This window comes from Micromonospora sp. MP36, assembly GCF_008119785.1.
Taxonomy (GTDB): domain Bacteria; phylum Actinomycetota; class Actinomycetes; order Mycobacteriales; family Micromonosporaceae; genus Micromonospora.
The window spans coordinates 1-53129 of the sequence record NZ_VSFA01000048.1 but is presented as its reverse complement, the minus strand read 5'-3'; the positions used below and the strand labels follow the sequence as shown (position 1 = coordinate 53129).

42 protein-coding genes and 1 pseudogene are annotated in these 53129 nt (G+C 70.4%); 31 read left to right on the top strand and 12 right to left on the bottom strand.

The features are described from left to right. A pseudogene (locus tag FXF52_RS41815) lies at positions 1-213 on the top strand (putative sugar O-methyltransferase); the annotation flags it as partial. Here FXF52_RS41815 and FXF52_RS25810 read toward each other — a convergent pair. The 3 genes from FXF52_RS25810 to FXF52_RS25800 all read right to left on the bottom strand — a co-directional run bounded on the left by FXF52_RS25810 (position 165) and on the right by FXF52_RS25800 (position 2847). Next, positions 165-782 carry a dTDP-4-dehydrorhamnose 3,5-epimerase family protein gene (locus FXF52_RS25810; protein ID WP_370518023.1) on the bottom strand — a complete coding sequence of 206 codons (618 nt, stop codon included), beginning with the start codon at positions 780-782 and terminating at the stop codon, positions 165-167. The pseudogene FXF52_RS41815 and the gene FXF52_RS25810 sit on opposite strands and share 49 nt — an antisense overlap. 58 nt (positions 783-840) lie before the next feature. Then, positions 841-1677, bottom strand: a complete 837-nt coding sequence (locus FXF52_RS25805) for an AraC family transcriptional regulator (protein WP_148800917.1) — start codon at positions 1675-1677, stop codon at positions 841-843. A 369-nt stretch (positions 1678-2046) separates the two neighbouring features. After that, positions 2047-2847 carry a helix-turn-helix domain-containing protein gene (locus FXF52_RS25800; RefSeq protein ID WP_148800924.1) on the bottom strand — a complete coding sequence of 267 codons (801 nt, stop codon included), beginning with the start codon at positions 2845-2847 and terminating at the stop codon, positions 2047-2049. A 327-nt stretch (positions 2848-3174) separates the two neighbouring features. Between FXF52_RS25800 and FXF52_RS25795 the strand changes: the two genes are divergently transcribed. From FXF52_RS25795 to FXF52_RS25755, 9 genes are read left to right on the top strand one after another with little or no spacing between them, the layout of a single operon-like run. Then, positions 3175-4275 carry a carboxymuconolactone decarboxylase family protein gene (locus tag FXF52_RS25795; protein WP_255472345.1) on the top strand — a complete coding sequence of 367 codons (1101 nt, stop codon included), beginning with the start codon at positions 3175-3177 and terminating at the stop codon, positions 4273-4275. A gap of 44 nt (positions 4276-4319) precedes the next feature. Continuing rightward, on the top strand, positions 4320-5324 hold the full coding sequence (locus FXF52_RS25790; RefSeq protein ID WP_148800916.1) for a DUF1702 family protein: 1005 nt from the start codon (positions 4320-4322) through the stop codon (positions 5322-5324). A gap of 1 nt (position 5325) precedes the next feature. Next, the gene (locus FXF52_RS25785; protein WP_148800915.1) at positions 5326-6309 is read left to right on the top strand and encodes a DUF1702 family protein; all 984 of its coding nucleotides are present in this window, start codon (positions 5326-5328) and stop codon (positions 6307-6309) included. Between the two features lie 52 nt (positions 6310-6361). After that, the gene (locus FXF52_RS25780; protein ID WP_148800914.1) at positions 6362-12157 is read left to right on the top strand and encodes a type I polyketide synthase; all 5796 of its coding nucleotides are present in this window, start codon (positions 6362-6364) and stop codon (positions 12155-12157) included. Beyond that, complete coding sequence (locus FXF52_RS25775) at positions 12154-12597, top strand: thioesterase family protein (protein WP_148800913.1); 444 nt, start codon at positions 12154-12156, stop codon at positions 12595-12597. Before FXF52_RS25780 ends, FXF52_RS25775 begins: the two co-directional genes overlap by 4 nt. Further along, positions 12597-13142 carry a flavin reductase family protein gene (locus FXF52_RS25770; RefSeq protein ID WP_148800912.1) on the top strand — a complete coding sequence of 182 codons (546 nt, stop codon included), beginning with the start codon at positions 12597-12599 and terminating at the stop codon, positions 13140-13142. The genes FXF52_RS25775 and FXF52_RS25770 overlap by 1 nt, the downstream gene beginning before the upstream one ends. After that, on the top strand, positions 13139-14512 hold the full coding sequence (locus FXF52_RS25765) for a cytochrome P450 (RefSeq protein WP_148800911.1): 1374 nt from the start codon (positions 13139-13141) through the stop codon (positions 14510-14512). The genes FXF52_RS25770 and FXF52_RS25765 overlap by 4 nt, the downstream gene beginning before the upstream one ends. A 53-nt stretch (positions 14513-14565) precedes the next feature. Next, positions 14566-16503: a CRTAC1 family protein gene (locus FXF52_RS25760; RefSeq protein WP_255472347.1), complete on the top strand. Its 1938-nt coding sequence runs from the start codon at positions 14566-14568 to the stop codon at positions 16501-16503. Beyond that, entirely contained in the window at positions 16500-17480 is a 981-nt protein-coding gene (locus tag FXF52_RS25755) for an enediyne biosynthesis protein (protein ID WP_148800909.1), read from the top strand. Before FXF52_RS25760 ends, FXF52_RS25755 begins: the two co-directional genes overlap by 4 nt. Positions 17481-17544: 64 nt before the next feature. Here FXF52_RS25755 and FXF52_RS25750 read toward each other — a convergent pair whose 3' ends face one another. Next, positions 17545-17967, bottom strand: a complete 423-nt coding sequence (locus FXF52_RS25750) for an SgcJ/EcaC family oxidoreductase (protein WP_148800908.1) — start codon at positions 17965-17967, stop codon at positions 17545-17547. Between the two features lie 216 nt (positions 17968-18183). Here FXF52_RS25750 and FXF52_RS25745 point away from each other — a divergent pair, with 216 nt between their 5' ends. Together FXF52_RS25745 and FXF52_RS25740 are read left to right on the top strand one after the other, a co-directional pair. Next, positions 18184-18714 carry a DUF5987 family protein gene (locus tag FXF52_RS25745; protein WP_222870678.1) on the top strand — a complete coding sequence of 177 codons (531 nt, stop codon included), beginning with the start codon at positions 18184-18186 and terminating at the stop codon, positions 18712-18714. Then, on the top strand, positions 18711-20345 hold the full coding sequence (locus tag FXF52_RS25740; RefSeq protein ID WP_148800906.1) for an FAD-dependent oxidoreductase: 1635 nt from the start codon (positions 18711-18713) through the stop codon (positions 20343-20345). The genes FXF52_RS25745 and FXF52_RS25740 overlap by 4 nt, the downstream gene beginning before the upstream one ends. Before the next feature lie 40 nt (positions 20346-20385). Here the strand turns inward: FXF52_RS25740 and FXF52_RS25735 are convergent, their stop codons facing one another. Beyond that, positions 20386-20694 (bottom strand): SCP2 sterol-binding domain-containing protein, encoded by a 309-nt coding sequence (locus FXF52_RS25735; protein ID WP_370518024.1) that lies wholly within the window; start codon positions 20692-20694, stop codon positions 20386-20388. A gap of 225 nt (positions 20695-20919) precedes the next feature. On the opposite strand from FXF52_RS25735, the gene FXF52_RS25730 reads away from it, so the two are divergent. The 8 genes from FXF52_RS25730 (at position 20920) to FXF52_RS41810 (ending at position 28021) form a co-directional block, all read left to right on the top strand. Then, positions 20920-21930, top strand: coding sequence for an NAD-dependent epimerase/dehydratase family protein (locus FXF52_RS25730; protein WP_148800904.1), 1011 nt, complete (start codon positions 20920-20922; stop codon positions 21928-21930). An 82-nt stretch (positions 21931-22012) separates the two neighbouring features. Next, positions 22013-22591, top strand: coding sequence for a hypothetical protein (locus FXF52_RS25725; RefSeq protein ID WP_148800903.1), 579 nt, complete (start codon positions 22013-22015; stop codon positions 22589-22591). A 1-nt stretch (position 22592) separates the two neighbouring features. Next, the gene (locus FXF52_RS25720) at positions 22593-23153 is read left to right on the top strand and encodes a copper resistance protein CopC (protein WP_148800902.1); all 561 of its coding nucleotides are present in this window, start codon (positions 22593-22595) and stop codon (positions 23151-23153) included. After that, the gene (locus tag FXF52_RS25715) at positions 23137-23931 is read left to right on the top strand and encodes a TIGR03084 family metal-binding protein (protein WP_148800901.1); all 795 of its coding nucleotides are present in this window, start codon (positions 23137-23139) and stop codon (positions 23929-23931) included. Before FXF52_RS25720 ends, FXF52_RS25715 begins: the two co-directional genes overlap by 17 nt. 130 nt (positions 23932-24061) lie before the next feature. Further along, a complete protein-coding gene (locus tag FXF52_RS25710; protein WP_255472344.1) occupies positions 24062-24688 on the top strand; it encodes a MerR family transcriptional regulator in 627 nt (208 codons plus the stop codon). Positions 24689-25114: 426 nt separating this feature from the next. Then, the gene (locus tag FXF52_RS25705; protein ID WP_148800900.1) at positions 25115-26086 is read left to right on the top strand and encodes an ATP-binding cassette domain-containing protein; all 972 of its coding nucleotides are present in this window, start codon (positions 25115-25117) and stop codon (positions 26084-26086) included. Further along, positions 26083-26934 (top strand): ABC transporter permease, encoded by an 852-nt coding sequence (locus FXF52_RS25700; RefSeq protein WP_148800899.1) that lies wholly within the window; start codon positions 26083-26085, stop codon positions 26932-26934. The genes FXF52_RS25705 and FXF52_RS25700 overlap by 4 nt, the downstream gene beginning before the upstream one ends. Before the next feature lie 445 nt (positions 26935-27379). Then, positions 27380-28021 (top strand): MerR family transcriptional regulator, encoded by a 642-nt coding sequence (locus FXF52_RS41810; protein WP_187413687.1) that lies wholly within the window; start codon positions 27380-27382, stop codon positions 28019-28021. A gap of 89 nt (positions 28022-28110) precedes the next feature. On the opposite strand, the gene FXF52_RS25690 is transcribed toward FXF52_RS41810, so the two are convergent. Next, positions 28111-29091 carry an alpha/beta fold hydrolase gene (locus FXF52_RS25690; protein WP_148800897.1) on the bottom strand — a complete coding sequence of 327 codons (981 nt, stop codon included), beginning with the start codon at positions 29089-29091 and terminating at the stop codon, positions 28111-28113. Between the two features lie 882 nt (positions 29092-29973). Here FXF52_RS25690 and FXF52_RS25685 point away from each other — a divergent pair. Beyond that, complete coding sequence (locus FXF52_RS25685; protein ID WP_148800896.1) at positions 29974-30435, top strand: enediyne antibiotic chromoprotein; 462 nt, start codon at positions 29974-29976, stop codon at positions 30433-30435. A 675-nt stretch (positions 30436-31110) separates the two neighbouring features. Then, on the top strand, positions 31111-31554 hold the full coding sequence (locus tag FXF52_RS25680; RefSeq protein ID WP_222870677.1) for a DUF6069 family protein: 444 nt from the start codon (positions 31111-31113) through the stop codon (positions 31552-31554). Between the two features lie 34 nt (positions 31555-31588). On the opposite strand, the gene FXF52_RS43290 is transcribed toward FXF52_RS25680, so the two are convergent. After that, positions 31589-31723, bottom strand: a complete 135-nt coding sequence (locus tag FXF52_RS43290; protein ID WP_255472343.1) for a hypothetical protein — start codon at positions 31721-31723, stop codon at positions 31589-31591. A 359-nt stretch (positions 31724-32082) separates the two neighbouring features. Here FXF52_RS43290 and FXF52_RS25675 point away from each other — a divergent pair, with 359 nt between their 5' ends. The 7 genes from FXF52_RS25675 (at position 32083) to FXF52_RS25645 (ending at position 44300) form a co-directional block, all read left to right on the top strand. After that, on the top strand, positions 32083-32958 hold the full coding sequence (locus FXF52_RS25675; protein ID WP_187413686.1) for a phosphopantetheine-binding protein: 876 nt from the start codon (positions 32083-32085) through the stop codon (positions 32956-32958). 494 nt (positions 32959-33452) lie between these two features. Beyond that, positions 33453-35075: an alpha/beta fold hydrolase gene (locus tag FXF52_RS25670; protein WP_255472342.1), complete on the top strand. Its 1623-nt coding sequence runs from the start codon at positions 33453-33455 to the stop codon at positions 35073-35075. 386 nt (positions 35076-35461) lie between these two features. Beyond that, the gene (locus tag FXF52_RS25665) at positions 35462-35671 is read left to right on the top strand and encodes an MbtH family NRPS accessory protein (protein WP_148800894.1); all 210 of its coding nucleotides are present in this window, start codon (positions 35462-35464) and stop codon (positions 35669-35671) included. A 5-nt stretch (positions 35672-35676) separates the two neighbouring features. Next, entirely contained in the window at positions 35677-40674 is a 4998-nt protein-coding gene (locus tag FXF52_RS43895) for a non-ribosomal peptide synthetase (RefSeq protein WP_264998601.1), read from the top strand. A gap of 29 nt (positions 40675-40703) precedes the next feature. Then, positions 40704-41729 (top strand): LLM class flavin-dependent oxidoreductase, encoded by a 1026-nt coding sequence (locus FXF52_RS25655; protein WP_148800892.1) that lies wholly within the window; start codon positions 40704-40706, stop codon positions 41727-41729. Between the two features lie 117 nt (positions 41730-41846). Beyond that, the gene (locus FXF52_RS25650) at positions 41847-42701 is read left to right on the top strand and encodes a hypothetical protein (protein WP_148800891.1); all 855 of its coding nucleotides are present in this window, start codon (positions 41847-41849) and stop codon (positions 42699-42701) included. A gap of 366 nt (positions 42702-43067) precedes the next feature. Beyond that, entirely contained in the window at positions 43068-44300 is a 1233-nt protein-coding gene (locus FXF52_RS25645) for a cytochrome P450 (RefSeq protein ID WP_148800890.1), read from the top strand. 258 nt (positions 44301-44558) lie between these two features. On the opposite strand, the gene FXF52_RS25640 is transcribed toward FXF52_RS25645, so the two are convergent. The 4 genes from FXF52_RS25640 to FXF52_RS25625 form a co-directional block, all read right to left on the bottom strand. Continuing rightward, complete coding sequence (locus tag FXF52_RS25640) at positions 44559-44747, bottom strand: dTDP-4-dehydrorhamnose 3,5-epimerase family protein (RefSeq protein ID WP_305069358.1); 189 nt, start codon at positions 44745-44747, stop codon at positions 44559-44561. An 18-nt stretch (positions 44748-44765) separates the two neighbouring features. After that, positions 44766-46064 (bottom strand): nucleotide disphospho-sugar-binding domain-containing protein, encoded by a 1299-nt coding sequence (locus tag FXF52_RS25635; protein WP_148800888.1) that lies wholly within the window; start codon positions 46062-46064, stop codon positions 44766-44768. Positions 46065-46242: 178 nt separating this feature from the next. Continuing rightward, complete coding sequence (gene dmpG / locus FXF52_RS25630; protein ID WP_148800887.1) at positions 46243-47301, bottom strand: 4-hydroxy-2-oxovalerate aldolase; 1059 nt, start codon at positions 47299-47301, stop codon at positions 46243-46245. A 2-nt stretch (positions 47302-47303) separates the two neighbouring features. Beyond that, positions 47304-48197, bottom strand: a complete 894-nt coding sequence (locus FXF52_RS25625) for an acetylating acetaldehyde dehydrogenase (RefSeq protein WP_148800886.1) — start codon at positions 48195-48197, stop codon at positions 47304-47306. An 813-nt stretch (positions 48198-49010) separates the two neighbouring features. Here FXF52_RS25625 and FXF52_RS25620 point away from each other — a divergent pair. After that, positions 49011-50120, top strand: a complete 1110-nt coding sequence (locus FXF52_RS25620; RefSeq protein WP_222870676.1) for a Glu/Leu/Phe/Val dehydrogenase — start codon at positions 49011-49013, stop codon at positions 50118-50120. Positions 50121-50440: 320 nt separating this feature from the next. Here the strand turns inward: FXF52_RS25620 and FXF52_RS25615 are convergent, their stop codons facing one another. Continuing rightward, positions 50441-51316 carry an SDR family NAD(P)-dependent oxidoreductase gene (locus tag FXF52_RS25615; RefSeq protein WP_255472340.1) on the bottom strand — a complete coding sequence of 292 codons (876 nt, stop codon included), beginning with the start codon at positions 51314-51316 and terminating at the stop codon, positions 50441-50443. 696 nt (positions 51317-52012) lie between these two features. Between FXF52_RS25615 and FXF52_RS25610 the strand changes: the two genes are divergently transcribed. Beyond that, positions 52013-53129 (top strand): condensation domain-containing protein (locus FXF52_RS25610; protein ID WP_255472339.1); only part of this gene is annotated, 1117 nt, incomplete at its 3' end.

Genomic DNA, 53129 nt, shown 5'->3' with positions numbered 1-53129 from the left:
GCCGAACAGGTGGCCACGGCGCTGCGCTCGGGACTGCTGACCGAGGTGATCGACATCTTCGACAGCGAGGCCGTGCACAAGCAGTCCCGCCGGTTCGTCTCCGTCTACACGCCGGGGGACCGCTGGGAGTGCGCCGCCGAGGCCAGCACTCCGGTGTGGAGCCACTACTGGCAGGCGTTGTACCGTTCCTCCAGCGCGCGGCAGGCTGCGTAGTCCGGGAGCAGGCCGGCGTCCAGGGCTTCGGCGAGACTGGGCGCCGCCTGGTCGCGCGGCGAGAGGATGGGATCGATGTTCTCCGGGATCGGCAGCGCGAGCTGCGGGTCGAACGGCGCCAGCGCGAGCTCGTTCTCCGGCCGGTACTCCAGCGACAGCAGGTAGTTCATCACCGTGTCGTCCTCAAGGGCGACGAAGAGGTGACCGACCCCGAGCGGGAAGTACAGCGCTGGGCATCGCTGCTGGTCGAGTTCCACGGCGTCGTACTGCCCGAACGTCGGCGAGCCCACCCGCAGGTCGACGACGATGTCGAGGGCGCGGCCGTGCGCGCAGTAGACGTATTTCGCAGTGCCCGGCGGGGTCGCGGTGTAGTGCAGGCCGCGTACCGCGCCGCGGCGCGAGACGCTGAAGTTGACCTGGGCCACGGGGAACAGCGGACGGCCGATCACCGAGGTGAACGTCGACGACTGGAACGGCGTACGGAAGACGCCGCGCTCGTCCGGGAAGGCCGGCGTGGCGAAAGCCAGGGCGCCGGCGACCAGCGTGGTGGGTGCGGTCGCGATAGTCACGGCACCAGGGTCGCCGAGCCGCCCGAGACGGGTCCACTTCCCGGTTGCGGCTTCGGTGCTACCAGCCGCCGCCTGAGAGAAGGGGACCTGTCGCTCCGGCCGCCAGCGCAACGGGCGCCTGCGTGCGCTGGGCGACGATCTCCATCGCCAGTTTGCGGACGTCCATGAGGGCCAGCAGGACCGGCGGGTCGAGCAGGCCGGCGCTGTTGAACTCCAGTTCGGAGCGGACCACCGAGCGCGGCGCGACGGTGATCGGACCGAGGCTGGCTACCGACACCGACTCGTTCACCTTGGCCTGATAGCCGTCCGGGTGGCTGCACGATCCCGGCACCGACTGGGCTAGCAGGTACCACGTGCCGGCGGGTACGTCGTCGAGCTCGAGGTGCTCCGGGTCGGCGAGCACCGCGCAGCGCACCGGGCGGCCCTGCGGAATGCGCTCGGAGAAAAGGCCAGCGAAAATCAGCCGCGGCTGGTCGTCCTGCGGCATCCGGATACGGCATTGGACGCGACCGCCGGTCGGTGACGCCGTGCTTTCGTCCGTTTCCGCGACGATCTGCAGGGCGAATCCGGACTGGAGCCGGTATTCGGTGGGGGACATGCCCACACTGCGGCTGAATCGGGTACTGAACGTGCCGACGCTGTTGTAACCCACCCGCTGGCTGATGTCGGCTATCCGCAGCGGGGTCGAGACGAGCAATTGCTGGGCATGCTGCAGCCGCAGGGCGGAGAGGAAGCGGCCGGGAGAGATCCCGGTGACCCGCTGGAACACTCGAGTGAAGTGAAATTTGCTGAACATGGCCGAGCGGGCCATGTCGTCAATGGTTAGAGGTTGGCCGAGATTATCGCGCATGGTCGTCACCGCGCGTTTGACCGCTACCTCGATTGCCTGCTCCATTGCGCCCATTCCGGCCAATTCCGAATGCTAGCGGCCTTTGTGATGTCCGTCGCTCTGCCCAGAGGCTAGCGGAGGGCGCGAGCGGACGCAATCCACCGGGCCGCCACTTACCCGATCACCCGAATCAATCGGTGATCTAGCGTGGCGGCCCTGGTCGGAGCGTTGCTGAGGTGGCCGGAATGTAGATAGTAGAACGCACTGCTGCAGGCAGGGGAATCAGTTGTAGGGCATCGTCGGAAACCATCCGAACCCGAAAATAGCGGGCACCCGGACGTCCCTATACCGCATCATGAGGACGCCGAGCGCGATGAGCAGGGCCGCTAGTCGGGGCGCCCATGGCTTCCTCGGAGTGGGCGGCGCGGGGAGAGCTCAGGCGACGACGCCGTATTCCTCGGTGGGCCGGCTCTGCTCGGCCAGCCGGCTCAGCGCATAGGTGCGGACGTCGAGCAGCGCGAGCAGCACCGGCGGGTCGAGGGCCCGGCCGGGCCGCAGCGCCAGCTCGGTCGAGATCGACTTGCCCGGCCGGATGGTGATCGGCCCGGCGGTGGCGACGGCGACCGGCCGGTCGGCGTGATCGCGGCACAGCCCAGGCGGGCACCGGTCGGCCGAGACCGACTGGGCGAGCAGGTACCACCGGCCCAGCGGCGCGTGGTTGAAGGTGAAGTGCCGCGATTCGCGCAACACCGCGCAGCGGACCGGGCGGCCCTCGGGCACGCGCTCGGGGAAGAGGCCGACGAACGTCAGCGTGTTCTCGTCACGGCCGGCCGGGTGCACCTCGCAGGAGAGGCTCGCGTCGCTGAGCCGTACGCCGTCGGAGTCGGCGCGGATCTCGCTGGCGTAGCCGGCGCGCTGCCGGAAAATGGTGGGCGACATGCCGACGCTCCGGCTGAACCGTGAGCTGAACGTGCCGACGCTGTTGTAGCCGACGCTGACGCTGATGTCGGCGACATTCATCGGCGTCGAGACCAGCAGTTCCTTGGCCCGCTGCAGGCGCAGCGCGGAGAGGAAGCGGCCCGGTGAGACGCCGGTGACCCGCTGGAACATCCGCGTGAAGTGGAACTTGCTGAACATGGCGGCGCGCGCCATGTCATCGACCGTCAATTGCTCGCCGAGGCGTTCGTGCATCGTCGCGATGGCGCGCAGAACTGCCTTTTCCGACGCATCCTGCATTATTGGCTCCCCCAGGCATAAGCCACGCCGCAAAGAACGATTCTGCCATTAAACCGATCCGATGCGGCGGACAATAGAATGCGCTTTGAGCAGCGCATCCCAACGTTCATTCTCCTCGTCAGGCTAACCACGGCCGAGTTGGACGGGCAACCCGCGGGGCCGACCAGCTTGGCCAGCGCAACATTGAAGTAGCAATTAGATACCGGAGATATTCAATCACAGGTCTCCGCGGGCGAATATTTTTTCAGGATTGCTGCCCTCGCCTCAGGCACGGGCTTTTGACGTCCGCATCTGCTGATACTGGCCACTCAAGCGGAAGGAGTCGTCATGATCGTCAGCCGCGTCGCAGCCTCAGTCGTGCAACGCCAGGTCCGCCATGTCACACCGGTTCCCGCACTCTCGGCGAGCGGCCTGGTCGACCGGGTGTACCAGCAGGTGGCGGACGAGATGCGACTGGTGATCCCGCCGGCGCTCATGCACTCGCCGTCCCCCCGGGCGCTTGCCGCCTACTGGATGCTCATGCGCGAGCCGCTGCTGGTCAGCGGCACCGTTGACCGCGCCTCGAAGGAAGCCGCCGCGGCGGCCGTCGCGGTCGCCACGATCTGCCCGTACTGCGTGGACATGCACTCGGTCAGCATGTACGAAATGGCCGGAGAGTACGACGCGGACAAACTCGCCGCCGACCGTGCCGGCGACATGCGTGACCCTCGGCTGCGCGAGATCAGCCAGTGGGCGCGCGGCGCGCAGGAGTCGCCGGGCGGCCTCCCGCTGCCAATCTGGCTCAACCCCGAGCAGGGCGCGGAGCTCGTCGGCACGGTCACCGCCATGCACTACCTGACCCGGATGGTGAACGTCTTCCTCTCCAGCTTCCTGCTCCCGCCGGGCCTCACCGGGCGGGCGCGGCAGCGGATGAAGCAGGGCCTGGGCCGGCTGCTGCGCGAAACGCTACGCGCGCACCGCGAGCCCGGCCGCTCCCTCGAACTGCTGCCGGACGCGCCGGTGCCGGCCGACGCCGCCTGGGCGGCAAGCAGCCCGAGCATCGCCGGTGCGATGGCCCGGGCCGCCGCGGTCTTCGACGCGGCCGGCGAGCGGTGGCTGACCCCTGCGGTCCGCGCCGTGGTGCACGAACACCTCGACAACTGGCGCGGCGCGGACACCGGGATCTCCACGGCCTGGTGCGAGGACCTGCTCGCCGGGCTCGGCCCGGCCGACCGCGCGGCCGGTCGGCTCGCGCTGCTGACCGCGGTGTCATCACACCAGGTGGGCGACGAGGTGGTCGCCGAGTTCCGGCGCCACATGCCCGGCGACGAGGTCCTCGTGGAGGTCGCCGGCTGGGCGTCCTTCGAAGCCGCCCGCCGCATCGGGGCCCGCCAGCGCATCGCTGCGCACGGCGCACACCAGGAGACGCGAAGGCCTGGCATCGCGTAACACCATGAAGTCCCACCCGCACATCCCGTGAGGGAGCTTCCCCGATGTCCACTGTCCTAGGTTCACTGCGCCGGTTGGTTCTGACGCCGTCGTTCGGCGACGTGAGCTTCGCCGGCCGCGGATTTCCGGTCACCCCCACCGACGCCACCCGCGCCCTCGAGGCCATCCCGCAGGCCGTCGTCTGCGGCTTCGAGTGGGGCATCGACCTCAAGGACCAGTGGGGGCTGGAGCGCCGGCTCGACATGGTCGACGCCGAGCTGCGCGGCTTCGCGTACGAGGGCGCGACGATGGCGCTGACCGTACGCGACGCGATGGCCGCCGGCCGCGGCACCCGCACCCGGGGGCTACTGCGCGGACCGGGTTTACCGCACACCTTCCTCACCTACATCGGTATCGGTTTCGCGATGGCCCGGCTGCCCCGCCCGTTATGGCGCGGCGTCCTGCCCGACCTGACAGGCACGCCGTACTTCCCGACCATGAGCTGGCTGGCCGTCGACGGCTATGGCTTCGACCGCGCCTATTTCGACACCGGTGACGTGGTCGACCGCCAGCAGCGCCCGGCACCGTATCCGTGGCAGGGCCGCGCCGACTACTTTCCGCGCGCGGTCGACCAGGGCATCGGGCGGGCGCTGTGGTTCATCCACGGCGGTATCCCGCACCACGTCGACGCCGCGGTGCGCGCCTTCGCCGCCGAGCGGCACGCCGACCTGTGGAGCGGCGTCGGCCTCGCGGCCACGTTCGCCGGCGGCTGCGACGAGACCGGTCTGGCGGTGCTGCGCCGCGCGTCCGGCGAGCACTGGCAGCACCTGGCGCAGGGCGCCGTGTTCGCCGCCAAGGCCCGCGACTTCTCCGGCTTCGTGCCGGAGCACTCGGCGGCGACGTTGCACGCGCTGACCGGCCTCACCGTGCCGGCCGCGGCGACGCTCGCCGACGACGTCAGCCTGAGCCAGCCCGACCCGGCCGGTCCGCCCGACTACGAGTCCTGGCGCCAGCAGATCCGCGACCACCTCGGTGCGCTCGCCCTCTCCCACCCCCAGCGGAGGCCGTGACATGACAGCCTGGCACAACCTGCGACGGCGCGTCCTGACGCCGGACATCTCGGAGACGAAGGTCGCCGTGCGCGGCTTCCACGCCAAGTCCGCGGCGGCGGTGGACCGGCTGGAGACCGTCGGCAAGTCCTTCCTCACCGGTTATGGCGCCGCCGCGGCGACCGGTCGGCCGGCCGACGTCGCGGCGGACCTCGAACATCTGCCCGAGCTGTACCGCGGTTTCGCCTACGAGGGCGCCGGCATGGGCATGGCCGTGCTCGACGGCCTACCCACCGGGCGCGGCGGACACGTGCGGTCTCTGCTCGCCGGGCCGGGCGCCGACCACGTCTACATGGTCTACGTCGGTGTCGGCTGGGCGATGGCCCGCCTGCCGAAGTTCCGCTGGTCCACGCTGTACGCCCCGGATCCGCTGCTGCGCTGGCTGCTGCTCGACGGCTACGGCTTCCACCAGGCCTATTTCAGGACCCGCCAGTACGTCTACGAGCAGTACCAGGCGCCCCGGGCGCCGGCCGTCGTGCGCGGCCCGGCGTGGCACGTCAACCAGGTAATCGACCAGGGGATCGGCCGGGCAAGCTGGTTCGTCTGCGGCACCGACCCGGAGCGGGTCGCCGCGCTGTTCGCCGCGTTCCCCGAGTCCCGCCGGCCGGACCTCTACAGCGGCGCCGGCTTGGCCGCTACGTACGCGGGCGGCGTCGACCGCGCAGAGCTGGAATGCCTCGCCGAGCTCGCCGGCCCGTACCGGGGTCAGCTGGCCCAGGGCGCCGCGTTCGCCGCGCAGGCCCGGCTGCGCGCCGATCTCGTCGTCCCGCACAACCAGCTGGCCACCGAGGTGCTGTGCGGCACGGACGTCGCGACGGCCGCCGCGGCCACCGACCACGCTCGCGAGGGCCTGCCCGCCGACGGCGCAGTGCCCGCCTATGCGACCTGGCGTCAGCGCATCGCCGACGCGTTCTCGGCACACACCGGGGTGGGCCGGCGCCGCTGACCCTGTCTCGTGCGCTCGTCCGCCAGTCCATGTGAGGAGACCCCGATCGCCCATGTCCAGAATCGCGCTGGTGGGAATGGCGTGCCGATATCCTGACGCCACCACCCCCAAGGAACTCTTCGACAACGCCGTCGCCGGCCGGCGGGCGTTCCGCCGACTGCCGGACGTCCGGATGCGGCTGGAGGACTACTGGGATCCCGATCCCCGTACTCCGGACCGCTTCTACGCCCGCAACGCGGCGGTCATCGACGCGTACGAGTTCGACCGGATCGCGTACAAGGTGGCCGGCAGCACGTACCGTTCCACCGACCTGACGCACTGGCTGGCCCTCGACGTGGCCGCCGGAGCGCTGGCCGACGCCGGTTTCCCGATGGCCGAGGGGCTGCCCCGGGAGCGCACCGGCGTGATCGTCGGCAACACCCTCACCGGTGAGTTTTCCCGCGCCAACCAGCTGCGGCTGCGCTGGCCGTACGTGCAGCGCACGGTGAGCGCGGTACTGCGCGAGCGTGGTTTCGCCGACGAGGACCTGGGCGCTCTCCTCGACGACCTGGAGCAGGCGTACAAGAGCCCGTTCCCGGCCGTCGACGAGGACACCCTGGCCGGCGGCCTGTCCAACACCATCGCCGGGCGCGTCTGCAACCACTTCGACCTGCAGGGCGGCGGCTACACCGTGGACGGCGCCTGCTCGTCCTCGTTGCTCTCGGTCGCCACCGCCTGCAAGGCGCTGGCCGACGGCGAGCTCGATGTCGCGGTGGCCGGCGGGGTGGACCTGTCGATCGACCCGTTCGAGGTCATCGGGTTCGCCAAGACCGGGGCGCTGGCCACCGGCGAGATGCGCGTCTACGACCGCGGCTCGAACGGGTTCTGGCCGGGCGAGGGCTGCGGCATGGTCGTGCTGATGCGCGAGAGCGACGCGCTGCGCGGCAACCATCGCATCTACACCACGATCGCCGGCTGGGGCATCTCCTCCGACGGGCGCGGCGGCATCACCCGCCCGGAGACCCGCGGCTACCACCTCGCACTCAACCGGGCGTACGCCCGCGCCGGCTTCGGCATCGAGACCGTGTCCATGTTCGAGGGCCACGGCACCGGCACGAAGGTGGGCGACTCCAACGAGCTGACCGCGCTGAACCAGAACCGGCTGGCCGCCGGCCCGGGCGCCCCGCCCGCGGCGATCGGCTCGGTCAAGGCGATGATCGGGCACACCAAGGCCGCGGCCGGTGTGGCCGGGCTGATCAAGGCGTCGATGGCGATGCACAACGAGGTCATCCCGCCCACCGTCGGCTGCGTCGACCCGCACGAGGTCTTCGACTCCGCAAACGCCGCGGTGCGCGTCGTGCGCCAGGCCGAGCCGTGGCCGGACGACCGCCCGGTGCGCGCCGGCGTGACCGCCATGGGCTTCGGCGGCATCAACACCCACCTGGTCCTGGACCGCGGCGAGCCGGCGCGCAAGGTGCGCTACGGCAGCCGTACGCGGGCCATCGCGACCGGCGCGCAGGACGCCGAGCTGCTGCTGTTCGACGCGCTGACTCCGGCCGAGCTGCGCGACCGGCTGGAGCGGGTGGCCGAATTCGTGCCCTCGATCAGCTATGCCCAGCTGAGCGACCTGGCCTCGACCCTGCACGGCGAACTGCGCGAGCTGCCCTGGCGTGCGGCCGTCGTGGTGCGCTCGCCCTCGGACGCGACGAACCGGCTGAACGCTGTGCTCGCCGCCCTCGACGCCGGCGAGCCGCAGCTGTTCGCCGACGAGGGCCGCACCTGCTTCGGCGAGATCGGCGACGGCGAGATCGGCTTCCTGTTCCCCGGGCAGGGCTCCGGCAAGGGCACCAGCGGTGGCGCGCTACGCCGGCGCTTCGCCGAGGCCGACCAGGTCTACCGCGCCGCCGCGCTGCCCAGCAGCGGCGACATGGTCGCCACCGAGGTGGCACAGCCGCGCATCGTCACCGGCTCGATCGCCGGCCAGCGCGTGCTGCGGACCCTCGGACTGGAGGCCACCGTGGCGGTCGGGCACAGCCTCGGCGAGCTGACCGCGCTGCAGTGGGCCGGGGCGATGGACGACGAGACGGTGCTGCGCCTGGCCGCCCTGCGCGGGCGCACCATGGCCGAGCACAGCGCCTCGGGCACGATGGCCGGCCTCGCCTGCGGACCCGAGCAGGCCGAACGGCTGATCGCCGGACTGTCCGCGGTCGTCGGCGGGTACAACGGACCCGGCCAGACCGTGATCACCGGCGCCGTCGACGCCGTCGAGCAGGCCTGCCGACGGGCCGAGGAGGCCGGTGTCGGCGCGACCCGGCTCGCGGTCTCGCATGCCTTCCACTCGTCGCTGGTCGCCGAGGCCGCGGACGCATTCGGCGGCCTCCTGCGCCGGGAGTCCTTCGGCCGGCCCGCCCGGCGCGTCGTCTCGACCGTGACCGGCGAGGAGTTGCCCGCCGACACCGACCTGGCCGGCCTGCTCACCCGGCAGATCACCGAGCCAGTGCTGTTCGCCCAAGCGGTCGCGCTGGCCGCCAAGGACGTCGACCTGCTCATCGAGGTCGGCCCCGGCCGGGTGCTCAGCGGCCTGGCGAGCGGCGTGGTGGACGTACCGGCGGTCGCGTTGGACACCGACGACGAGTCGTCGACCGGCCTGCTGCGGGTGCTCGGGGCCGCCTTCGTGGTGGGCGCCACCAACGTCGACCCCGCGCTGTTCCACGGCCGGCTGGTGCGCCCGTTGGCGCTGGGCACGGAGTTCCGCTTCTTCGCCAGCCCGTGCGAGGCCGCGCCGCAGGTGCCGGCGCGCAGCCGTAGCGGGGCCCCGGCGGTGCCGTCCGACGCGCCCGAGGCGAAGCCCGCGGCCGGCCCGGCCGGCGAGTCGGTCGCCGACCTGCTGCGCCGGATGGCCGCGGAGCGTGCGGAACTGCCGCCCGAGCTGGTCGACATGAACAGCCGCCTGCTCGACGACCTGCACCTGAGCTCGATCACGGTGGGCCAGATGGTGAACAAGGTGGCGCAGAGCATCGGCATCCCGCCGAGCCGCACGCCCGCCAACTTCGCCACCGCCACCCTCACCGAACTGGCCGAGGTCCTCGAAGGGCTGCGCGGATCGGAGACGGCCCCGGGCGCCCCCGAGGCCGCGCCGGTCGTGACCGGCGCGGCCGACTGGGTGCGGTCCTGGCGGGTCGACCTCGACGAGCGCGACGTGCCGGCGGCCGCCGGCATCGAGCAACGCGGCAGCTGGCAGGTGCACGCGCCGGCGGACCACCCGCTGGCCGAGCCGCTGCGGGCCGCGCTCGAGCGCGGCAACGTCGGCGGCGGCGTCCTCGTCCTCCTGCCGACCGACTGCGTGGAGGCGGATCTGGCCGAGGCGCTCGCCGGCGCCCGGGCCGCGGTGACCGGCGCCGCTGGCGGCCGGTTCGTCCTGGTCCAGCACGGGCGGGGCGCGGCCGGCCTGGCCAAGACCCTGCACCTGGAGGCGCCGAACATCCGCACCACGGTCGTGCACATCGCGCCGGAACCCGACGCGGTGGATCGGATCGTCGCCGAGGTCGCCGGCACCACGGCCTTCACCGAGGCGTGGTACGCGGCCGACGGCACCCGCCGTGTGCCGGTGCTGCGCCCGCTGCCGGTGAGCGCGGAGCGCACCGAGGCGGCGCTCGACGAGTCCGACGTGCTGCTGGTGACCGGCGGCGCCAAGGGCATCACCGCCGAGTGCGCCCTGGCGATGGCCAAGGACAGCGGCGCCCGGCTGGCCCTGCTCGGCCGCTCCGACGCGGCCACCGACCCGGAGATCTCGGCGAACCTGGCCCGCATGGCGGAGCAGGGCGTCACGGTCCGGTACGCCCGGGCCGACGTCACCGACCCGGCCCAAGTGCGCGCGGCTCTCGAGACGCTCAGCGCGGAACTCGGCGGCCCGGTGACCGCGGTGCTGCACGGCGCCGGCCGCAATGAGCCGACCGCGCTCACCAGCGTGCACGAGGACCTGGTCCGCCGCACGCTGGCGCCCAAGGTGGACGGCCTGCGCAACGTCCTCGACGCCATCGGCGACGGCGGGCTCAAGCTGCTGGTCGCGCTCGGCAGCATCATCGGCCGGGCCGGTCTACGCGGCGAGGCGCACTACTCGATCGCCAACGAGTGGCTCGACGAGCTGGTCACCGGCTACGGCACGGACCACCCGGACTGCCGCACCCTGGTGCTGGAGTGGTCGGTCTGGTCGGGCGTGGGCATGGGCGAGCGGTTGTCCGTGGTCGAGGCGCTGGCCCGCGAGGGCGTCACCGCCATCACCCCGGACCAGGGGCTGGCGACGCTGCGCCGGCTGCTCGCCGACCCGTCGGTGCCGTCCACCGTGCTGATCAGCGGTCGCACCGAGGGCATACACACGGTCGAGCGGGAGAACCCGCCGCTGCCGCTGCTGCGGTTCGTGGACCGGCCGCTGGTGCGCTACCACGGCGTCGAGCTGGTGGTGGAGACCGAGCTGAACGCCGGCACCGACCCGTACCTCGCCGACCACCTGCTCGACGGCAATCTGCTGTTCCCCGCGGTGCTGGGCATGGAGGCGATGGCGCAGGTGACCCAGGCGCTGACCGGCTGGACCGAGGCGCCGACAATCACCGACGCCCGATTCGCCCGGCCCATCGTGGTGCCGCCCGGTGGCAGCACGACGATCCGGATCGCCGCGGTGCGCACCGACGACGACGCGGTGGACGTGGTGATCCAGAGCGAGGAGACCGCGTTCGCTGCCGAGCACTTCCGCGCCCGGCTGCTCCGGCGCCACACCGGACCGGCCGACGGCGCTCCCGATCAGGTCGGCGAGGGGCTGCCGCCGGTGGCCCTCGACCCGGCCGCGGACCTCTACGGCGACGTGCTCTTCCAGGGCGGCCGGTTCCAGCGGCTGCGCGGCTACCGGCGCGCGCAGGCCCGCGACGTGGACGTCGTGGTCGAGGCGCTGCCGCAGACCGACTGGTTCGCCGCCTTCCTGCCCGGCGCGCTCGTGCTCGGCGACCCGGGTGTCCGAGACACACTGATGCACGGCAACCAGGTCTGCGTGCCGGACGCGACGCTGCTGCCGGTGCGGGTGGACGAACTCCAGCCCGCCGGCGACCGGCTCAACCGGGCGGGCGAGCTCCGCTACTGCGCCACCGAGCGCAGCCGGGACGGCGACACGTACGTCTACGACATCGTCCTGCGCGACGCGGCCGGCAAGGTCATCGAGCGCTGGACCGGACTGCACCTGCGCGCGGTACGCAAGCGCGACGGGCGCGGCCCGTGGGCGCCGGCGCTGCTCGGGCCTTACCTGGAGCGCACGATCGGCGACCTGGCCGGCATCCGGGCGGCCGTGGTGGTCGAGCCGGACGACCCGGGCGACGACACCGGCGATCACGTCGGCACCCGGCGGGTGCGCACGGCCCGCGCGGCCGGCCGGGCAATGAACGCCCCGGTGAACGTCCGGTACCGCCCGGACGGGCGGCCCGAGCTCGACGGGAACCTGACGCTGACCGCGGCCCACGGCGCCGGTCTCACCCTCTGCGCCGTTGGGGAGGGACAGCTCGGCTGTGACGTCGAGCCGGTCACCGCCCGGACGGAGAGCGACTGGCAGGGCCTGCTCGGCCGGCATCTCGACCTGGCCCGCCTGATCGCCGAAACCTGTGCCGAGCCGCTGAACGTGGCGGCCACCCGGGTCTGGTCGGCGATCGAGTGCCTGCGCAAGGCGGGCTGCTCGGCCGACGCCCCGATCACGCTCGCCGGATCCGAGCGCGCCGGCTGGGTCACCCTCACCTCCGGCGACAACCGCATCGGCGCCCTGGCGGCGACGGTACGCGGCGGCGGCGCCGAGCCGGTGGTGTTCGCCGTACTCGCAAAGGAGGGCCAGTGAAATACTTCGAGTATCGCCACACCGTGGGCTTCGAAGAGACCAACCTGGTGGGCAACGTCTACTACGTCAACTACCTGCGGTGGCAGGGCCGGGCGCGCGAGCTGTTCCTCAAGGAGCGCGCTTCGGAGGTGCTCGCCGACCTGCAGGACGACCTGAAGCTGTTCACGCTCAAGGTTGACTGCGAGTTCTACGCCGAGATCACCGCATTCGACGAGGTGTCGATCCGGATGCGCCTGGTCGAGCTTGGCCAGACCCAGCTGCAGTTCGGCTTCGACTACGTGCGGCTCAACCCGGGTGGCGGCGAGACGCTCGTCGCCCGGGGGATGCAGCGGGTGGCGTGCATGCGCGGCCCGAACACCCGGACCGTGCCGTCACGGGTGCCGGAGGCGCTGGTGCGCGCGCTGGAGCCGTACACCCATCAGTTGGCGAGGGCCCGCTGATGACCGAGCTGCAGGTCGAACGCGGCCCCGTGCCCCAGGTGCAGGACACCACCCTGCTGCGGCGCACCTTCGGCTCGTTCGCGACCGGGGTGACCGTGGTGACGACCGGCGGCGACCAGCCGCACGGCATGACGGCGAACAGCTTCACCGCGGTGTCGCTGGAACCACCGCTGGTGCTGGTCTGCGTCGACCGCAACGCGAACATGCACAGCGCCATGGTGCGGGCCGGCGCCTTCGGAGTGTCGGTGCTCAGCGCCGGTCAGGAGAGGGTGGCCCGGCACTTCGCCGGGCGCCGGCCGATCGGCGCGGCGGAGTTCGCCGGCACCGACTGTCTCAGCGGCGCCTGGTGCGGCGCCCCGCTGATCGCCGGCGCGGCCGCCCACTTCGAGTGCGAGCTGTGGCGCACCTACGACGGTGGCGACCACAGCATCTTCGTCGGCCGGCTGCTCAGCATGGCGGGCAGCAGCGACGAGGACGTGCTGATCTTCCTGCGCGGCCAGTTCGGCCGCCTCGAGTCGGACGCGGCCGGCCGGAGGGCGGCATGACCGCCACCGTCACGCCCACCGGTGCCGCGTCGCGCGGGCGGGTCCTGCCCGGCCCGTCCCGGCTGTCGGCCCTGCGGCTGCTCGCTCAGATGAACCGGGACCGGCTGGCCATGATGACCGACGCCGCCAAGAAGTACGGCGACGCGGCCAGGCTGCCGGTCGGGCACAAGGCGCTGTACTTCTTCAACCACCCGGAGACGGCCAAGCATGTGCTGGCCGGCAACGCCTCCAACTACCGCAAGGGCATCGGCCTGGTGCACGCCCGACGGGCGCTCGGCGACGGCCTGCTTACCAGCGAGGGCGAGCTCTGGAAGGAACAGCGCAAGGTGATCCAGCCGGCGTTCCAGAGCCGGCGGATCGCCGAGCAGGCCGGGGCGATCGCCGCCGAGGGAGCCCGGCTGGTCGACCGGCTGCGCAGCCGGATCGGCGCCGGCCCGGTGCAACTGGTCGACGAGCTCACCGGCCTGACCCTGGGCGTGCTGGGCCGCACCCTGCTCGACGCCGACCTGCACGCGTTCGACGGCATCGGCACCGACTTCGCAAGGGTGCAGGACCAGGCCATGTTCGAGCTGGAAACGCTCAGCATGGTGCCGATGTGGATCCCGCTGCCGCACCAGATGCGGTTCCGCAAGGCCCGGCGCCGCCTGGAGGTCGTCGTCGACCGCCTGGTCGCCGAGCGGCGCGGGCGGACCACCGACGCCGACGACGTGCTGTCCCGGCTGATCGTGTCGGCCGACCGGGAGGCCGACCCCCGCGTGGGGCAGCTGCGGCTGCGCGACGAGCTGGTGACGCTGCTGCTGGCCGGGCACGAGACCACGGCCAGCACGCTGAGCTGGAGCCTGCACCTGCTGGACCGGCACCCGGAGGCCTGGCAGCGGGTGCACGACGAGGCCGTCGAGGTGTTCGGCGGCCGGGCGCCCGAGTACGACGACCTGCGACGGCTGACCTACACCTCGGCGGTCATCTCCGAGGCCATGCGGATGTTCCCGCCCGTCTGGCTGCTGCCCCGGATCGCGATCGAGGACGACGTGGTGGGCGGCTACCGGGTGCCCGCCGGAGCGGACGTGCTCGTCTCGCCGTACACCCTGCACCGTCACCCGGCCCTCTGGCCGGAGCCGGACCGTTTCGACCCGGAGCGCTTCCTCGGCGACGCCGGGACGGACCGGCCGCGGTTCGCCTACATCCCCTTCGGAGCCGGCCCGCGCTTCTGCGTGGGCAACCACCTCGGTCTGCTCGAGGCGGTGCTCGTGCTCGCTCTGCTCTGCCGCGACCTGCGGCTGACCGGACTTCCCGGCCGACCGGTCGTCGCCGAACCGATGCTGTCGCTGCGCATCCGCGGCGGACTGCCGGTGACGGTGCAGGCCGCCTGACCACCTGAATGGAGAGCCCCTTGTCTACGCCCACGGTCGGACGGGCACGGCGGATGTTGCCGGCCCTGTTCGCGATCCTGCTGGTCGGCGGCCTCTACGCCATCGCCCGCGCACCGTCCGCCTCGGCCGCGGAACGGGCCGCCGTCTCGTCCCGCTACCACTTCACCGAACTCCCGATCGCCCTGCCACCCGGCCTCCCGAACAACACCGTCCGCCGGGTGAACGAGGACTACGAGCACATCCGCGCCTGGATCTCCTCGGTCGGCGCGGGCATCGCGATCAACGACCTCACCGGGGCCGGCATCGCCCAGGACCTCTGTCTGGTGGACACCCGCAGCGACTCCGTCATTGTCACCCCCGTACCCGGAACCGGCGACCGCTATGCGCCGTTCGTGCTGGATTCTGCGCCGCTGCCGAACGGCCCGGGGGTGGCGCCGATGGGCTGCACGCCCGGCGACTTCAACCAGGACGGCCGGATGGACCTGCTGGCCTACTACTGGGGCCGCACGCCGATTGTCTTCCTCAACAAGCAGAGCGGCACCTCGACGTCCCTCAGCAAAGCCACCTACCAGCCGACCGAGTTGGTGCCGCAGGCGCCCGCCGCGGACGGCAGCTACCACGGCCCGCTGTGGAACACCAACGCGGTGGCGATCGCCGACTTCGACGGTGACTCGCACCCGGACATCGGGGTGTTCAACTACTTCCCGGACAGCGGCGTGCTCGACCCGGACTCGGCGCGCAACGTCGAGATGAACCACGCGATGTCGCGGGCGACGAACGGCGGCGGCGCGCATGTGCTGCGCTGGACCGGCGCGACCGGCGGCGACAAGCCGTCGGTGAACTACCAGGAGCAGCCGGGCGCCGTGCCGCCGAAGCTGGCCTCCGGCTGGACCCTCGGCGCCGGCTCGGCCGACCTCGACGGCGACCTGTTGCCCGAGCTCTACCTGGCCAACGACTTCGGCCACGACCACCTGCTGCACAACGTGTCCACCCCGGGCAAGATTAAGTTCGCCGGTGTGGAGGGTCGTCGCGGGGCCACCACCCCGAAGTCGATGGTGCTGGGCCATGACTCGTTCAAGGGCATGTCGGTCGACTTCGGCGACCTGATGGGCACCGGCCGGTTCGACATCTTCGTCAGCAACATCACGACCGAGTGGGGCATCGAGGAGAGCAACTTCGTCTGGCGCAACAACGCCGCCACCGAGCAGGAGGCCGGCGAGAAGCTCCGCCGTGGCACCGCGCCGTACGACCAGGAGGCCGCCGAGCACGGCATGGCCTTCACCGGCTGGGGCTGGGACGCCAAGATGGCCGACTTCGACAACAGCGGCCGGCTGGCCGTGGTGCAGGCCGACGGCTTCGTCAAGGGCTCCATCAACCGCTGGCCGTGGCTGCAGGAGTTGGCCATGAGCAACGACCTGATGCTGCAGAACCCGCAGATGTGGCCGAAGGCCGAGCCGGGTGACGACATCGCCGGACACCAGAAGCTGGCGTTCTGGGCACCGAGCGAGGACGGCAAATTCCTGAACATCAGCGAGGACCTGGGTCTCGGGGTGCCGGTGCCGACCCGCGGGATCGCGGTCGGTGACGCCGACAACAACGGCGGCCAGGACTTCGCCGTGGCCCGGCAGTGGGACGCGCCCGCCTACTACCGCAACGACAACGCCGGCCACGGGAACTTCCTCGGGCTGCGGCTCCACCGCCCGGCGCTGGACGACGACCAGGCCCGCACGCCCGCGTACGGCGCGCAGGTTCGCATCACCACGGCCGACGGCCGGACCCAGATCTCGCAGCTCGACGGCGGCAGCGGGCACAGCGGCCGGCGCAGCTTCGACGTCTTCTTCGGGCTCGGCGACGCCGGCTCGCAGCCCGTCAAGGCCACGGTGAAGTGGCGTGACTCCGCCGGGGTCGCCCGCAATCAGACGCTCGACCTGACCCACGGGTGGCACGACGTGCTGCTCACCGAGCAGGCAACGGAGGTAGCAGCGCGATGACCGACACCGTAATCCGCCCCACGAACAGCCGGCCCGCAGAGCCGTTGGTCTCACCCGCGGCGGCCACCGGCAAGCCGGCCCGCGTCGACCGCACCGACCCTCGCTACAAGGCGCTACGCAACTTCGCCATCTCGATGAGCATCTTCAACATCTTCGGCTACGCGGTGCTCGGCTTCGAGCAGCCGTGGCTCTGGCCGCTGCTGGCCCTGGCCGTCGGCTACACCGCCGAGATCGCCATCGAGTCGGTGGCGGCGTGGGCGAACGGCCGCCGGCCCGAGTTCGCCGGCAACGGCGCGTGGGGCGTCTACACGTTCCTGCTGCCCACCCACATCACCGCGCTGGCCTGCAACATGCTGCTCTACGCCAACGTGCACTTCTGGCCGATCGCGTTCGCCGTGGTGGTGGCGATCGGGCAGAAGTACGTCTTCCGCGCCCCGATCAAGGGCCGGGTGCGGCACTTTCTGAACCCGTCGAACTTCGGCATCACGATCACCCTGCTCGCCTTCTCGTGGGTGAACATCGCGCCGCCGTACCACTTCACCGAGTCGGTGCCGGACGCGATCTCGTTCCTTGTCCCGTTCATCATCCTTACTGCAGGCACCGTGCTGAACGCCATGCTGACCAAGAAGGTCCTGCTGATCATGGGCTGGGTCGGCGGCTTCGTCATCCAGGCGCTGGTGCGGCACTGGATCTGGGACGTCGCGCTGTGGGGCGCGCTGGTGCCGATGACCGGCGTGGCCTTCGTCCTGTTCACCAACTACATGATCACCGACCCGGGCACCACGCCCTCGACCGGCCGGGCGATGTTCATGTTCGGCGCCTCGGTGGCCACCGTCTACGGCATCCTGATGGCCTTCAACGTGGTCTACACGCTGTTCTTCGCGGTGACCATCGTGTGCGTCATCCGTGGCGTGTACTGGTGGGTGCGTTCGTACCGGGAGAACCACCGGCAGCAGCCGGCGCTGGGCTTGGCCTAGAGCGCAGGCGAATACGCCGCCGGTGGGGGGCCACCGGCGGCGTATTCGTTTACCGACTGGGAAATCAGGAACGGTTGCGCGGGCAGTTCTGGTAGACCGCGAGCACCCAGTTGTCGTTTTCCTTGACCAGGATCCACGACGCCCGGATCGCGTTCTCCGGCGCCAGCTCCTCGGCGCCGGCGTTGATCACGCCGCCCTCGGTCAGCAGCGCCACGGCGCCCGGGCCGAGCGGCCGGATCGCGATCGGCGTCCCGGTGACCGTCGTCCCGCGGTACGGGCCGGCGTACGCGTTCGCCATGAACTGCCTGATGGCGTCGCGTCCCTGAACGAAGACGCCGGGCAGGATCAGCGTCCCGTCCTCGGCGAACAACCCGGCGAAGGCGTCGGCGTCGTGCTCGCGCCACGCGTTGACCATGCGCGCCGGAACCGCGGCGATGGCGGCCTGCTCGGAGCGGTCCACCTCGGTGGATGCGGTAGTCGAAGTCATCGGCTCTCTCTTTCTCGACGGTGACGGAAAACGGATGCCTTCATCGTGTCCAAATTCCTGCCTGCGCAGCGTCTCCAAGCGTGCGCAGCGCCGCGCCGCAAGCCCAGAGATGACCCCGAACGGCGCCGCGAATGACCATGAGAATTCGAATGGAAATGCGGAGAAAGGCGGTGCCGGATGCCATCGGAAGCCACGCGACTGACCGTTTCCGAGGTGATGACACTCGAGGCCTTCGCGGACACCATCATCCCGGGCGAGCGGCGGTACGCCACCGACCGTGCCGTCGCCGGTGCGGCCGACGGCGGGGGCGCGGTCGCGGCCGGCGCCGTCGATCTGATGGCGTCCGAAGAGGGCGGGATCGGCGGGCTGCTGCCGACGCTCGTGATCGGGCTCAACGACCACGCGCAGGCGTACGCCGAGAAGCACGACCGGACGCTCGACGACAGCGTCCCCGCGTTCGTCGCCCTGGACTTCGACGACCGGACCGCGCTGGCCGCCGCGCTGATGGCGCCCGGCACCGACGAGCAGGACCTGTGGGTGCCGCTCGCCATGTTCAGCGTCATGGCCTGGGACACGGGCGCGTCGGTGCACACCACCGAGGCCCTGGCGGCCGGCCATCCGGGCCTGACCACGATGGGCTTCACCGAGCCCGACGCGGACGGCCTGTGGCGCTTCCCGGACTTCTCCTACCGCCGGGTGCTGGCCTCCCCACACCCGCACACCACACCCTCGGGAGATCCCGCATGACAGCGATAGAGACCACCGACGTCGTGGTCATCGGCAGCGGCTTCGGCGGCGCGATCCCGGCCTACCGGCTCGCCGCGGGCGGTGCCCGCGTCGTCGTGCTCGAGCGCGGCCCGTGGCTGACCGGCGAGGACTTCGAGCACGACTTCAAGTTCGGCAGCTCGAGCACCCGCGCCTTCGAGTTCACCATGGGCGACGGCATGAACATCCTGGGCGGCAACTGCGTCGGCGGGGGCAGCGTCGTCTACTTCGCGGCCATGCCACGGGCGCCCCGGTACGCCTTCGAGCGGCTCGGCGGCGCGGGACGGCGGATGTGGCCGGCGGCCATCGACCGTCCCGCGCTCGACCCCTGGTACGACAAGGTCGCCGAGTCGCTGCCGATCAGCCGGCAGGACTGGAACGACGTCACGTACTCGGGCGGCCTGTTCGCGGCGGCGTGCGCGCACGCGGGCCGCACGGCCAACCCGGTGCCGGCCGCCATCGACCGGGCCAAGTGCACCAACTGCAACTGGATGATGTCCGGCTGCCGGTTCGACGCGAAGCGGTCGCTGCTGCTGAACTACCTGCCGGGCGCGCTGGCGCACGGTGCGCAGATCCGCGCCCTGCACGAGGTGCAGCGCCTCTCGCGCATCGACGGCGGCTACCGCGTGCACTTCAACACCGTGCACGACGTGGACTACCGCGAGGTCACCGGCAGCGGCGCGATCGACTGCAAGGTGGTGATCGTGGCGGCCGGCGCCGCCGCGACCCCGGCGATCCTGCAGCGCTCCGAGGAGGACCTCGGCACGATGCCGGCCGCGGTGGGCCGATACTTCTCCGGCAACGGCGAGCGGCTCAACACCGCGGTCGTCGACGAGAACCGAGTGCGCGAGGTGCTCGGCCTCTCCCGGCCCGACGGACGGGCCTACGAGGCCTACCAGATCGGCAAGGGCCCGGTGTGCGCCACCTGGGACTGGCTAGACGAGAACCTGCCCGAGTTCCACCGCTACTCGCTGGAGCAGCTCTACTTCCCGCCCGGCTTCGGCACGATCCTGGCCCAGGTGCGCGACGCGACCGGGCCCACCTGGTTCGGCGCCGAGAAGAAGGAGATGCTGCGCCGCTGGCAATCGTGGCTGACCGTCTTCATCATGTCCGAGGACGACAACGAGGGCGTCTTCGGCCCGCCGCCCGAGACCGGCAACGCCGACCGCATCTCGCAGCAGATGCTCAGCCGCGGCCCGCTGCGCTACGACCCGACCGCGAACACCCGGGCCGCGTGGGCGCGGGCCGACGCGGACGTGCGGGACATCCTGGAACGCGACGGCCTGGCCAAGGTGATGCCGTGGAGCGACGAGGTGATCGGCGCCTACACGGTGCACCCGCTCTCGTCCTGCCGGATCGGCGACGACCCGGAGACGTCCGCCCTGGACGACACGCACGAGCTGCGCGACCACCCCGGCATCTTCGTCACCGACGGGTCGTCGGTGCCCGGCGCGCTGACCGTCAACCCGGCCTTCACCATCGCGGCGCTGGCCGAGCGGGCGGTGCCCGGGATCGTCGAGGCGGTCGCGCGGCGCGGGGTGCCGGTGCGGTATGTGGCCGAGCCGCCCGAGGCGGTCAGCAGCAGCCGCCGTCCCCTCCTCACCCAGGCGTGAAACGGCCGGGTCCGCCACGGCGGACCCGGCCTCCACCGGCTCAGGGCCTGGGCACGTCGAAGAGGGCGGGGAACTTGTTGACCAGTCCGAGGTCGCCGCGGGCCTTCAGCTTGCCGCGTAGGAAGAGCATCCGGGCGTTGGCGTTTCCGGTGGTCATCTTGACGAAGTTGACCGCGTCGAGGCGCAGCACCAGCCGCGGCGTGCGGTCCGGCCGCGGGGACACCGTGCACCGGCCACCGGCGATCTCCAGCTCGAAGACGTCGTCGTTGCCGTCCGCGCGGCCGGTGACGTGCCAGTGCACCACCGCCTCGAGCGAGCCGGCGCGGTCGGGCCGGAACACGTCCGGCATGCCGGCGACCAGGTCGCCGAGTACCGCCGTGCGCCGGTCCCCGGCGACCAGCTCGCGCAATTCGGCGTCCGAGGCCGTCTTGACCTGCCGCGCGAAAGCGGCCGGGCTTTCCGCGGGATTCAATGTGATGGTCATGCGTCACTCCGTTCCGGTGGAAAAAGAGATGTTTCACTTTTTCGGCGGCGCCGACCGCCGGCCAACTCCCAGAATGCGTGGAGGTGCGGCATGACATTTCTGATCACCGGCGGGTCCGGTTTTCTCGGTTCGCACATCGCGGCGGAACTTCTCCGCCGCGGCGCCCCGGTGCGGTTGCTCGTACGGGATCCGCGGCGGGCCCGGCGGGCGCTGGAGCCGCTCGCCGGCGGCGCCGAGGTGCCGATGGCGCTCGGTGACGTCACCGACCCGGTGGCCGTGGCGGCGGCGGTGCGGGGCTGCACCGGGGTGCTGCACGCGGCGTCGGTCTACAGCTTCGACCCGCGCCGGCATGCCGAGATGCGCGCGGTCAACCGGCGTGGCACCGAGGTCGTGCTGGCCGCCGCCCGCGACGCCGGGGTGGACCGGATCGTGCACGTCTCGACCTTCGGCGCGCTGCTGCCGGCGCCCGGGCCGATCACCTCGGACGCGCCGGTCGGCGCGCCGCGGGAGCCCTACCTGGCCAGCAAGGCGGCGGCCGAGACGGTGGCCCGGCAGCACCGGCGGGACGGGCTGCCGGTGGTCATCACGTACCCGCCGGCGCTGCTCGGGCCGCACGACCCGCGGCTGGGCGACCAGACCAGGCGCCTGCGCGACACGCTGCGCGGCCTCATGCCGATCTGGCCGGACGGCGGCTTCCCGATCGGCGACGTCCGCGACGTGGCCGTCCGGCACGCCGACGTGCTGACCCGGGGCGGGCCCGCCCGCATCGCCGCACCGGGCCGGTTCGTGGGGACCCGGGAGCTGCTGGGGGCGCTGCGTGAGGTCACCGGCCGTCGGCTGCCGGCCGTGCACCTGCCGGCGGCCGCGCTGCTGCCGGTGGGCTGGCTCGCCGGGCTGGCCCAGCGGGTGCTGCCCGTGCACGTCCCGGTCGAGTACGGCGCCATCTACGCCTGCAAGGTGGCCCGTCCGCTCGACGACGCCCCAGTCGCGCGACCGCTCGTCGACACCCTGGCCGACACCGTCCGCTGGCTGCACGAGGCGGGTCACCTGAGCGCGGCCCAAGCCGGGCGGGCGGTGACCCGCAGACCGATCGGAGTCTGAATTTCGCACGACAGAAGAATGATGGTCTTCAGTGCGCCGATAGCGTGATTTCTCGACGCCGTCACACCGGAGGAGACAAATCATGCGCCAGAATTCCGGAGTGCTCGCCCGCATCAACGGGCGCTATCACCGGGTCATGCTGCGACTCTTTCTCATCGTCGTAATCGCGCATTGGGCCGAGCATCTCGTGCAGGCTTATCAGATCTGGGTGCTGAACAAACCGCGCCCCCAGGCCCGCGGTGTGCTGGGGCAGTTCTGGCCCTGGCTGGTCACCTCCGAGTGGCTGCACTACGGCTACGCCATCGTGATGCTGGTCTTCCTGTTCCTGCTGCTGCCCGGCTTCTCCGGGCGTTCCAAGGTGTGGTGGGGGATCGCGCTCGGCCTGCAGTTCTGGCACCACATCGAGCACCTGCTGCTGCTGATCCAGGCGCAGACCGGCACCTTCTTCTTCGGCGGCACGGTGCCCACCAGCGTCGCCCAGCTGGTGGTGCCGCGGGTGGAGCTGCACCTGTTCTACAACTCCGTCGTCTTCATCCCGATGGTGATCGCGATGTACCTGCACCTGCGGCCGACCCCAGCCGAGCGGGCGAACGTCACCTGCGACTGCGCGGGTCAGCAGACGAGCTTCTCGCAGCCGGTTCCGCGTGTGACGACGGCCTGACATGTTGCGGCTTCTCCGGATCGTGCTGCTGCCGCTCGTCGTGGGGTCGGTGCTGCTGCTCGCGCCGGCTCCCGCGGCGGCGGCGACGGTCAGCAACCCGGCCGACGGCGCGGCCCTCGCCGCCGCGCCGCGGCAGGTCACGCTGACCTTCACCCGCGAGCCGGTCGCCGAGGCGTCGCAGGTGAGCGTGCTGTCCGGCGACGGCCGGCCGGTCAGCGAGTCCGCACAGCCGGTCCGCGCCGGGCTCAGCCTGACGCAGCCGGTCGGCATCGCGCGGGCCGGCGACTTCACCATCGTCTACTCCGTGAAGTTCGCCGATGGCGGGCACGAGCAGGGCACCCGCCGCTTCCGCGTGCTCACCGACCCGGCCCCCGGCGGCACTGACGCGCACGCCGGGCACACCGCGCACGACGTCGACCCGGTCAGCGCCACCCTGCTGGTCGTCGACGGCCTGGTCGTCCTCGTCGTGGTGTTCCTCCTGATCCTCCGCCGGCCCGGCGCCGACCCCGTCGCCTGGCGTCTTCCCTCCGCCGAAAGGAAGTCCGATGACCGCACTGCCTGACGTCTACGTGCAGCTCACCGCCCAGGGCGAGGAGGTCGACCGGCTGGTGGCCGACCTCGATACCGCGAGCTGGGACCGGCCCACGCCGGCCCCCGGCTGGACCGTCGCCCACCAGATCGCCCACCTGGCCGCCACGTTCCGGATGGCCGAGACGGCGGTCTCCGCGCCCGACGACTTCCGCGCGTTCATGGAGTCACTCGGCGGCGACTTCAACGCCAACGTGCAGCGCGCCCTCGGCGCCTACCTCACCGAGCCGCGCGACGTGCTGCTCAAGAAGTGGCGGGCCGAGCGCGCGGCGGTCGACGCGGCGCTGGCCAAGACCCCGCCCATGCAGATCGTGCCGTGGCTGGTGCGCCCGCTGCCGGCCGCGGTGCTCGCGGCCGCGGGCACGATGGAGCTGTTCGCTCACGGCCAGGACATCGCCGACGCGCTGGGCGTGCGTCGCACCCATGGCGACGGGATCCGGCACCTCGTCGAATTCGTGTCCCGCACATGGGATTTCGGATACCAGTCCCGCGGGCTGGCGACGCCTGACGTCCGGCTGCGGTTTGAGGTGACCGCGCCATCCGGCGACGTCTGGACGTATGGCGCGGACGACGCGACCGACGTGATCAGTGGTCCCGCCGTGGACCTGTGCCTGCTCGCCACCCGGCGCCGGCACCGCGCTGACCTGGCCTTGACCGGAACCGGCGCGGAGGCGGACCGGTGGCTGGACATCGCTCAGGCGTACCGCGGGCCGGCCGGCGAGGGCCGCCGACCGGGCCAGTTCGACCACTGAAACCGGCCCGGCCACACCGGCCGGCTATGCGAATACCACGGTGGACAATGCCATGTGCGCAAAGCGCACCCAGTGGCTTTGCCTGGGCGATCGTGGCAGACTCACGGAGAGGGATCACTCGGCGACGGGGGTGGGTTTGCGCATCTCGGAACTAGCCCGGCGGGCCGGCATGCCGATCCCCACGGTGAAGTTCTACCTCCGTGAAGGTCTGCTGCCACCGGGCACGCCCACCGCGCGCAACCAGGCGCGATACGAGGAGAGCCACCTCGAACGCCTGCGTCTGATCCGCGCGCTCACCACGGTGGGCGGGCTCGAGATCGGAGCCGTACGCGGCCTGCTGGCCGTGCTCGAAGATCCCGGTGTCACACTCGCCGGGGTCTACGCCGGCCTCGAGAAGGTCGGGTTCACCGCGCTGCCCTACCCGGCCGACTTCGACGGCGTCGACGCTGCCCGGGCCAACATCGACGCCCTGGCCGACAAACTCGGCTGGGACGACGAAGCCACCCGGTCCGGGCGCGAGTCGCTCGTCCAGGTGCTCACCACGCTGCGGGTTCTCGGCTGCGACGCCGACGCCAGGTTCTTCCTGGCCTTCGCGCACGCGGCCGGCAGCGTGGTGGACGCCGAGATGAGCTTGATCAAGGAGACCGACGACGCCAAGGCCGAGGCCATGGTACGCAGCGTGTTGTTCGACGTACTGATGTCGGTCATGCTGCGAACAGTGCGCCAGCATCAGGTGGCCGCGCGATTCGGCGACTGACCGCCATGCTGCGGCGGCCCCTCCCGCTCGCCGGAGCCGGCGAGCGGGAGGCATTGACCTGCGCCGAGCCCGGCGCGTCGACCTTCGTCGACTGCGCCTCCCGTGCAACTCGCCGGCCGCTTGAAGCGTGCGGAATCACGGCCGGTGGGCTGCTGGCTCTGACCCGACTCATGAAACGCGCCCTGGCCGCCGTCGGCGACCACCCCGTTCATCTAGGGCAGCGGCCGCGTCGCGTTCCCGAGCATGCGCAGGGCGCGGACGCAATGCGGAAGATGCCTGCCCAGCAGCTCCAGCTAAACAATGGACTCTCGGCGTTCCAAGGACGGGAGGGGCCACGATGCTACCCGGCGCGACGGAACTGGACATGCTTGGGAGACCCGGAATGAGGCACGCAGATAGCACCGACGTCAGCCGAGAGTTCTCACGATGAGTGCGCCAGCGATCGAGACCTCGGGCCTGGTCAAGTCTTTCGGTGCCAACCGCGCGGTCGACGGCGTCGACCTGACGGTGCCCGCCGGCACCGTCTACGGCCTGCTCGGCCCGAACGGGGCCGGCAAGACCACGGTGGTGCGCATGCTCGCCACGCTGCTGCGGCCCGACGGTGGCAGCGCCCGCGTCTTCGGCAAGGACGTGGTGACCCAATCCGACGCGGTCCGCAGCCACGTCAGCCTCACCGGCCAGTACGCCTCCGTCGACGAGGACCTGACCGGCGCGGAGAATCTGACTCTGCTGGCTCGCCTACTCGGCCATTCCCGGGCTGGCGCCCGCACCCGGGCCCAGCGGCTGCTGGAGGCGTTCGGTCTGACCGACGCGGCCGACCGGCAGGTGAAGAAGTACTCCGGAGGCATGCGCCGGCGCCTGGACATCGCCGCGAGCATCCTGAGCACCCCCGATCTGTTGTTTTTGGACGAGCCGACGACCGGTCTCGACCCGCGCAGCCGCAACCAGGTCTGGGACATCATCCGGCTGGTGGTGGCCAACGGCACCACGGTGTTGCTGACCACGCAGTATCTGGACGAGGCCGACCGGCTGGCGGGCCGGATCGCCGTAATCGACCACGGCCGGGTGATCGCCGAGGGCACGCCGGGGGAGCTGAAGTCGTCGGTGGGCGCGGGGACGATCCACGTTCGGATCCGCGACGCCGCGCAGCGACCGGCCGCCGAGCGCATCCTGGCCACCACGCTGGAGACAACAATCAATCTGGATGCCGACCCGGTGGCGCTGACCGCGCGCACCGCAGGCTCCGTGCAGGGCGCCACCGAGCAGGCGTCCAGCGCCCTGGCGGCGCTGGCCAGCGCCGGGATCGTGGTCGACGACTTCGCCCTCGGCCAGCCCAGCCTGGACGAGGTGTTCCTGGCTCTCACCGACCGGCCGGCCCACGAGGAGGTCAGCGCATGAGCACCGCGACGAGCACCCCCGAAGCGCCCACGGTCTACACCCCGTCGGCGGAGACCCTCACCGCGGTGCTGACCCGCGGCGAACGCCCGCCGCGCCCGAGCTCTCTGTCGGCCTCGCTGACCTTCGGCTGGCGGGCCATGCTGAAGATCAAACACGTCCCCGAGCAGCTCTTCGACGTGACGGCCTTCCCGATCATCATGACACTGATGTTCACCTACCTGTTCGGCGGGGCGCTGGCCGGCTCCACGGGTGATTATCTGCAGTTCTTCCTGCCCGGCGTCATGGTCACCAGCGTCGTGATGATCACCATGTACACCGGCGTAGGCCTGAACATCGACATCGAGAAGGGCATCTTCGACCGATTCCGCACCCTGTCGGTCTGGCGCCCCGCGCCCCTGGTCGGCATGATCTTCGGCGATGTCGTGCGCTACATCCTGGCGGCCGTGGTCATCATGTGCGTCGGCCTGGTCCTCGGCTTCCGCCCCGAGGGCGGCCCGATGGGCGTGGCCGCGGCGATCGGCCTGCTCGTGGTCTTCTCCTTCGGCTTCTCCTGGGTGTGGACGATGGTCGGCCTGCTCCTGCGCTCGGACAAGTCGGTGATGGGCTTCAGCTTTCTGGTCCTGATGCCCCTGACCTTCCTGAGCAACGTCTACGTCGACCCCCGCACGATGCCGGGCTGGCTGCAGGCCTTCGTCGACCTGAACCCGATCAGCCACCTGGTAACCGGCGTCCGCTCCATGATGGCCGGCAACTGGAACATGGCCGAGATCACCTGGACGCTCATCGCGAGCGCGGCGCTCACGCTGATCTTCGGCGCCCTGACCATGCGCCTCTACAACCGCCGCTAACCCACCCCGACCCGGCCCGCCGGGCGGGGCAGGCCGGGCCAGACAGCGGGGCACCGTCGCCAACAGCGTGCCCGGGCACGACGCGAAGAAGCCCGCCATCGCCGGTATGACGTGGTCCATCACCGACTCTGCCGCCCACGTGCTGTCCATCGGTGTCTTCGCGATCCGCCGCCGCCATCACAGCGACCTCGGCCCTCGTTGCCACCAGCGCCGATGCTCACACGCGGGATCGGGCTGGCGCGGGCCTATCGCGGCCCGGCCGGCAAGGACGTGCGCCGGTCAATTCGCCAAATCCAAGTTGCCCGCCCGACGACGCGCAACACCTTCCACCTGGCCGGTTTCCGGCGGGGACGCGCCGGCAGCAGAACGTAACAGCAGCGCCGCTCCGCTGCCGCCCGCAGTACGGGCTCGCCGACTGGCCGCCGCGACGGATAAGGAAGCGCTCATGTCCAGTGCGATGCGCATGTCGGAACTCAGTGCTCGCAGTGGTGTCCCAATCCCTACAATCAAGTTCTACCTGCGGGAGCGGCTGCTGCCGCCGGGCGCGTCCACGGCGCCCAACCAGGCGGCCTACAGTCACGAACATCTGCTCTGGCTCCGGCTGATCCGGGTCCTGACCGGTATGGGTCATCTCAGCATCGCCGCCGTGCGGGAGGTGCTGCAGGCATTGAACGACCCCGCCGTGTCGACCTTGGAGCTCTACGGTGTCCTTGGCCGGGGTCGGGAGGGCAAACCGTCCGAGTTACCGGCCCCCAGCGCCGCGCACGCCCGCGTCGACGCACTACTGGAGCGCTGCGGCTGGCACATCGAACCAGACAAACCTCAACGGGACCTCCTCGCTCATGCCGTCGCGCTGCTCGAGGGCGCTGACCTCGACGCGCTTGCCGCCACGGCCGAACAATCCGGTGCCCGGCTGCTCGAACTCCTTCCCACCTACACGGCACAGTTGTCCGCGCGGCCGTTCGACCGTGCAATGCTCGTCGCTCGTCTGGTGGCCCTCGACGCGGCGTTCGACGCCTTGCGGCGCCTCGCCGTAGAACACCACCTCACGATCCGCGCGCTGCAGACCACCTCCGCGACTCCATAGCCCGGCACGGGCGGAGTGCGGACAGGGTGGGCGACGGCTCGATCGGCCGTCGCCCACCGGCCCGTCCGGAGCCTCAGCTCGGCCCGGCCTCAGCCGAAGAACGACCTCAGGTGCTGGATGAGCACCTGGGGCTGCTCCTCAACGAAGTAGTGCCCGGTGTTGGCGATCTGTACCAACTGCACGTTGGTGGCCTGCTGGGTGAGCGTCGCAGCGAAGCCCGGGTAGAAGATGTCGTGGGCAATTCCCAGGACCGGGGCGGTCACCGGCGCGTATGTCTCGTTGTCGATGATGTCCTGGCCCAGCGCCTGGTACCAGCCGTTGCCGCCCCGGATGGCGTCCGGAGTCGAGTAGGCCTGGGCGTAGACGGCCCGGTCGAAGTCGTTGATGGCTTCCTTGTTGACCAGGAGGTTGTCGAACATCCAGTCGACGAGGTAGCGGGACCGGCCCGTGATGAGCTGCTCCGGCAGCTGTGCCACCTGGTTGAAGGCGAACCACCAGGGGTGGAACGGGGCACCCGGCGCCGGCAGCATCCGGAACTCGTAGTAGCTGCTGTTCGGGTGGGCCACGTCCAGCATGGCGATCTTGTTGACGAGCGCGGGGTGGTTCGCTGCCATGCTGTAGGCGACCATCGCCCCCATGTCGTGACCCACGACGTTCACCTTGGTGTAGCCCAGCGCCCCGGCCAGCGCCGCGATGTCCGCCGCCATGGTCTTCTTGTCGTACCCGGACGCCGGCTTGCTGGAGCCGCCGGCACCGCGCAGGTCCACGGCAATCACACGGTACCGGGTGGCCAGCGCGGGCATCACCTTGTGGTACTCCCACCAGGTCTGCGGCCAGCCGTGCAGCAGGATCAGCGGCTCTCCGCGCCCACCGGCCACGTAGTGCAGCCGGACTCCGTTGACCTCCGCGTACCTGCTGGTGAAACCCCCCGGAAGGGTGGCTGCGAGGTCGGCGGCGGACGGGGCGGCGGCCAGCGCGCCGTCGGTGGACGGTGCTGCCTGTGCCCCGGTGCCGGTCGCCGCGGCGGCGACCGCGCCAGCGCCGAGCGCGATCAGCTTCCTTCTGTTCATCGAAGACACGCATGCTCCAGTTCTCTAGACGGTGGCATGGATCTTTACCGATTTTCGGTAAACGCAGGGTTGTGCCGAGGTCACGGATGCCCGATGGTTTATCGGGATTGACCGATGGGATGTAATTTCCTGTGCTCGCGTCCGATGGCCGGGACTGCCGTCAGCGGGATAGCCGACAGTCCTAAGAACTCCTAACTCTTGAGGGTCGGCGCCGTCGCCGGCAGATGTTGGCGCAGGCGAGGGCGAGGAAGGCGTCGTGGATGTCGTCGCGGATCTCCCAGAGGATGGGTCGGCGACGGAACCAGGCCCCGCGTCGTGCGGGCGGACTCGACGTTCTACGCCAAGACCGTCATCGGCGCTCGCCGGCGCCGCAACGTCAGGTTCTCGGTCACCCGCCGCGTCGACACGAGGAGCCGCGCCCTATCCGACAGCATCACCGACGACCAATAGGGGCGTCAGTCCGCGTCCAGACCGCACCCGGCTGACCACACCCACCAGCAGAACCCGGTGCCTCGACCACTGGCCACAAATCCCGTCCACCGCACGAACACGACTGGAGCAAGCCGACCAACGACCGGCGGCTCCCACACACCGGTGCCTGCTCGGCGAGCGGTTGGGATAGTGGCCGCCGCCCGCCACGGCGCGCGCCCGGGCGGTCCGACGAACGCACGTTGGAAGAAGACATCGGACGAAACAGCGATGCATAGTGAATTAGCCGGCTAAAGGTGGTTTCTTCCACGGACTGCCGTCGTAATCCGGAAACGGTGGCGTTCGGTCGAAATGCGGCGGGGGTGGTCGTCGGGCAGGTCCTGATGCGGCGGTACTCGAGGGCGTACCGCATCTTCCTTGCTCCATTCGTCGATGAGCGAAGGGTTTCTGTAGATGAGTTCAGGCGCAATGATTCGACTTGCCAGGGCGGGCATCACCGTGGCGGGCGTCGCGGCGCTGTCGTTCTTCGCGGCTGCACCGGCGCTGGCCGATCCCACCGCCGAACCGTCGGTCTCCGTCAACCCGTCCACCGATCTGAAGGACGGCCAGAGCGTCACCGTCAGCGGCGCCGGCTACACGGCCGGGCAGGACTTCTATGTCGTGCAATGCGGGGAGCTGCAGGGCGCCGAGGTCTGCGACTGGGTCTATGGACCGGCTGGCGTCGTGGACGCCGACGGCAAGGTCGCCGCCCTGCTCAACGTAAAGGCCACCTTCATCGGATACGACGAGAACGGTGACGAGGTCGGCCCCGTCGACTGCACCGCCGCAGGCAGCGCTTGCACCGTGGGGGTCTTTGAACTGCAACCCGCCGTCCGCTACGGCGCGACGTCCATCTCGTTCACGGCACCGGCCTGATCCTCGGGCCGTTCGGCACCCGCGCCACGTCGGGCGGATGTCGATCCGCGGTGGAATGCCGTCACGACGAAGCGTCGGATGACCAGCACGAAGCGGCATAGACGCGCAGACTGACGCGCAGAGGCCCCGTCAAGATCCTTGACGGGGCCTCTGATCCGGTGGGGGTGGCCGGATTTGAACCGATGACCTCTTCGGCGGGTTGCAGCCCAGGCCCGATCCGGTCCGGCGAGGGCGCAGCCTGCCGTGTCACTGGCGTGCTCGCCGCGAACGCCCGACGGTTCGGCACGATCCACATCGAGGTGGCCTGCGACTCGTGCCCGCCCGCGGATCTCGAACACCTCGTCGAGGTCGCTGAACGCGGCTGCCTGGTGGCGGTGACCCTCAAGCAGGGCATGGCCGTGACCGCGTCGGTCGCCACCCCCCCCCGCCGGCTCACGCGGGTCAACCGGCGGACGCCACCGAGGCCGGAACGTCAACGGCCCAGCGCCAGGTCTGGCGCCGTCCGCCGTCGGGTGAACAGCGCGACCGCCACCAAAGTGCGCACAATGGAAGATGCGCCGGCGGTCGCCCGCCGATACCTTCCGGTGCATGAACTTGCCGACCGAGCCGAGCGGTAGCTTTCCGTGGCCGCCGGAACTGTCGCGCGTCTAGCCGCACTCCGAAGGATTTTCATCGATGATGGATGACACGCACAGCCGGACCGCACCATCCCCCAGCGCGCCGGCCTCGGTCACCGAGCGACAGCCGGTCTGGAAGCACGGCGTCGCCGCGGCCGTCGTCGCCGCGATCGCCACAACCGTCCTCGCGGCGCTCGCATCGGCCGCCGGTGTCTCGTTCGGCGACAGCACAGGCGCGAGCATCCCGATCCCCCTGTTCGCGGTGTTCACGCTGGTCTTCTCGCTCATCGGTGTCGGTATCGCCGCCGTCATGGCGCGCAAGGCACGCCGGCCGCGGTCCACATTCATGCGGACGGCGGTGGCGCTGATCGTGCTGTCCTTCGTCCCAAGCCTCACGTTTGGGTTCGACGCCGGCTCTGCGGCAACCTTGGTCGCTCTGCACATCGTCGCTGCGGCGATCGTGGTGCCGGTCCTGGTAAGGCGGCTCCCGCACACGCGCTGACCCCGTGCCTCTGCGCTTCGCCAGCTCGGCGTCTTCAGTCGCACCCCGGCGGGGCCCAACGCCGGCGCCCCGGTAGATCGAAGGTAAGCCACGCGGCCGCGCCGGGCGCCGGCTCGGCCTTCTCGGGCACGGTCGTGCCGATCAGTACGTCGCCGACGTCGACGGTCACCCGGGGACGCCACGCCGAGGTGTTCGATGATCGCACGTGGCCCGGTGAGCCGGGCGCGACCGGCCCGCTCGACCTGGGCAGCGACGGCGCGATCCGCCGCCGCTCTCGTGGCGGACGGGTCGGTCGGCGGTGCCGATCTGGTAGATCTGCCCGGCGGCCGTGACCCGATCCGGTCGGCGAGCGAGAGGGTCTCGGCCTGGGCGTGGCTGACCATCCGGTCACCGAGCAGACCTCACCGGAGGTCGGCTGCCCCAGGCCGGCGATGGTCCGTCGCGGGCTGGTGCTGGACCCGGACGGGCCGAGGAGCGCGAACGTCGCGTGGAGCGCGAGGTCGGGTGCGCCGCCCACGCGTGTGGAAGGTGCGGACGACCACCGCGGCCGGCTGCTGGCTCGGAAAGCTCAATAACGGTCCCGGTCTCCAGGATCATCGGGACGGTTCACCAGTGTCGCTGGCTGGCGAAGGTTATTGGTCGGCGGGCAATCAGAATGTCCACAGCGCAGCAGAAGAGCCAATCAAGGTCGGCATGAACATCGGCCCGACCCAGTCGCGCGTCACCTCTCGAAGTCCATCGAAACGAGCCGCCCGTGCTGCCCACAAGCAGTCTCGGCATCCGCGCAATCTGGGAGATAGCTCCCAAGCCTTGACGTGCGAAGGTAGCTCGGAAGCTTTGGAGCCTCGAAGGGAAGGTGAGCGGCTGATGGCTACTGCTGCGATCCAAAACGTGCGAGACGTTCTGGCCGTCTACCCCGGGCTCGCAGATGTCGCGGTCCTGGCACATGAGCACGAATCCGTCGGCCAGGTCCTGGTGGCCTACGTCGTGCCCGGCAGCTCCGGCCTCAACCTGGCTGAGCTGCACAAGTACGTCAGGAAGCAGCTGCCGGGCAGCGCGGTGCCGGCCGCCATCATGGTTGTCGACGCCATCCCGGTCAACTCCGCGGGGATGGCCGAGCCGCACGCACTACCGGCACCTGACCTGCGTGGCGTGATGCCCTACCGGCCACCTGACACCCCTCGCCAGGAAGCCCTGTGCACGATATTCGCCGAAGTGCTCGCCCGGCCCCGGTGCGGGGTCGACGACAACTTCTTCCCCCTGGGCGGCGAGTCAATCGACGCCATGCTGATAGCCAGCCGGGCCAGCGCGATATTTGGCCAGGATATATCGATGGATGATCTTTTCGACGCGCCGACTGTCGCGGAGCTCGACCGGCTTCTGGACCTGATGCCGCTCGGTTAGGCGTTTGTGGTGTCAAGGGTCGGTCGTGACGGTGTCGACGCGGTGCGGAGCATCTCGTGGACCACGCGGGCGCGGAGGACACCGCGGCGCCCGGGACCGGCCCCGGGTAATACGAAGTCCTGGTCCCGGTTCGTCCAGCGCTGGACGGATGATCCCGGGACGGTTCCCTACCAAGATCCCTGCCGTCATACCGGTGCATCCCAGGGTTGGGGCCGTCTGCTCTGGCGCTTGTCGTGAGGGTCCGCGGTCGGTGGTTGCTCGTCATCAATAACGCTGGCGATCCCAGTTATCTTGCGGCGAGTGACTCACCTCGGCCCTGGGCGCGAGCTGGTTGCGGCCCGTGCCGACTGGACGCGGGTGCGTGGCTTTCGGACTCGGAGAGTCCCTGTCCGGCGGCGGTCGGGAACTGCGCACAAAAAAACCTTCCGCGGGCGTGAGGTGCCGACAAGCATCAAATTGCTGACGGCTCGCATTCAAACCCCAAGGAGGGTCGCGTGAAGAGCACCACGAACCGCCGCCGGATAAGGCAATCCGTCGCCGCGGCCGTAGTTGGCATCATCATGACCGGGGTCGGAGTCAGCGCTGGGGCATCAGCGAACTCAGCCGCCGCGACCGGCATCGCGTGGGGCGCATGCAGCGATCCGTACCTGGCCACCGTCGGCGCGCAATGCGGATTCCTCGCTGTCCCGCTCGACTACGCCCATCCGCGCGGCGCTAAGATCCAGCTCGCGGTATCACGGGTCGTTCACACGACGCCGGATTCGCAATACCAAGGCGTCATGCTGACCAACCCGGGCGGACCCGGCGGATCCGGGCTGAGCATGGCAGCAACGGGTCAGCTGGTCCCGAACGGGGCAGGTGACGCGTACGACTGGATCGGTCTCGACCCGCGCGGCGTGGGCTCAAGCGTGCCGGCGATCTCCTGTCAGCCGGACTACTTTGGCGCACCTCGACCGCCGTACGTGCCGAGTACGCCGACCCTTGAGCGCACCTGGCTCGCGCGCACGCGTGCGTACGCCCGCGCCTGCGCCGCCAACAACGGGCCGCTACTGCGACACATGACGACGCTGGACTCCGCGCGCGACCTGGAGAGCCTGCGAATCGCGCTGGGCGCATCGCAGATCAACTACTACGGGTACTCATACGGCACATACCTCGGCCAAGTCTACGCCACTGTCTACCCGACGCGAGTACGGCGGATGGTGCTGGACAGCACCGTGGACCCCCGCAATGTGTGGTACCAGAACAACCTGAACCAGGCCGTCGCCTTCGAGCGCAACATCAAGATGTGGTTCGGCTGGCTCGCGCAGTACGACAGTGTGTATCACCTCGGCACCACAGCGGCTGCGGTCGAGAAGCTCTTCTATCAGAATCTCCACGATCTAGACCGACAGCCGGCCGGCGGTGTCGTCGGCGGTGACGAGTGGAGTGACATCTTCCTCCACGCCGGTTACAACCAGTTCTTCTGGCTCGACCTCGCGGGCGCGTTCGCCGGTTGGGTGCACGACAAGGACGCCGACACCCTAATCGGTTTGTACCAGGCCGTCGACGGGCCGGGCGACGATAACGCCTACGCCGTCTACACCGGGGTGGTGTGCACCGACGTGCAGTGGCCCAGGAGTTGGGCCAAGTGGCAGCGCGACCTCAGGGCCACCTTCCAGACGGCGCCGTTCCTCACCTGGCTCAACGGGTGGTACAACGCGCCCTGCCGGTCCTGGCCGGCGCCGGCGGGCAAGGCGGTGAACATCGACGGGCAGCGCGTGGCGAGCGTCCTGCTCATCAACGAGACGCTCGACGCGGCAACACCGTTCGAGGGGAGCCTCGAGGTGCGCAGGCGGTTCCCGCACTCCAGCCTGCTTGCCGTGTCTGGTGGCACCAGCCACGCCAGCGGGTTCTTCGTCGGCAACGAGTGCGTAAACGGCACGGTCGCCAACTACCTGGCCACCGGTGCGCTGCCCGCACGCAAGCGGGGCAGCGGCCCGGACGCGACCTGCGAACCGCTCCCGCAGCCGGTACCCGACGCGGCCACCGCAAAGGCGTCCGGAGTTGACGCTGCGAAGCTGGCGGCGCGCATCGCGTTGACCCCCGGGCTCCCGCTGACCCGCCGGCTACGCTGACACCCCTCTCGACCCGTCCGCGTTCACCCGGCCATTGCGCGAATTCCAGTGGCCGGGTTGCCGGAACCGATCACTCGTCGCTGATCTCGCAGGCGGATCCGGACAGGCTGAAAATTCTGCTGTGCGATGGCGGTCTATCCATTATGGACCTGGTGGCCGGCGAGCTCGGCTGCGGGCGGCTGACGTCGCCTTCTCCGACACCCGCCGGCCGTACGAGGTTGCCTCTGGTTCCGACCGCCATCGGTGGGGCTGAAACGCATGGGCAACTGTGGAGATGCGCCGGGGTAAATCGGCCGGGCAGGCTGGTCAGCGAGCCGCCCGTCGTGGCGCGGGGACCATGAGGGCTATTTGGCTGGCCGGGTCGTGCTAAGCGGAATGAGGTTGCCATGACTAATCCGTTCGAGGACGCTGACGCCCTGTACCTAGTCCTAGTGAATGACGAAGGGCAGTACAGTTTGTGGCCGGCTGGCATTGCCGTTCCGGGTGGCTGGGTTACGGCGCATGACACGGATTCCCGCTCGAATTGCCTTCAGTATGTCGAAGAGCACTGGACTGACATGCGTCCTAACAGCCTTGTCCAGGCTGAGCGGGCGTGAGTGACATGGAATTGCTGACAGAGGCGGAGCGGGAACTGGTCGTCTCGCGGTGGAATGACACGGCGCGGGATGTGCCGGAAGTGGTGCTGCCCGAGTTGTTCGTGGCGCAGGCGGCGCGGACGCCGGATGCGGTGGCGGTGGAGTTCGGTGGCGTGTCGTGGTCGTACGCGGAGCTGGATGCCCGGTCGAACCGGCTGGCGCGGCACCTGGTGGGGTTGGGTGCGGGGCCGGAGCGGGTGGTGGCGGTGGCGCTGCCGCGGTCGCTGGAGATGGTGGCGGCGGTGCTCGCGGTGGTCAAGGCCGGCGCGGCCTATCTGCCGGTCGACCCGGGTTATCCGGCGGACCGGATCGGGTTCATGCTTTCCGACGCCGCACCGCTCCTGATCATCAGTGACCGGGCCACCTCGGCGCGGCTGCCGGATGCGGCGGGCGTGGATGTGCTCAATCTTGATGACCCTGAGGTGGTCGCGTCGGTCGCCCGGCTGGACGGCAGCGGCCTGGGCGACGCGGACCGGCTGGCGCCGCTGCTCCCTGCTCACCCTGCCTACGTGATCTACACCTCCGGGTCCACCGGGCGGCCCAAGGGCGTGGTGGTCAGCCACCGGGGCGTGGCGAGCCTGTCCGGGTTCCTGATCCGCACCTTCGAGATCGGGCCCGAATCGCGGGTGGGGCAGGTGGCCTCGCTGAGCTTCGACGCGGCGGTCATGGAGCTGCTGATGTCGTTGCCCGCCGGGGCGGCGCTGGTCCTTCCCGAGCAGCGACAGCTGGCCGGGGAGGTGCTCGCGGACACGTTGCGCGAGCTGCGGGCTAGCCATGCCCTGGTCGGGCCGGCCTCCCTGGCCGGGGCGACCACGGAGCAGCTGCCCGAGCTGGAGTGCCTGATGGTCGGCGGTGAGGCCTGCTCGGGCGAGGTCGCCGCCGAGTGGTCGAGGGGCCGGCGGATGTTCAACGCCTATGGCCCGACCGAGGCGACGGTGTGCACGACGATGAGCGGGCCGCTGTCGGGAGGAGACACTCCGCCGATCGGCAGGCCGATCTGGAATGCCCGGGCGTACGTCCTGGACGGGCGGCTGAGGGCGGTGCCGCCGGGGGTGGCGGGGGAGCTGTACCTGGCCGGGCCGAGCCTGGCGCGGGGATACCTGAACCAGCCCGGGCTGACCGCGCAGCGGTTTGTGGCCTGCCCGTTCGCGTCCGGTGAGCGGATGTACCGGACCGGCGACCTGGTGCGCTGGCGGGACGACGGCGAGCTGGAGTACCTGGGCCGGGTGGACGAGCAGGTCCAGGTCCGCGGCTTCCGGGTCGAGCCGGGCGAGATCGAGGCGGTGCTGGCCGGGCAGCCCGGGGTGGCCCGGGCCGTGGTGGTGATGCGGGAGGACCGCCCCGGGGACCAGCGCCTGGTGGGCTACGTCGTGCCCGCGACGGGGAGCGAGCTGGACCCGGCCGGGATCCGGGCCGCCGCGGCCCAGGTGCTGCCCGTCTATATGGTGCCCGCCGCGGTGGTGGTCCTGGACGCGCTGCCGTTGACCGTGAACGGAAAGCTGGACCGGCGGGCGCTGCCGGCGCCGACGTTCGTCGGCGGGAGTGGCCGCGAGCCGTCCTCGCCCGCCGAGGAGCTCCTGTGCGAGCTGTTCGCCCAGGTCCTGGGGGTGGACCGGGTCGGGGTGGACGACAACTTCTTCGACCTGGGTGGGCACTCGCTGCTGGTGGCCCGGCTGATCAGCCGGGTGCGGTCGGTGCTGGGGGTGGAGCTGGAGATCCGTGCGGTGTTCGATCACCCGACGGTGGAGTTGCTGGCGCGGTCGCTGGACAGCGTCGGGGAGGCGCGGCCGCCGCTGGAGCCGGCGGACCGGCCGGAGCGCCTGCCGTTGTCGTTCGCCCAGCAGCGGTTGTGGTTCCTGGCACAGCTGGAGGGCCCGAGCACGACCTACAACGTGCCGTTCGCGTGGCGGCTGCGGGGGCGGCTGGACACCGATGCGCTGACCGCGGCGTTGGGTGACGTGGTCCGGCGGCACGAGACGTTGCGGACGATGTTCCCGGTGGTGGACGGGCAGCCGTACCAGCGGGTGGTCCCGGCCGCGCTGGCGGTGCCTGAGGTCACGGTCGTGCAGGCTGAGGAGACCGAGCTGGCCGCGCTCACCGGGCAGGCCTCCCAGTATGTGTTCGACCTGGCCGGCGAGCTGCCGGTGCGGGCGTGGCTGTTCGTGCTGGGGGCGGACGAGTGCGTGCTGGTGCTGCTGATGCACCACATCGCCAGTGACGGCTGGTCGGTCGGCGTGCTGCTGGGAGACCTGGAGCAGGCGTACGAGGCGCGGCTGGCGGGCCACGCGCCGGAGTGGACGGACCTGCCGGTGCAGTACGCGGATTACACGCTGTGGCAGCGCGGGCTCCTCGGCGGCGACCAGGACCGCGGCAGCGTGCTGGCCCGGCAGGTGGAGTACTGGCAGTCGGCGCTTTCCGGCCTGCCCGAGCGGCTGGAACTGCCGTTCGACCGGTCCCACCCGGCGTATCGCTCCTATCGTGGCGGGCAGGTCGCGGTGGACGTGGACGCGGAGGTGCACCGCGGGCTGGCGGAGCTGGCGCGTCAACATCAGGTGACGATGTTCATGGTGCTCCAGGCCGGGCTCGCGGTCCTGCTGTCCCGGTCCGGGGCCGGCACCGACATCCCGATCGGCGTGCCGGTGGCCGGCCGTGGTGGTGACGAGAGACTGCATCACCTGGTCGGATTCTTCGTCAACACGCTGGTGCTGCGGACCGACCTGTCGGGCGACCCGAGTTTCGCGGAGCTGCTCCGCCGGGTCCGCGACCAGGACCTGGCCGCCTACGCCCACCAGGACGTCCCGTTCGAACGGCTGGTGGAAGTGCTGAACCCGGTCCGGTCGACCGCCCATCACCCGCTGTTCCAGGTGACGCTGGCCTCCGATGACGACACCAGCAGGGAGTGGCAGGTCCCCGGCCTGCAGGCCCGGAACCTGCCACTGCCGGAGCAGTCGGCCAAGTTCGACCTGTCGCTGACGTACCGGTCGCGACACGAGCCGGACGGCACCCCGGGCGGGATCAGCGTCACGCTGGAGTACGCGGCGGACCTGTTCGACCCGGGCACCGCGCAAGCGCTGGCGGAGCGACTGGTCCGGCTGCTGGGCCAGGTCGCCGCCGACCCGGGGCTGCGGGTCAGCGGCGTGGAGCTGCTGTCGGCGGCGGAGCGGGAACTGGTCGTCTCGCGGTGGAACGACACGGCGCGGGATGTGCCCGGGACGGTGCTGCCGGAGCTGTTCGCGGCGCAGGCGGCGCGGACGCCGGATGCGGTGGCGGTGGAGTTCGGTGGCGTGTCGTGGTCGTACGCGGAGCTGGATGCCCGGTCGAACCGGCTGGCGCGGCACCTGGTGGGGTTGGGTGCGGGGCCGGAGCGGGTGGTGGCGGTGGCGCTGCCGCGGTCGCTGGAGATGGTGGCGGCGGTGCTCGCGGTGGTCAAGGCCGGCGCGGCTTACCTCCCGGTGGATCCCGGGTACCCGGCGGACCGGATCGCGTACATGCTCACCGACGCCGCGCCGGTCGCGATGCTCACGACCCGGCAGGTCGGCGCCGAACTTCCCGCCGCGGGCGTGCGGGTCATCCTCGACGACCCGCAGGTGGCCGCAGCGGTGGCGGGGCAGCCCGACGGCGAGGTCACCGATCAGGAGCGGATCGCGCCGCTGCTGCCCGGCCATCCGGCGTACGTGATCTACACGTCCGGGTCCACGGGGCGGCCCAAGGGCGTCGTGGTCAGCCACCGGGGTCTGCCGAGTCTGGCGGCGTTCCTGGTGCACACCTTCCAGTCCAGGCCGGGGTCACGGGTGGCGCAGTTGCTCTCGCTGAGCTTCGACATGTCACTCGTGGAGCTGCTGTTGTCGCTGACCGCCGGGGCGGCGCTGGTCCTTCCCGAGCAGTGGCCGCTGGCCGGGGAGGTCCTGGCCGAGGCGTTCAACGAGCTCCGCATCACCCATGCGATGGTGGCGCCCAGCGCCCTCGCCGGGGCGACACCCGAGAAGGTGCCCGACCTGGAGTGTCTCATCGTCGGTGGCGAGGCCAGCTCCGGCGAGCTTGTCGCCGCGTGGTCGGCGGGCCGGCGGATGTACAACGGATACGGCCCGACCGAGGCGACCGTGGGCACGACGATGAGCAGGCAGTTGTCGGGCGGGGAGACCCCGCCGATCGGCGGGCCGATGTGGAATGTGCGAGCTTATGTGCTCGACGAGCGGCTGGGCGTGGTGCCGGCCGGGGTGCCCGGGGAGCTGTACCTGGCCGGGCCGTGCCTGGCGCGGGGATACCTGAACCGGCCCGGGCTGACCGCGGAGCGGTTCGTGGCCTGCCCGTTCGGGTCCGGTGAGCGGATGTACCGGACCGGCGACCTGGTGCGCTGGCGGGCTGACGGGGAGCTGGAGTTCCTGGGCCGGGTCGACGAGCAGGTCAAGCTTCGGGGCTTCCGGATCGAGCTGGGCGAGATCGAGGCCGTGCTGGCCACTCAGCCCGGGGTGGCCCGAGCCGTGGTGGTGCTGCGGGAGGACCGCCCGGGTGACCGCCGCCTGGTCGGGTACGTGGTGCCCGCGGCCGGTAAGGCTGATGAGGTGGACGTGGCCGGGATGCGGGCCGCGGTGGGCCGAGCCCTGCCCGGATACATGGTGCCGTCCGCGGTGGTGGCCATCGATGAGTTGCCGATGTCGGTGAACGGGAAGCTGAACCGGCGGGCGCTGCCGGCCCCGGACTACGCCGCAGGCCCGACCCGGGAGCCGTCGACCCCGGCCGAGCAGGCCCTGTGCGAGTTGTTCGCCCAGGTGCTCGGGGTGGACCGGGTCGGCGTCGACGACAACTTCTTCGACCTGGGCGGGCATTCGCTGCTCGGCGCCGTACTCGTCGCCCGGTTGGAAGACCAGCTCGGCATCAAGATCAGTCTGCAGAACTTCCTCGCCAATCCGTCCGTCAGCGGCATCGCCAGTCAGGCGCCGCTGCCCGCGATCGGACAGCCCTGATCCGCAAGACGACGCCCGGAGGAGGGACGATGGACCTGGCCGCCAGCGGTGTAACCATCTACTCGACATGTCGATCCAGCATTGGGTACGGCCAGGATTCCCACCTGCGCAAGCTGCTGGAGACCGCCAGGTGGGCCGATGACGCGGGCTACCGCGGCGCCCTGCTGTACAGCGACAACACCTCGATCGACGCCTGGATGTCGGCCCAGGCGACCATCGCGAACACCGCCACCTTCGTGCCGCTCATCGCGGTACAGCCGCTGGACAAGAGCCCGTTCGCGTTGGCCCGGGCGGTGTCGTCCCTGGCCCACTTGTACGGCAGGCAAGTCGACCTCAACTTCGTCAGCGGCGGATTCAGCCGTGATCTCCGCGTCCAGGGTGATGTTCTGTCGCACGACGCCCGATACGACCGGCTCATCGAGTACGTGACGATCGTCAGAATGCTGCTTGATGGCGGCCTGACCAGTTACGCGGGCCAGTACTACAACTTCCGGCGGGCCCGGCTCACCACCCCGGTGCCCGCCGACCTGCTGCCCACGGCGTACGTGTCCGGCTCGTCGGCAGCCAGCCTGCAGGCGGGAGAGTCGCTGGGCGTCGGCCAGCTCTCCTTCCCGTTGCTGCCCGCCGAATTCGCGAGTCCGGATGCTCGCAAGAACAAGTTCGGCGCCGGCATCAGCATCGGAATCATCGCCCGTGATGACTCGTCCGAGGCGTGGCGGATCGCGCGCAAGCGGTTCCCGGCCGACCCGGCAGGGGCCGAGAGGATGAAATTGCTCCTCTCCGCCGCCGTGTCGTCCTGGCAGCCTCAGCTCGCTTCCGTGCCTATCGCCGATGAAGGGGAGGGAGGGGCGTACTGGTTGGTTCCCTTCCGGTACCACCACACGTTCTGCCCCTACCTGGTGGGGAGCTACGACGAGGTGGCACAGGCAGTGACGACGTACCTGAAGGGGGGCGCCCGCACATTCGTCTTCGACATGCCTCAAGAACCCGACGACCTGTACCACACGCGAATCGCGATGGAGCGCGCCGTCGCGGCCATGGACGGCGGCATCTGAAGCGTGAGCGGCCGTTCCGCCCGCCGAACTCAAGCCCGCGAGCGCGTTCATCGTCGAGGGGACGCGGAAGTCCCGCTGCTGCTGATGAGCTGAAGCGCCTGACGAAAGGAAACACCGATGCGCCCCGTCGCCGGCACCGGACGAATTTGCAGCCAACTCAGCTCCGGGGACGGAGCGGCAGTCCTGGTCGCCGACTTCCAGGCGCTCAACGGAGCGCCCCGGCTCAGCCAGCTGCTCAGCGGCGTGGCCACCGATCAGCGGATCTACCAGGTGGATCCGCGTGGCGCACTGTCCGGGGACCGGCTCTACGCCTCCCTGCCGGAACTGGCGGACGAGGCCGTTGCCATCTTCCGCTCCGGCGAATCCTCCGCAGCAACTGACCAGCGGGTGTTCGTCGTGAGCCACTGCAGCGCCGCGGGCCTGTCCCTGCACATCGCCAGCCGCCTGAGCGCCGCCCGGGAGGTCACCGCCATCCTGGTGCAGCCAACCTGGCCCGGTACGGACCACGTCACTGAGGGGTTCGCGGAGTTCCAGGCGAAGCTGGGCGCCGGCGGCCACTCTTGTCCTGACCTGGATGGCGATCCGTGGTCCTGCGTCGCGGGGATGGAGCAGCTCATGAGGAAGGGGCTGGCGGAGCTGGCGAAGCGGCATGGCCTCGACAAGCCGCCCCTGGCCTTCTCCGAGCTGCTGGTGTCGTACCGGACCTGGCTCGCCTTCTTGCTGGCCTGCCGCAACGACCAGCCCGCGATGGCGCCCCCCGACGCGGTCGCGGTGACGGTGATGACCGATGAGCCCGACTTCGTGCTGCCCCGGACTGGCCCGGGTCGGTGTCGGATCACACCGCCGCCCCCCGCGGAACGGCCCGACGACGTGACGCCGGACCTGGCCAAGCTGGTGCTTGACCAGATCGTGAGCTGGCGGCCGCCGGACCCGCACCGGTCCATGGCGCCGAGCCGCGGAAGTGGCCAATGACGATGTCTGGCGGGGAGGGCCCAGAGAAGCACGATTCGTGGCCGGCCGAGCAGCCCCGGCACCTTCGTGCGCACGCGCCGCTGAGCGCACCGTGACTCCCGGGGCCGGCGGAGCCAAGACCGCCGACCCCGGGCTCCATCCGCGCGTGGCCGGGGTCAGACGGCCCCGGGTACGAGCGTCGCAGCTCGACCACCAGGCGCGGCTGCCCGGCTCGACGACGCCAGGTCCCGGTGATTCTCCTGATTTGCGTGTCGGGCCGCGTCGCCGCCCGCCGGTCGGCAGCGCACCGTGGAAGACGCCCGCGACGGTGATCACTGGCCACGATGGGGAGTGACCTGCACCGATCCGTCCTCACAGGAGGTAGATGTGGACAACGATTCCTTGTTCGTCATCGATCCCGCCGGCACCGACATCCACGGCGAGGCGGCCCAGCTCCGGGCCCGCGGGCCGGTCACCCGCGTGCTGCTGCCCGGCGGGGTCGCGGCCTGGTCGGTGACCGGCTACCACGCCGCCCGGAAGGTCCTGGCGGACGAGCGGTTCGCCAAGAACGCCCGGCGGCACTGGCCGGCGTACGTCGACGGCAGCCTCGGCCCGGACTTCCCGCTGATCGCTTGGGCCCGGATGGACAACATGTCGACCGCGGACGGTGAGCCGCACGCCCGCCAGCGCCGGCTCGTCACCCGCGCGTTCAGCCCGCAGCGCATCGCCGCGCTGCGGCCGCGGGTCGAGCGGGTCGTGACGGGCGCGCTGGACGACCTGGCCGGGTACGCGGCCGAGCGGCCGGGCGAGCCGGTTGACCTCAAGGAGCGGTACGCGCACCGGGTTGCGTCGCGGGTGATCGGCGAACTGCTCGGCGTGCCCGACGGCGACCCGGACGGCATCCTGGACCGCGCCGGGTACGTCGAGTCGACCCCGCAGAAAGCGGCTGCGGAGTTCGCCCGGCTGCGGGGCAAGATCGAGGCCTTGGTCGCGGCGAAGCGCCGGGAGCCGGGGGAGGATCTGATCAGCGACATGATCGCGGCCCAGCCGGGCGGGTGCCCGGTGACCGGCGCGGGCGACGGGTCCGATGCCGAGCTGGTCGGCCTGGCGCAGCTGATGCTCAATACCGGCGCTGAGCCGGCCAGGAACCTCATCACGAACACCGTGGCGGCGCTGCTCACCCGGCCCGGCCAGCGCGCCCTGGCAGTGGGCGGCCGGGTGGACTGGGACGACGTGGTGGAGGAGACGCTGCGCACCGAGGCGCCGGTCGCGCACCTGCCGTTCCGGTTCGCGACGGAGGACGTCACGATCGCCGGCGTGACGATTTCCCGGGGTGACCCGGTGCTGGTCGGTTACGCCGCGACCGGCCGCGACCCGGAGGTGCACGGCGCCGCCGCGGGGGAGTTCGACGTCCAGCGCGCGGACAAGCGGCACGTGGCGTTCGGGCACGGCGTGCACCGGTGCATCGGCCCGGCCCTGGCCCGGATGGAGACGCGCATCGCTGTGGAGGCGCTGTTCACGCGCTTCCCGGGGTTGCGGCTTGCGGTGGAGCCGAAGGAACTGGCCGGGCAGGGCACGTTCATCATGAACGGCCTCCTCGCACTGCCGGTCCACCTCTGAACGCCGGGCCGGCGGCGGGGGCACACCCCGCCGCCGGCCGCCTCGATGCCACAGGTGAATTTCACCGCCTGGCAGTCCTCGTACCGCGGCAGACGGCCCTGTCGCTCCGCCTCGGCGAGGGCGGGCGCCACCTGGCCGCGCGCGGAGAGGATCAGCGGCATGCCGGTGGACAGCGGCAGCCCGAGGTTCCGGCCGAACGCCGCCAAGCACCCGGATGTCCACCACGATGTCGAGGGCCGCGCCGCGCGTGCAGTACACCTACTTGGCGCAGCCCGGCGGCGTCGCGGTGACGCGCACCCCGCGCCGCGACCGGCTGTGGTTGGCCTGCGTCACCGGCATCAGCGGCCGGCCGGTTGCCCGCCGGAACGCCGTCTTCTGGAACGGTGGGACGAGCAGTCGCCGGTCGTCGGGCCGGGGCGTCGGGGTGAACTCGACGGCCCCGGCCACGATGAGCTGGCGTGCCCGCTACCCGGCGCGGTGGAGGGCGGTCAGCTTCTCCATCTCCGGCACGACGTCGTTGGGCGTCGGGACCGCCGCGGTCTCCGCGCGCAGGCGCTCGGCGTTGCGGGCGTACGACGGGTCGTCCAGCACCCGCCGCAGGTGGCCGTGCAGGACGTCGGCGGTGAGCCGGCCGGGGTCGCTGACGTAGACGCCGGCGCCCCGCTCCTCCAAGGCGGTGACGACCGCCAGCGGGCCCCAGAACTTGTCCCCGCCGAACTTGCCCGGCACCAGCAGCTGCGGCACCCCGTAATGGGTGGCCGAGGCGACCGTGCCGTACCCGCCGTGGTGCACGATCGCCGAGCAGGTCGGCAGCAGCGCATTCAGCGGCACGAAGGGGACCGGGCGGACGTTGCTCGGCAGGGTCGGCAGGGCGGCGCGCTGCTCCGCGCTGAGCGTGACGACCACCTCCGCGTCCAGGTCGGCGACCGCGTCCAGCATGTCGCCCAGGGACGCGCCCGCGTTCAGCTCGCGGAACGACAGGCCGAGCGTGAGGCAGACGCGCCGGCGGTCCGGCTCGGCGTACAGCCACTCCGGGACGATCGACGGGCCGTTGAACGGCACCGCCCGCACCATCTGGTAGTCGATGCCGTCCGGCTGCCAGGTCCAGGGCTGCATGGCGTTCACCGACCACTGGCCGGTCACCGAGTCCTCGGTGAAGTCCAGGCCGTACCGGGCGAGGATCGGCTCCAGGGCGGCCCGCATCGGGTCGCGCTCCGGGTCCGCCGCCCGCGCCGCGTTCCGCAGCTGCACCAGCGCGTCGGTGCAGATCACCAGGCGGGCGTGCGCGGCGCCGCAGGCCCGGGCGGCGGCCGGGCCGGCGTAGGCCATCGTCATGCCGTCCCAGAGCACCAGGTCCGGCTTCCAGGCCCGGGCGAAGCTCACCGCGGCGTCGATCACCGGGTCCGGGTTGAAGGTCGTGAAGTGCCAGTTGGCCAACGCCTCCAACTCGAGGTACGGGTCGCCGGCGACGTAGTCGGCCTGCACCGACTTCCGCCCGTTCTCGTACGGGCCGGCGGCCGCGTCCGGGACGGCGGCCGCTTCCGCCTCGGCGGCCTTCTCGGCCACCATCCCGGTGACGTCGATCGGCGGGCCGAGGGACACCGCGGTCAGGCCGGTGTGCGCGACGTCCTCGGCGGTCAGCCCGACCGGGTCCGGCTGGGTGCCCACCCGCACCTCGTGCCCGGCTGTGCGCAGGGCCCAGGCGAGCGGCGTCAGCGCGTACAGGTGTGTCTTGCTCGGACAGTTCAGTATCAGGATGCGCACGGCAACTCCCAGGGGTCGAGGGAAGGCACGTCAGGCGGCGTGCCGGTGGGTGCGCTCCCCTAGACAGGCGATCAGCCCGGCGGCCACCGGTCCGCCTCCTCGTCGGTGAGCGCCTGGTGCAGAGTCCGCGTCAGGGTGCGGGCAGCGGCCCGGTCGGTGCCCGGCCGGACGGGCTCTGTTAATACGCCGAACTCGCGTTACTGACCTTGCTTCTGCTCAAGGTCGCGGCAACGTCAGCTATCAGATCTTCCTGGCCGGCGACCGCCTGGCGCCTGCCCAGCTCGAAGAAGATGTCACGCGGATCCAGGTTCTCTCGCCTCGCGGCGTCGAGCACCGGGTTCTTGAATCCGGAGAACACGCCCGAAAGCCCGCTCACGATGCCCACGGAGTCGATGGTCGGCGGTGTGGGCACGAATTCCCGCCCGGCCAGGTCCGCCGCGTCCAGCAGCGCGTACAGGTCGATGCCCGTCGAGAAGCCGCTCCGCTCGAGCACCGGCACCACGACCTCGAGCTGTGTATTGCCGGCGCCCGCGCCGAATCCTCTGGCGCAGGCGTCGATGATCGTGGCGCCGGCCCGCGCCGCGGCTACGGAATTGGCCACCGCCAGCCCGAGGTTGTTGTGCCCGTGGAAGATGATGGGTACGTCGACGGCTGCGGCCATGGCGGCAACCCGCTCGCTGACGTCCTCGGGCAGGTAGTGCCCAGCGGAGTCCATTATTCCCACGGCCGAAGCGCCGTAGTCCACGAGCCGACGGCACTCCTCAGCCAGCCGTCCCGGTGCGGCCATGTGGCTCATCACCAGCACGCCCTGCGCCTCCACGCCGGCGTCCCGGAGGAAACCCAGATAGCGTTCCATGGTGTTGCCCTCGGTGCAGTGGGCACCGACCCGCACCACGTCGACGCCATGGTTCATCGCTTCCTTTAGGTCGCGTGTCGTGGCCCATCCCGGCAGCATGAACACGCCCATCTTGCTGTGCGAGAGCTGCTCCCGAACCGTCGTGAGCATCTCGGCGTCGGTCAGCGCGGCCCTACCTACCTGGAGCGAGGACGCCCCCAGGCCGTTGCCGTGACCGACCTCCACGACCGGGATGCGAGCGGCCTCCGCCGCGGCGGCGTAGCGCCGGAGCTGATCGCGACCGAGCTGGTGACGAATCGCATGCTGACCGTCGCGCAGCGTCGGGTCGTGAATGGTCACCGGCCGGGTCTTCGCTGCGTCTTCGTGCGTACCCTGGTTCATGGTCAGCTCACGGTCCTTTCCTCGGTGACCAGGCGGGCCGCTGCGTACTGCTCGGCGACGAAGATGGCGGCCGAGTTGATGATGTCGAGGTTCCCCGCATGGCTCGGGATCAGGTCGCCCGAGGCTTCCACCTCGATCGCGATGAATGCCTTTCCGTCGACCACGCTGCACGCGGTGATCTCGAACCCGGCAGCGAACGTCCGGACCTCCTCCGCTACCGCGGTCACGTGCTTGCGGATCACGTCCGGGTCGAAATCATCGCCGATCAGCGATATCGCCACCCTGAATGTGGGAGGCGGCTCGGCAGGGCTGAGGTTGAGCAGGACCTTGACATCGGGCACCCCGGTGAAGGCACGTATCGCGGCCTGCGTCGTCTGGACGTACTCGTCGAGATTCAACCGGCTGGCCCTGCCGACGCTCATGCTGGCCGCGGTGGTCACCACCTCGATGTAACTGGGCGAGTACCGCTGCGTGAGCGCATGCAGGACCGGGATTGCCGTCTGACCGCCGCAGCTGATCAGACTGACGTTGCGGTGCACGAGCGCGTCAGTTCCGTTGACGGTGGGCGCGATCATGTGCCCGATCCTGCTCGGCGTCAGGTCGATGACCAACGCCCCAAGGGTTTCCAAGTATTCCCAGTGCGCGGCGTGGGATGCCGCGTTGCTGGCGTCGAATACGACATCGAAGTTCACGGGGTCAGCAGCCAACGAGGTGACTCCGCCGCCGGTCGTCCGGCAGCCCATTGCCGCCGCGCTCCGCAAGCCGCGGTTCTGCTCGTCGCGCGCGACCACCAACTGGCAATCAAGGAATCTGGAACGCTTGATCTTGGTCACGAGATCGAGCCCGATGAGCCCAGCTCCGAGGACGGCAACGTTCAGATTGCTGCCTTGATTCATAGCCCGATGTTCCCCTCAGGTTTGCCCGGAACCATGGCCAGCCCCTCCGTTGCGGCTGGCTCGCTTGCGGCGGAGGGTTTCAATTGCCTCCGCATGTGCCTTCTCGCCAGTTCCCGCAGAGACCGCGGACGTCGCGGCGATCGACGCGGCCACCACGCGATCGATCCGCTCGTTTCCGCACGCAGATCGTCGATCACGTCATGGTCCGCCATGTCGCCTTTCCTCCGCTCGATGACGTCGTGTCCAGCATGCGCGCGAGCCACGCACCGCGGCGTCTCCATGCGTGCGTCATCAGGCGACCGATGCCGGCAACATGGGAGAAGACAACGCCGCCAGGCATCGCGAGCCTGAGGGCGGCGCCAGGAGGCAATACTCGAAGACGTCAAAGGCGGGCTTTCCGCTGCGGCCTCCTCCGCGTCGACACGCATGAGCTGTGTCGGGCACCAAGCCGTCGGCAGCACCCGCACCCTCAATGTCGTGACTGATATCGCCGAGCGTGCTACGACTGGCGCAGCAATCCTTGATGGACTGCGAATTCGCGCCGAATTTCGCTGGCCGGAAGCGGCCGGACCCCTTGTGCTCAACCGGTCCCGGTCGACGGGGGAGCCCCTTTCCGGGCGGCCTCTTCAGTGACGGAGACGGCAATTTCACCGTTGAGCATGACTTGATGACCCGGTGAGACTCGACAGGACGGTCGCCCATCGGCTTTGGAGGTCATATTCATGCTCAAGTCATACTGGTATTCGCCGCCGGGCGCGGGCACGTCACCCTCGGCACGAGCGCGACAGTTCACACCGGGACGACGGTGAGGTCATGATGCAGAAGACTTCAGCGTGGCCGGCCGACGATCTTGGCCCCACGGCCGTCCACTTCTTCGAGTTGCCGGCCGGCGCGACGGGCATCGTCGTGCTCGACAACCTCTTGCTCGGCCCGGCCGTCGGCGGCGTGCGCATGACCCCGACAGTCACCGTTGGCGAGGTCGCCCGGCTCGCTCGCGCCATGACGATCAAGAACGCCGTAGCCGGGCTGCCACACGGCGGTGGAAAGTCCGGCATCCACATCGACGCGCCGCTCGACCCCGCCGCGCGGCAGTCCGTGATCCGCGCCTTCGCGCAGGCGATCCGCCACCTCGTGGACTACATCCCCGGGCCTGACGTGGGCACCGACGAGACGGCGATGGCGTGGATCCACGACGAGATCGGCCGATCGGTCGGCCTGCCCAGCGCGCTGGGCGGCATCCCGCTCAACGAGATCGGCGCCACCGGCTACGGCGTGGCGAAGTGCGCGGAGGCGCTCAACGCCGCCAACCGCCTTGAGCTCGCCGGCGCCCGGGTGGCCGTCCAAGGCTTCGGTGCCGTCGGACAATATGCCGCCCGTGAGCTGGCCCGCCTCGGCGCGCGCATCGTCGCGGTGTCCGACATCACCGGCGCCGTCTACGACCAGGACGGCCTTGACATCGACGCGCTCGTGGCATTCCAGCGGATCGGCCCCATCGCGGAGTACCACGACGTGAAAACGATGGAGCGCGACCAACTGCTCACCGTCGAGTGCGACATCCTGATCCCGGCCGCCCAAGGGGACGCTGTGCACATGGGCAACGTCCACGCCGTTCAGGCGCGGACGATTCTCCAAGGCGCGAACCTGCCGGTCACACCAGAGGCGGAGGTCGTCCTCGCCCGGCGCGGCGTGCTCAGCGTGCCCGACGTGATCGTCAACGCGGGTGGCGTGATCTGTGCGGCCGCCGAGCACCGAGGCCGTACCCGCGCAGAGGCATTCACCGAGATCGCCGAGCGGATCACGGCCAACACCGTCGAACTGCTGGATCGGATCACGGCCAGCCCCGGTCTGTTGCCCGCCGACGCCGCGGTCGCGATGGCACATACCCGGCTGGACGCCGCACGCGCGTACCAGCGGACATTCTGAGGATCGAGCCGGTCCGGGCGACATCGGCCGCCCGGACCACCGCGCTATGACCGTGCCCGATCCTCGCCCAGCAGGTAACCGACCACTCGGCGCGTGCGAGTGAAGCCACGCGAGCGTTGCCGGGACAACGCGCCCTGCCCATGCCCCCGTGGTCAGGACGCGGACTACGGGACGAAGGCCTCCTGGTCGTGCGAGCGGTTCGCCGACAGCTCCACTTCACAACCGGAGGCCTTCACCCGTCCACCACTCAGGCCGAGTCGTCACACAACCTCGACCCACCTCCCTGGACCGCGCAGCCAGGCCGCAACGGCCGCCACTCATCAGGTCCGCAGGTAGGAGGCGCCGTTCAGGTCGAGTACCGCCCCGCTGGCCCACCCGGCCTTGTCGGAGGCCAGATAGAACACGGCCGCGGCGATCTCGTCCGGCTCGCCGACTCGGCCGAACGGGCTCTGTGCCCTGATCGCGTCGCCGCCCGGCGCCTCGAGGTACGGCTTGGCCATGGGGGTCCTCACGAATCCGGGTGCCACGGTCGAGACCGAGATCCCGTGCGGCGCGAGCGCGAGCGCCAGTGATTGACCGAAGGCGTTCAGGCCCGCCTTGCTGGCCCCGTAGGCCGGCGCCTCGGGCTCGCCGCGGAACGCGCCCCGCGACGAGACGTTGATGATCCGGCCGCCGCGCTCCTTCATATGCCTGACCGCGCACCAGGTTACGTTGGCCGCGCCGATCAGGTTGGGCCCCAGGGTGGATTGCCAGTGCTGCTGCCAGACCTCATAGCTCACCTCGGTGATCGGGTGCAAGGTGAAGACGCCGGCGTTGTTGACCAGGACATCCAGGCCGCCTAGCTGCTCGGCGGCCGAGTCCACCGCCTTCAGCACGGCGTCGCTGTCAACCAGGTCGGCCTGGACGACGACGTGCCCAGTGCCGTCCAGCTCCTCCTTCAGTTTCTCAGCGATGCCGGCCGTCGCCTTGTCGAGGATCGCCACCCGGTCACCCGCCGCCGCGAATCGCTTCGCAATGGCCCATCCCATGCCGCTTGCTGCCCCAGTGACGAGGACAGCTCGGCTCATTGCCGACTCGATCACCGGGCTCACGTTCCGGTCGTGGGCTGGGCGGGGCAGCAGGCCGGAATGGTCGGCTTCTCCCGGAACGGCGGGAACCTCAGCACCTTCCTCGGGCTTGCCGTGCGCTTCGCTCATGGTCGGGACCCTTCCTGGTGGGTTCAGCGGTCTCCTGATCGTTGCCAGGGAGTGAGCCGGCGGCACCCGCAAAAGTGCGGCGATGGATATCGCGAGTACCCGCGACGTCGGGATTCAGCTTGAGGTGGGCCGGCGGCCGGAGGATGTCCTGACCCCGTTGCGCGGTGACGCGCCGTTAGGGGTACGGGGGCGGCCGGCCCCGATGCGCCAACAGACGCGACGGCGCCGATGGCGGGTAGCCATCGGCGCCGTCTCCCGGGCGCCGGCGCCGACGGCGGTAGCCATCGGCGCCGTCACCCGGAGGTGATTCGGCTACGTGTCGCGGGGCCAGTTCTGGCAAGCGGCGAGCTGCCGGCTACCGTCCCGCCTGGTGCGGACCCACGACGCGGGATGCCGCGCTGTCGGAGAGTTCGGTCTCTGCGACGGATAGGGTCATGTCGAGGAAGCGTTCGAATCCACCCGACCGATCGGGCCCCGAACGGACACGGTGGATACGCACCACGATCCGGCTGGCCGGGTTCCCGGAGCACCTCCGAGTGTGCTGCGAGATAAAAAGCGGCGGGCAAGTACGAAGGTGCCCGGAGCTGACGTCTTGAGTACCGTCGCCAGAGGAATGCCCGAACCGACAGCCTGGGAGCGACGCGCGTCCTCTCCGGGTGCAGCCGATATGCCGATCTACAGATCATGGGGCTTGCCATGGACCAATCGGAGATCCTCGTAGAATCCGCTACCCAGTATCCGCTGAGTTCCCGGCAGCAGGACCCGAGTGGTTTGGCGCGCGCACCGAAGCATGTCATCGCACTGGCTCTCCGCATCAAGGGAGAACTGCGCATCGATGCGCTCAAGGGCGCACTCGACGATGTGGTGGAACGGCAGGAGTCCCTGCGTACCCGAGTTCATTACGACGAGACGGACGGCAACATCGGATTCCAGGAGGTGCTGCCGCCGCTGCCGGTCCCGCTCACCGTGCGCGACATCGCCGTGGCACCCGGGGAATCGCGCGACGAACTGGCCATCGACCTGCTCACCCAACTGAGCGAAAAGACGATGTCGTTCTCCGTCAAGCCGTCGTTGCGCGCCTCCCTCTATCGATTCGACGACCATGACGCGGTGCTCACCCTCCAAACGCACCACCTCTTCTGTGACGGCTGGTCGACCGACGTACTCCGACGCGAGATCGCGGCCTGCTACAAGGCCAGGGTGACCGGGGTGCCGCACACGCTCCCGACCCCAGTCCCGTACCGGGAGTTCGCAGCCTGGGAACAGGAGTTCCTGCAGAGCGAGAGGGCGGCGGTCGCGCGCCGCTTCTGGTCGGACAAGCTGGCGGGCGCCGAGATGTTCACCATGCCGGCTGACCGGCCGCATAGTCCCGACACGATGACGCCACGGAGCGCGATCGGGAACTTCACCATCGATCCCGGCAGTTTTGCGAAGGTCTCGGCAAGCGCGGCCCAGAATCGGTGCAGCGTCTGGCATGTTTTCCTGGCGGCGTTCATGGTGCTCGCGGAAAGAGCCGCCGGTCGGTCCGACATCACCCTGTTCACCTCGAGCAGTGGCCGTCCGAGCCCGGACTTCTACGACACGATCGGATTCTTCGTCAATCCCGTTCCCCTTCGCCTGGAATTCGGAGATTGCGAGACCTTCCGGGACCTCATGCTGCTTGCGCGTAAAGCTGGCGCGGACGCCCGGCGGCACCCACTTCCATTTCCGACGATCGTCGAGATGACGCCCGGCCTGATGGGTGGCGCTGCGGATCCGCGCGCCCTGATGCCGATATTCAACTACATTAACTCACCGTTGGCTCAGGACGACA

What these genes read in the sequence shown, in the direction of transcription:
- FXF52_RS25615 (WP_255472340.1), bottom strand. Translation starts at nt 51,316, where the DNA reads ATGAGCGAAGCGCACGGCAAGCCCGAGGAAGGTGCTGAGGTTCCCGCC.
- FXF52_RS25705 (WP_148800900.1), top strand. Translation starts at nt 25,115, where the DNA reads ATGAGTGCGCCAGCGATCGAGACCTCGGGCCTGGTCAAGTCTTTCGGT.
- FXF52_RS25700 (WP_148800899.1), top strand. Translation starts at nt 26,083, where the DNA reads ATGAGCACCGCGACGAGCACCCCCGAAGCGCCCACGGTCTACACCCCG.
- FXF52_RS25805 (WP_148800917.1), bottom strand. Translation starts at nt 1,677, where the DNA reads ATGGAGCAGGCAATCGAGGTAGCGGTCAAACGCGCGGTGACGACCATG.
- FXF52_RS25770 (WP_148800912.1), top strand. Translation starts at nt 12,597, where the DNA reads ATGACCGAGCTGCAGGTCGAACGCGGCCCCGTGCCCCAGGTGCAGGAC.
- FXF52_RS25795 (WP_255472345.1), top strand. Translation starts at nt 3,175, where the DNA reads ATGATCGTCAGCCGCGTCGCAGCCTCAGTCGTGCAACGCCAGGTCCGC.
- FXF52_RS25720 (WP_148800902.1), top strand. Translation starts at nt 22,593, where the DNA reads ATGTTGCGGCTTCTCCGGATCGTGCTGCTGCCGCTCGTCGTGGGGTCG.
- FXF52_RS25650 (WP_148800891.1), top strand. Translation starts at nt 41,847, where the DNA reads ATGCGCCCCGTCGCCGGCACCGGACGAATTTGCAGCCAACTCAGCTCC.
- FXF52_RS25685 (WP_148800896.1), top strand. Translation starts at nt 29,974, where the DNA reads ATGAGTTCAGGCGCAATGATTCGACTTGCCAGGGCGGGCATCACCGTG.
- FXF52_RS25780 (WP_148800914.1), top strand. Translation starts at nt 6,362, where the DNA reads ATGTCCAGAATCGCGCTGGTGGGAATGGCGTGCCGATATCCTGACGCC.
- FXF52_RS25755 (WP_148800909.1), top strand. Translation starts at nt 16,500, where the DNA reads ATGACCGACACCGTAATCCGCCCCACGAACAGCCGGCCCGCAGAGCCG.
- FXF52_RS25690 (WP_148800897.1), bottom strand. Translation starts at nt 29,091, where the DNA reads ATGAACAGAAGGAAGCTGATCGCGCTCGGCGCTGGCGCGGTCGCCGCC.
- FXF52_RS41810 (WP_187413687.1), top strand. Translation starts at nt 27,380, where the DNA reads ATGTCCAGTGCGATGCGCATGTCGGAACTCAGTGCTCGCAGTGGTGTC.
- FXF52_RS25800 (WP_148800924.1), bottom strand. Translation starts at nt 2,847, where the DNA reads ATGCAGGATGCGTCGGAAAAGGCAGTTCTGCGCGCCATCGCGACGATG.
- FXF52_RS25765 (WP_148800911.1), top strand. Translation starts at nt 13,139, where the DNA reads ATGACCGCCACCGTCACGCCCACCGGTGCCGCGTCGCGCGGGCGGGTC.
- FXF52_RS25655 (WP_148800892.1), top strand. Translation starts at nt 40,704, where the DNA reads ATGGACCTGGCCGCCAGCGGTGTAACCATCTACTCGACATGTCGATCC.
- FXF52_RS43895 (WP_264998601.1), top strand. Translation starts at nt 35,677, where the DNA reads ATGGAATTGCTGACAGAGGCGGAGCGGGAACTGGTCGTCTCGCGGTGG.
- FXF52_RS25715 (WP_148800901.1), top strand. Translation starts at nt 23,137, where the DNA reads ATGACCGCACTGCCTGACGTCTACGTGCAGCTCACCGCCCAGGGCGAG.
- FXF52_RS25745 (WP_222870678.1), top strand. Translation starts at nt 18,184, where the DNA reads ATGACACTCGAGGCCTTCGCGGACACCATCATCCCGGGCGAGCGGCGG.
- FXF52_RS25625 (WP_148800886.1), bottom strand. Translation starts at nt 48,197, where the DNA reads ATGAATCAAGGCAGCAATCTGAACGTTGCCGTCCTCGGAGCTGGGCTC.
- FXF52_RS25735 (WP_370518024.1), bottom strand. Translation starts at nt 20,694, where the DNA reads ATGCCGGACGTGTTCCGGCCCGACCGCGCCGGCTCGCTCGAGGCGGTG.
- dmpG (WP_148800887.1), bottom strand. Translation starts at nt 47,301, where the DNA reads ATGAACCAGGGTACGCACGAAGACGCAGCGAAGACCCGGCCGGTGACC.
- FXF52_RS25760 (WP_255472347.1), top strand. Translation starts at nt 14,566, where the DNA reads ATGTTGCCGGCCCTGTTCGCGATCCTGCTGGTCGGCGGCCTCTACGCC.
- FXF52_RS25730 (WP_148800904.1), top strand. Translation starts at nt 20,920, where the DNA reads ATGACATTTCTGATCACCGGCGGGTCCGGTTTTCTCGGTTCGCACATC.
- FXF52_RS25785 (WP_148800915.1), top strand. Translation starts at nt 5,326, where the DNA reads ATGACAGCCTGGCACAACCTGCGACGGCGCGTCCTGACGCCGGACATC.
- FXF52_RS25740 (WP_148800906.1), top strand. Translation starts at nt 18,711, where the DNA reads ATGACAGCGATAGAGACCACCGACGTCGTGGTCATCGGCAGCGGCTTC.
- FXF52_RS25620 (WP_222870676.1), top strand. Translation starts at nt 49,011, where the DNA reads ATGATGCAGAAGACTTCAGCGTGGCCGGCCGACGATCTTGGCCCCACG.
- FXF52_RS25725 (WP_148800903.1), top strand. Translation starts at nt 22,013, where the DNA reads ATGCGCCAGAATTCCGGAGTGCTCGCCCGCATCAACGGGCGCTATCAC.
- FXF52_RS25665 (WP_148800894.1), top strand. Translation starts at nt 35,462, where the DNA reads ATGACTAATCCGTTCGAGGACGCTGACGCCCTGTACCTAGTCCTAGTG.
- FXF52_RS25790 (WP_148800916.1), top strand. Translation starts at nt 4,320, where the DNA reads ATGTCCACTGTCCTAGGTTCACTGCGCCGGTTGGTTCTGACGCCGTCG.
- FXF52_RS25680 (WP_222870677.1), top strand. Translation starts at nt 31,111, where the DNA reads ATGATGGATGACACGCACAGCCGGACCGCACCATCCCCCAGCGCGCCG.
- FXF52_RS25750 (WP_148800908.1), bottom strand. Translation starts at nt 17,967, where the DNA reads ATGACTTCGACTACCGCATCCACCGAGGTGGACCGCTCCGAGCAGGCC.